The sequence below is a fragment of the Natronorubrum halalkaliphilum genome (genome assembly GCF_009834785.1).
GTDB lineage: Archaea > Halobacteriota > Halobacteria > Halobacteriales > Natrialbaceae > Natronorubrum > Natronorubrum halalkaliphilum.
In genome coordinates, this window is the sequence record NZ_WUYX01000053.1 from 1 (window position 1) to 56,281 (window position 56,281).

Below are 56,281 nucleotides of genomic sequence, written 5' to 3' on the forward strand. Positions count from 1 at the left end.
TGTCCACCGACTTTGTGAACCGCTCTGCATCTTGGTCTCTGTCTCCACGAACTACGGCGATAGGATTTGTGGGTAAGAGACAGGACTTCAGTCGTGGGAGAAGTCACTCGAGGTCGTCGACCAACTCGCTCGCGACGCCGATGTAGCCCGCGGGCGTCAGTGCGTGCAGTTCCTCGCGAACGTCCTCGTCGACCTCGAGATCGTCGAACATCTCTCTGAAGTCCTCGAGCGTGACGTCCTTTCCGCGGGTCACCGCTTTGACCCGCTCGTAGGCGTCTTCTTGGCCCTCGCGGCGGAGGATCGTCTGGACGGCCTCGCCGATGATCTCGGGGGTCGACTCGAGGTCCTCGCGCATGACCTGTTCGGTGGGAACGACCTTCGAGAGGCCGGCGGCCGTTTTCCCGTAGCCGATCAGACAGTGGGCGAAGGCGGCGCCGATGTTTCGCTTGACGGTCGAGTCGGAGAGGTCCCGCTGGAGCCGCGAGGTGGTGATGTAGTCCGCGAGGAAGGCCAGATCGGAGTTGGCCTTCGAGAGGTTCCCTTCGCTGTTCTCGAAGTCGATCGGGTTGACCTTGTGGGGCATCGTCGAGGAGCCCGTTTCGCCCTCGACAGCCTCCTGTCCGAGGTAGCGATCGGAGACGTAGAGCCACATGTCCAGATCGAGGTCGAGCAGGACGTCGTTCGCGCCGCGGAAGGCGTCGAAGACGCTCGCGAGGTCATCACAGGGGTTGACCTGCGTCGTGAGCGGTTCGAACTCGAGACCGAGTCCGGTCACGAACTCCGCCGCGAAGGCCGACCAATCGACGTCGGGGTAGGCCGCGTGGTGGGCGGCGTAGGTCCCGGACGCACCGCCGAGTTTCCCCCGAAGACCGTCGGTCGCCCGTCGAACGCGTCCCGTCGTGCGGCCCAGACGGGCCGCGTAGACGGCCATCTCCTTGCCGAACGTCGTCGGCGTCGCGGGCTGGCCGTGGGTGCGGGCCAGCATCGGAAGGTCTCGGTACTCGCGGGCCATGTCGGCCAGCGTCTCGCGGACGTCGTACAGTTCCGGCAAGAGCACCTCGTCGACGGCGTCGCGGACGAGCAGCCGGTGAGCGAGGTTGTTGACGTCCTCGCTGGTCAACCCGAAGTGGATCCAGGCCGAGGCGTCGCTGTCCGCCGGCAGGTTGTGGCGGACGAAGTACTCGACGGCCTTGACGTCGTGATTCGTCGCGTCGAAGCCGGCGTGGCCCTCCGTCTCGAGTTTCTTGATCAGCCGCGCGTCCTCCTCGGCGAAGTGCTCGTACAGTCCGCGGAGCTGTTGGCGCTCTTCAAGGTCGAGTTCCAGCGACGTCGCCTCGCAGTCGGCGAGCGCGATGAGATACTCGACCTCGGCGCGGACGCGAGCGCGCATGAGCGCGGCTTCGCTCGCGTACGGCGACAGCGGTGCGGTCCGGCTTCCGTAGCGGCCGTCCAGCGGCGAGACGGCGTACAGGGCGTCGGTGTCGGTCATTGTGCGACTCTTTCCAGCACGGTCCAAAAGGGTATCGAAACCCGGCCCCTCCCAGGCCACGAGTGTGCATATCTCGCTGAGGGACACCGACCATACCGACGTTATGATACACGAACATGCATATTCCGGTGGTCGAGACCGCAACCACTTTGCCCTTCGCGGGCGGGAGTTCGACCATGACCCGAATCGCCGGGATGGCCGGCAACCGAGGGCGCAACCTGTTGAACATCGCCGACCGCGCGCCGGGCGGGGCCGAACTCGCCGTCGTCCTCACCACCGACGAGGACGCGCCGGTACTCGAGTCCGCCGCCGAGCGCGAGATTCCGACCGAAGTCGTCCCGCTCGAGGACGGGATGAGCCGCAGCGAGCACGAGCGAGCGGTACTCGAGGCCCTCTCGGAGTACGACTTCGAACTGGTCTGTCTGGACGGCTACATGCGCATCCTCTCGGATACCTTCCTCTCCGAGACCCCGACGACGCTGAACGTCCACCCCTCCCTGCTGCCGTCGTTCCCCGGGATAGACGCCTGGGGCGACGCGCTCGAGGCCGACGTCTCGGTCACGGGCTGTACGGTCCACGTCGTCACGGACGCGACCGACGACGAGGGCGAAGTCGTCGACGAGAACGTCGACGGCGGCCCGATCGTCACCCAGGAGCCGATTCCGGTCTATCAGGGCGACGACGAGGAGACGCTCAAAGAGCGCGTGCTCTACGAGGGCGAGTTCCGCGCGTACCCGCGGGCCGTGAAGTGGTTCGCCGAGGGGAACATCGACGTCGATCTCGAGTCGGGCGAGGTCTCGGTCGACGCAGACGTGGCGACCGCCGGCGGCGACGATCACGACGGACTACCGGCTCGCCGGATCGTTTCCGACGACCGAGCCGATACCCTCCGCTACGGCGAAAACCCGCATCAGGACGCCGCGGTCTACGCCGATTACACCACCAACGAGGCCAGCGTCGTCCACGCCGATCAGCTCAACGAGGGCGCGAAGGCGTTGTCCTACAACAACTACAACGACGCCGACGGCGCGCTCAATCTCATCAAGGAGTTCGACGAACCCGCCGCCGCGGTGATCAAACACACGAACCCCGCGGGCTGTGCGACCGCCGACTCGCTTGCCGAGGCCTACGAGAAGGCGCTCTCGACCGATCCGATGAGCGCCTTCGGCGGCATCGTCGCGCTCAACCGGGAGTGTGACGCCGCGACCGCCGAGGGGATTGTCGACTCGTTCAAGGAAGTCGTCGTCGCGCCGGGGTACACCGAGGACGCCCTCGAGGTGCTCTTCGAGAAGGACAATCTGCGAGTCCTCGACGTTGGAGAGCTCGGCGAGCGCAGCGAGCGGTTTACCGAAAAACCGCTCGTCGGCGGCCGATTGGTCCAGGAACGTGATCTCCAGTCGATTTCGGTCGACGACCTCGAGGTCGTCACCGAACGCGAGCCGAGCGACGAGGAACTCGAGTCGATGGTGTTCGCCTGGCAGACGCTCAAACACGTCAAATCGAACGGGATCCTCTTCACGAAGGGGACCGAGACGGTCGGCGTCGGGATGGGGCAGGTCTCCCGCGTCGACGCGGTTCGTCTCGCAGCGATGAAAGCCGACGAGCACGCGGAAGGCAAAGACGCCGAGGGAGCCGTGATGGCCTCGGACGCGTTCTTCCCGTTCCCGGACGGTATCGAGGAGGCGGCCGAAGCGGGCATCGAGGCGGTCGTCCAGCCCGGCGGCTCGGTTAACGACGACGACGTGATCGAAGCCGCGGACGAACACGGGATTGCGATGGCGTTTACGGGCCAGCGGTCGTTCAGACACGACTGATACGGACAGCTGTACCGAGTTATCGGCGTACCCGTCGACGGCCTGTGGTACCACCGGTACCCACCTACAGCAAACGTATCAGAGCGCGCGGGAGACGTGACATTACAGAAATTCGAGGAGAAATCCCACGACTTTAGTCGGGGGAGAAGTCACAGCCGGTCGCGAAGTCGTCGCCACAGCGCCTTCGGCAGTCCCTGATGGCGCTTGGCCATGACGACGGCACCGTCGGCCTCGCGGCCCACCGCCTGCGGAACCGAACCGACCAGCACCCGTCGAAGGAGTCCGTTCTCCGCGGCACCGATGATCGTCACGTCGTGGTCCCGCGAGCGGTCGACGATCGTCTCGACCACATCGTCACCCCGAAGGACTGTTTCACCGACCGACTCCACTGCGCCCAGAGCGGGAGACGTGCGGGTCAACAGCGACCGGCCGTCGGCGACGGCTTCTTCGTCGGCGTCCGGCGAAACGACGGTAACGAGTTCGACGCTGGCGCCCTGCCCGCGAGCGAGGGAGCCGGCAATTTCGGCGGCGTACTCGGTGTGGGGGCCGCCAGCGACGGGGACCAGTACCGACGAAACGTCACCGCCCTCGCGGTCGATCCGTTTGACCAGCACGTCACACGGCGCGTTCGCCAGCACCTCGTCGATGTAGCTCCCGAGAATGACGTCGCGGCGGCGCGGACGGCCTCGCCAGCCGAGCAGAATCGTCTCGACGTCCTCCTGTTCGGCAACGCTCAGGACGCTTCCGGCAACGTCGCGGCCGAAACGGACCCGGCCGGTCACCGAGACATCTCGCTGGCGTGTCCGGTCGACGGCGTACTCCACGACCGACTCACCCTCCTCGACGTCCATCGACCGACGCGCCTGCTCGAGCGAGAGTTGCATCGGGACGCCAACGACGTGAAGGACGAGAATCTCGAGGTCGCGATCGCGAGCGACGTCGATCGCGGTGTCGAGCAGTCGGTCGGCGGTCTCCGGGTTCGCCACCGGAACGAGTAATCGATCCCCAGACATCTATCAGTTCCGAGTACAATCGTGCAATCCATAACCGTTTGCGTGCCGTCTCGAATCGCGAAAACCCGGATTCGCGTTTCAGCGAGTCGTGAGGTTGGGACTGGCGACCGGCGCGCCGGCGTGTGGTTCCGAGTCGGCGTGCAGCCACTACGCATTACATCTGGTTTCGGCGTTTCTCAGCCTCTCGAGGCGGAACCCGACTCGCTGGTGACGAACCGCCCCGATTACGCGTTCGATGGGCTCGAGAGCGGCTGACTGTCTCCTGGAGACGGTCAAATCAGCGTTTGAGCTAGGCGGGACTATTTCTCGCCGCCGGGTGATCGCCCAGTATGGATCGACGACAGTTCCTCGCGGCGTCGGGCGTCGGCGTCGCGGCGGCGACGGCAGGCTGTACGACCGATGTCCTCGGTAGCACCGAGGCGGAAACTGGTTCCGAAACGGAGACGAACGGGCGAGAGATCACCGTCAGCGCGAGTGGCGGCGTCGAAGCGGAGCCGGATAGGGCGGTCGTCAGCGTCGGTGTCACCGCGTCGGGAGAGAGCGCCGAGGCGGTTACCGACGAGCTGGCGGAGGGAGCCCAACAGCTCCGCGAAACGTTCGACGAGCTCGGGATTCCCGAGGAGAACGTCGAGGAAGGCCAGTATCGGGTACATCCGGCACGTGGTCGGGAAAGCGACGGATTCGAAGGGGCCCACTCGTTTGATCTCACCCTCGAGACGACCGATCGCGTCGGCGAAGTGATCGACGCGTCGGTCGCGGCGGGTGCCGACGACATCGGCCGGGTAAACTTCACGCTGCAGGACGAAACGCGGGACGAACGCCGCCGGGCTGCGATCGACGAGGCGCTTGCAAACGCCGATGCGGAGGCGGCACACGTCGCCGACAACCGCGGCGGCGAACTCGTCGAGACCGTAGCGGTCACGACCGACGACGTTCGAGTACGGGCAACGCGGTACGACGTCGCCGCGGAGACGACGGACGCGGACGACGCCGCACCGCCGACCGAAATCGACGCCGATCCCGTCAGCGTCAGCGCGACCGTGACGGTGGTGTATCGGTTCACCGATTGAACGGCATCGTCTCGGTTACAGCGAACGGATAGTGACGGTGCTCACCAACTCGAGAATATCGAAGACGTGTCGGTAGAGCCGAACGACAAAACGAGCATCGATAGTGCTACACGCAGGGGGTGCACGTCAGCGGCGGTCCCAACCCGTCCCGTGGGTTCGTTGAGACACCGGAGACATCGGAGACGCGAAAAACATCAAAATCAGGATATCGATATGGCAGCCCGTCTCACACGGTTTACTGTAGTCAATTACCGCCGATCACCGCCCCCGTCCCTGATGATCGGCGGTACATAGTTACAGCAATCCGTCTCAGTCGTCGGCGGGAACGGCTCGCTGGCTTCGCGTCTCGGCCATCGCGAGGACGTCGTCGAAGAAGTCGAGGGTGTCCTCCGGGCCGGGGTTGGCTTCGGGGTGGTACTGACGGGTGATGACGTCGTACTCGATGCCGTCGATTCCTTCCGGCGTGTCGTCGTTGACGTTGATCTGGGTGACCTCGAGGTGGTCGCCCGGATCGGCGACGGTGTAGCCGTGGTTCTGGGTGGTCATGACGACCTGCCCGGACTCGAGATCGAGGACGGGCTGGTTGACGCCGCGGTGGCCGAAGGTCATCTTCTCGGTGGTGCCGCCGAGTGCTTCGGCGACGATCTGCTGCCCGAGACAGATGCCGGCGACGGGCGTGTCCTCGACGAAGGTATCGACGAGGTTGATCGCCTGCTCGTAGTTCGCGGGATCGCCGGGACCGTTCGAGATGAACAGGATGTCGGGGGAGACGGCCTCGACATCGTGGGCGCTCGCGTCGTGTGGGAGGACGTGGACCGTTGCGTTACGGGCGAGCAGCGAGTCGACGATCGACCCCTTTGCACCGCAGTCGATCAGGGCGACGGTGTCGCCGTCGTTGTCCGCGCCGTGGACGACCGGTTCGTCGACGCTGACCTGCGCGCCGATCTCGGTGTGGTCGCTCATCGCCTTGCAGGCCTCGAGTTGCTCGAGGGCGTCGTCCTCGGTGACGTCCTCGCCGACGGCGATGCCACACTTCATGGCGCCGCCGTCGCGGATGTCGGTGACGACCTCTCGGGTGTCGAGGTGGTCGACCGCCGGGACGCCCTCGCTCGCGAGCCATTCGGTGACGTCTTCGGTGAGTTCCTTTGCCAGCACCGCACGCGGGTGGACGCGATCGGACTCGAACCGCTCCTCCCGGACGCCGTAGTTGCCGATTAGCGGGTACGAGAAGGTCAGAATTTGCTCCTCGTAGGATGGGTCAGTGAGACTTTCCTCGTAGCCAGTGTAGGCCGTGGTAAACACGAGTTCGCCACGGGCCGTTCCCGGAGCACGACCACGTCCCTCGATCACGTGGCCACCCTCCAGTGCAACGTAGGCTGGTGTCATTACGATCTACGTATTGGAGCGACCGGCATAAGTGTTGTCTTCGAAGCTGAGTTACGAAATTCGTAATCGGTAAGTGCCCGTTCCGCATAGTCACGCATCTCCATGGACGACCTGGACCGACAGATTCTCGATATCCTCCGGCGAGACGCCCGGACACCGTACACCGAGATCGCCGACGAGGTCGGAACGAGCGAGGGAACCGTCCGCAACCGTGTCGAGCGGATGATGGACGACGACGTCATCGAACGCTTTACGATTTCGACCCGGACGGGCAACGTCAAGGCGATGCTCGAGATCGGCGTCGCGGTCGACGTCGACACCAAAGCGGTCTCGGAACGGATCGCCGAGTGGGAAGAAGTCGACTTCGTCTGGATGGTCTCGGGCGAACAGGACATCGTGCTCGTCGTCGACGCCGCGGACACGCGCGGAGTGAACGATCTCATCACGAAAGCCCGCGATCAAGAAGAGGTCGTGAGCACGAAGACGCGGCTGATTCTCGACGAAGAGCTCGGGTAATCGGTTGGTGGTCAGCGACTCGACAGTTCGGCAACTCGGTGAGCGACGACGCTCGAGTATCGATTGACGAGTCCACCCGTGCGAGCCGACCGTGACCCCTCGAGGCCAGCTATCGATCTATCGGTTGTACCGGTTGTACAACGATCGGCCGGTCTCGACCACCTTCCAGGTCGGTCCGGTGCCGCGCTCCCAGTAGATGTTCGGGATCAGTTCGCCGCCGAACTCCTCTTTGAACTGGAACGCGCCGTCCTCGAAGTCCGCGCCGCCGCCGCCGAAGTCGTAAGTGTCGTATCCGTTCTCGATCGCCCACTGGAACACGTAGTCGTAGAGCCGTTCCGACGCGTGGTACTCGAAGTATTCGGCGGGAACGCCGGCGAAGAACCCGTGGACCGTATCCTGTTCGTCGTTGAGCAACTCGAAGAAGCCGCCGGCGTACTCGCCCTCGACGTATAGCTGTAAGAGCAGGATTCGGTCCTCCATCGCCGACAGCTCCTCGAAGAACTCGAGCGGGTAGACTTTCCCGCCGACGCTCTCCATGTGCTGTTTGTACTTCTCGTGAAAGCGGACCAGGTTCGTCTGCGAGAGTTCCGCTTCGACGATTTCGTGGTCGGTTTCGCGGCCTCGTCGAATCGCCCGGCGTTTAGAGCTCGTCATCCCGTCGAAGACCGCGTCGTACCCTCTGGCGAGATTCAGCACGAACCGCCCCCCGACACGACTGGAGTCGTATCCTTCGGACTCGAGGAAGTCGTTGTAGCGGAGAAAGTTCGTGTTACAGGCCCGGATCTCGTGAACGATCGTTCGGTTGTCACACAGTTCCGGAATCGCATCGACGATGAGCGAAAGCGAATCGGACACATCCGTCGTCAGTAGCGGACCGCCGAAACCCGGATAGATCGACGTCAATCGCTGGAACGGCGTCTTTGGAATGTCGGCGACGAAGTTCGGAAACAGACCGATAGGATTGGTGTCCTTCTCGACGACGAGATGTCTGGCCGGGTAGTCGAGCGCGTTTTCGATCGCCTCGAGCCACTCGTACCGGTGGAAGACGGTCCCCTGTTCGGATCGTTCGACGACGTCGTTCCACCGGTCCCTGTCCATCCCCTGAATGGTGTCGATAACGTTCGCCGTCAGGCCCGTTTGTGAATCCGTCAGCCGTTGGACGGTGCCGGCGGTCGGTTCGCTGTGGTTCGAGTGTGTCCCCTCTGTAACTTGCTGGGCCATCTGTTGTCTGCTTCGTCTCACCGGTCGACGGCGGTTAAGTTATTTTAGCCTACACCCATATGTTGGTGGGCTGAGTGGTGTATCGCCCCCGTAATTATTTGGCCGGAGTGAGCCCTGTTCTCGGCCACGAGAGCGGCTTTCGCCTGCAGACAAAAGGGTAAAATGAGCCGAAGCCGCGCTGACTCGGAAAAGTCAGGCCATTTGATCGTAATCCCAGTGTCGATTCGACCTCCGGAGTGGACGCACACAGGCTACGATACCGGGTTGCCGGGACAGCCGCAGGACGGTTTGGCTACCGGATCTGATCCGGAACTCCATCTCAGGTACCGAAACCCGGTTCCGTTATTCAGCGGAGCCAGCACTGTCTCGCATCTCAGCGAGACGCGTCAGGTCGGCCGGCGACTGGGCCAGAATGTCGTCGGGGTATTTTCGTTCGTGAACCCGCCGATACCCTCGACGGAGTTGCTCGTCGAGCGGGCCGGTCGCGACGCGGGGTTCGACGCGTCCGTCCCGAATCGCATCGACGACCGACGACGGCGTGAGCGCGTCGGCGTCGATCCGCGTGTACGCTCGTCCCCCCTCGAACGGGAAGTGGGAGTCGCTCCCGGCGACGATCGGTAGATCGCGCTCCGCGGCGAGGGATTCGACGAGCGGACGCGTCCGCGGGTGTTTGCCGTTGATCTCGACCGCATCGAAGGGGACGTCTGCGAACCGCTCGGCCGCGAGTTCGCTTCCCCGGTAGGGGTGGGCGATGATCGCCGCACAGCCGCGTTCGTGTGCCAACTCGACGACTTCGCTCGGCGTGTACTCGAGCGGGACCGTTTCGGTCGGCGGATCCGGGCCGATCACGAGGACGTGACCGTGGGTCGTCGAGACCTCGATGCCGGGGATCGCGGTAACGCGCGGCGACGAGAACGCCGTACAGTAGTCGTGGTTCGTCGTCGCGACGCCGTCGAGACCGCGTTGGTCGAGGGCGCGGGCGAGCAGTCTGAATCCGAACGGGTCGAACCGATCGCCGAGTCGACGGCGACCGTGGAAGAATCGCGTGTGCGCGTGCAGGTCGACGGCGAACATATTCCTGCAAACGTGAACGAGTGCTTTCGTCTTTATCAATCGACCCGAGTCGCTACGGTATCCTCGGCGCAGGACTCGATCGAACGGCGAGCGGGAGACCCGCGCGCTCACCTCCGCTGGCGAAACCGATCAACCGAACCCCGACGGAGCGGGAGATGTCTGGCCCTTCGACGGGTAGCCCCGCCGGAAGACGATACTGGTTTCAAGAGTCACTCCAATTGTGCGGGTATGACGACGCCACAGGACGAACTTCCCCACGAGAACGCCGGACAGGACGTGATCGCCGTCGACGAGGACGACGCCGAACTCGAGTTGGTCAACCGACTCGAGGCCCACACGGGTGAGGGCATTCGCCACCGGGCGTTCACTTCGCTCGTCTTCGACGGCGAGGGGAACATTCTGCTCGCCCAGCGAGCGCCCGACAAGCGTCTCTGGGGCACCCACTGGGACGGCACCGTCGCGTCCCACCCCGTCGAAGGCCAGAGTCAGGAGGAAGCGACGCGGGTCCGACTCGAGGAGGAGCTGGGCATCTCGCCCGACCAGTACGACGACCTGCGACTGACCGACCGCTTCGAGTACAAACGCTACTTCGAGAACGCGGGCGTCGAACACGAAGTCTGTGCCGTACTGAAGGTGACGCTGTCCGACCGCAGCCTCGAGCCGAACGAGGAGGAGGTGGCCGGGCTGATGTGGGTGCCCTACGAGCGACTGCACTCGAATCCGGAGTGGTACCGGCAGCTTCGACTCTGCCCGTGGTTCGAAATCGCGATGCGTCGGGACGTTCGAGACGAGTAGCCAACTTCCGGCCGGGAAACCGCGGACACCACACGCGGAATCCCCGCAGTTGTGACTGAACACCGTCAGCCACGCGTTTCGAGGTCGGACCCGAGTCCCGGGCCATCCCTCCTCCGGTCCAATTACGACATATGATAACAACCAACAAGGCTTATGTCAGACCCCTTCGTATCGTTGCCCGAGGACCAACGTAATCGGTCCGTGTGACGAAATGACCTCCCCACAACCGGAAACCGAGACGCACGAAGTCACGCTCTCCAGAGACGAACAATGGGCCGTCCACGCCCACCTCGCGAGCATCGTCGACGAGGCCCTCGAGAACGACGAGACCCCGCCGACGTGGGCGCTCGATCTATTCGATGCAGTCGAGGACGGCGACGGCACGACAGTACTCACCGGCTCCCAGGCGCGACGACTCTCCGACGCGATGACTTCCTACGTCGACTGTGAGGAGAGTCCCGACCGCGACGTCATCCACGGATCGAACGTCGTCAACCGACTCGAGGACTGTCTCGAGTCGGAACCGACACAGTAAGCACACCCGCCGAATCGGCTTTTCACGTCGTTATTGGTCAGGGACGCGTCGTCGCCCAGACTGCCGTCACGGCGAGGAAAAAGGCCGGGAACAACGGCAGGATCAACAGCGCAAAGCGGTAGCCGACGCCCGGCGGCCAGAGCACAATCGCGACCGGAGCGACGATAAACGCGAGGACGATCATGCCGACGACGACCCAGCCTCGCCAGTCGAACTCCCGGTCGGTCGTTTCGGGATGGGCCGGCCGGTCGAGCCAGTTGTCGTCCGTCGACTCCGCTTGCTCCCCGTCCTCGTCGAACGCCGAAGGATCGTGGACGTAGCCGCCGCCGTCGTCGCTGGAGCTCACAATCGAGGGTTTCGAGTCCGTGGTGAAAGCCCTCACGGTTTCATACGGAACGTTTTCAGCCTCGGGTTCGCTCGCGTGGTCGCTCACCACCCGGCGCAAACGCGTCGATGAAAACCGGCGAGGAGCTTGGTTCGCGAGGCGGCCGTTCGCTCGCGGCTGGAGCACTCGCCGCTCGAGCGCGGAATCTCCGCAACGCCGCGTCAGTCGCTCTACAGTTCGCTGTCCGGTCGAACGACCACCTTTCCAAACCCTTCTCGGTTCTCGATGATCTCGTGGGCTCGCGGCGTCTCGCTCATCGGGAGCTCCTCGCGGATCGCGGGCTCGAAGGTACCGTCCCAGACGAGTTCCATCACGTCGTCGACCTGCTCCGGCGTCGCCATCGTCGAGCCGATGATCTGAAGCTGGTTCCAGAAGATGCGCGGGATGTCCGTCTCGGGCGCGCCGCCGCCGGTCCCGCCGCAGGTGACGAGTCGCCCGCCCTTGGTGAGGCTCTTGAGCGAGTCCTGCCACGTGGGCGCGCCGACGTGTTCGACGACGACGTCGACGCCGCGGCCGCCGGTCTCGGACTGCACCCAGTCCGCGAAGTTCTCCTCCTCGTAGTTACAGACGTGGTCCGCGCCGTGTGCTTCGGCGTACTCGAGTTTCTCCGCCGTACTCCCGGTCGCGTACACCTCCGCACCCGCGTAGTCGGCGATCTGGAGGGCGGCGTGACCGACTCCGCCGCTGGCACCGAGGACCAGCACCGACTCGCCGGCCTCGAGGTCGGCCCGTTCGATCAGCATCCGCCAGGCCGTCTGAAAGACGAGACAGCTCGAGCCGGCGACCGCCCAGTCGACGGCCTCGGGGACGGGAATCAGGTTGTCTTCGGGGATCGCGGCGTACTCGGAGTGGATCCCCGTGACGTGCTCGCCGATGATGTGGTACCGCGGATCGAGCGTCGGGTCGTCCATCCGCAGATCGCCGACGCCGGCCGAAAGTGCGACGCGGTCTCCTTCCTCGAAGCGGGTGACTCCCTCGCCGACTTCCTCGACGATACCGGCTCCGTCGCTGCCCGGAATGTGGGGCATCTCGAGGTCCAGCCCGGGCATTCCGCGGCGCGTCCAGATGTCGAGGTGGTTGAGCGCCGCCGCCTTCACGTCGACCAGTACCTCCTCGCGACCGACCTCCGGGTCGGGATACTCGCCGTACTCGATGACGTCAGTGTCGCCGTGTTCGGTGATTTTGACTGCCTGCATACACGCAACGCAACGGAAACTCCGTGCATAACAGTTGGGCTCGCAGAACCGATCGGTCTCGGAACGAACACCGAGGTTATCACATACGGTCCCCCGTACGTCAGTATCGCTGGACTCATCGACAGCCTGCGGTTGCCACCGGCGGATCGGTACGGCAGCCCGTATGCCACACCTCATCGAAGTTTCCGCACGAACAGCGCAGTGACCAGTGTTTTACTCGCCGGCTCTCGAACGATACGCTATGGACGAGACGGACGAGCGTGGAGACGTGGAAACGGAGGGTGGTGGAGACGCGAAAACGGAGAGGGGAGAAGACGAAGGAGCGACCGAAGACGGTGGGGACGAAACGGTAACATCGTCCGATCCCGACGAACGGACGCTCGGCACCGCCGTTATCACGATCGCCGCGGATCGATCGCTCGAGGCCGACGCTGCCGGCAATGCAATCACCGAAGCCCTCGAAAACGACGGCTTCGAGATCGCGACGCGAGAGCACATCGACACCGACCACGATCGGGTCCAGTCGATCGTCTCGCGGATGATCGACCGCGACGACGTCGACGTCATCATCACCGGCGGCGCGACCAGCGTCGAACCCGACGACGTAACCATCGAAGCCGTCGAACCGCTACTCGACAAGGAGTTGACGGCGTTTCCCCAACTGTTTGCGACGCTCGCTTACGAGGCGGTCGGCAGCCGCGCCGTCGCCTCGCGAACCCTCGCGGGCGTGGCCGACGGCGTTCCGCTCTTCTGTCTGCCCGGCGACGAAGCCGCGGCGCGACTCGGCACCGAGAAGCTCATCCTCCCCGAGGCGGCCTATCTCGCCGGGATCGCTCGCGCCGAGCGAGACGAGCGCGACCATCCCTCGAGCGACGATGAATCCGCGGTCGACGAGACGGACAACGGCCAGGAGTCCGCCACCGACGCTGAGGGGGAGCTCAAGGACGAGCGTGAGGAAGGATCGTAAGATGACCGGGTCCGATCACTCCGACGAGCCGAGCGCGACCGCCGTCGACAAGGAATCGATCCGCCAGCGCGTCTGGAACGACCTCGAGGAGAGCGGCGAGGCCCGGTTTCCGTTCCCACCCCACGGCCGAATCCCGAACTTCGCCGGGGCGGACGAGGCCGCCGATCGGTTGGCCGACCAGCCCGAGTGGCGAAGCGCGTCGACGATCAAGGCCAACCCCGACGCGCCGCAGTTGCCGGTTCGACGGCGCGCTCTGCGGGACGGGAAGACCGTCTACATGGCCGTTCCGCGACTCGCCGACGAACGATGTTTCCTGAAACTCGATCCCGACGTTCTCGAGGACTACGACGCCGCAACGACGGTCTCGGGCTCTTCCGAGCACGGCGAGCAGGTCGGGCCGGACGCGGTCGAGGAAATCGACCTGATCGTCTCCGGAAGCGTGGCCGTCAGCGTGGCTCCCCGAGTCACGAAATCGGCGAGCGGCGATAGCCGCGAGGTCGACGATGGCGGCCGTATCGGCAAGGGCGAAGGTTACAGCGACCTCGAGTACGCCATCCTCCGCGGACTCGGCCTCGTCGACGAGACGACGACCGTCGCGACGACGGTCCACGAACGACAGCTGATCGACGACCCGGTTTCGATCGGCGATCACGACGTCTCGATGGAACTGATCGTCACGCCCGAGCGGGTGATTCGACCGGACGAGAGCGAACAGCCGACCGGAATCGACTGGGACCTCCTCTCGGACGAACGACTCGAGGAGATACCGGTATTGAAGCGACTCCGAGAACAGTAGCTACGGATCGAGAATCCACCGAGGCGCGAAAAGACGCGCCTCGAGTGCCAACCGCAGGGTGGACACGGACCGGGTGCAGCGGAACCCGTGTCGGTACCGGGGAAACGGTACGGTGTGGCAATGGTGGGGGAAGGGTGCTGTGGTGGGGTTGCTGGAAGTCACGGGAGCAGGCAGTGGATGCCTTGGTGGGGTCTGCCCGTCGACCTCCATTGCTCAGTAGCGCCGGGACCCACTTGAACGGGGGAGACGGTATTGGAGTCTTACGCCGGATTCCGCCGAATTCAAGACGAGTTTACCCGGCCAAATACCGGCTCGAGAGCGTTCATTGACGGGACCTAGCTCGAAATAATAATTTGTGTTGATCAGTCGTCGGAAGCGATCGTTCAAAAGCGAGCCGGCGGCGCTACCGTGATCCCTGCGAACGCTCGGGACCGTTCACGCGGTTAGCTCTTCGGCGACGATGGCGGCGTCCATCAGTTGCGGGTCGACCGCGAGGTCGAGTTGCCCCTTGATGAACTCCGGAATCGTGTCTCGAGCGTAGACGACCGTGCGAACGTCGTCGGTTAGATCGCAGACGATCGGAACCGTCGTCGCCTGACCGATGTCGGTCAGGACGTACAGATCGGCGTCGATGATGCCGGCCTCCTCGAGCGTCGGCCGCGAGATGACGCCGTTGATGCGGACCACGTCGACGCCCTCCGTCTCGAGGGCGGCGGCGATTCCGTCTTCGTCCGGCCCGGCGACGATTGCCGTATCTGTGCTCATTCGTACTCGATTGTCGCGGGTGGTTTGTGGGTCACGTCGTAGACGACGCGAGCGACGTTCTCGTTCTGACCGGTGATACGGGACTGAATCCGCTGGAGGGTTTCCCAGTCGATCTCCTGTGCGCGAGCGGTCATGCCGTCGCGCGAGTCCACGGAACGGACGGAAACAATCCAGCCGTGAACGCGGTTGTCACCTTTCACGCCGGTCGCCTTGCCGATCACGGCTGCAAGCGCTTGCCACGGCTCGTACTCCTCGAGTTCCTCCTCGACGACGTGACACGAGTGGCGCGCGACCTCGAGTTTCTCCTCGGTCACTTCGCCGATGACGCGCACGGCGAGTCCGGGGCCGGGGAACGGCATCCGCTCGGCGACGATCTCGTCGAGGCCGAGGTGGCGAGCGACCTCGCGCACTTCGTCCTTGTAGAGGTCGCGAACGGGTTCGACGATGCCGTCGAAGTCGACGACCTCGGGCAGTCCGCCGACGTTGTGGTGGGACTTGATCCCGCCCTCGCTCTCGATGCGGTCGGGGTAGATCGTCCCCTGGACGAGGTAGTCCGCGTCAGTGTCTTTGGCCTCACGCTCGAACTCGCGAATGAACTGCTCGCCGATGACCTTGCGCTTTGCTTCGGGGTCGGTGACGCCCGAGAGAGCCTCGAGGAAGCGATCCTTCGCGTCGACGATCCGCAGCGACTCCATGTAGTCGAACGTCTCGCGAATCTGGTCGGTCTCGCCTTTTCGCATCAGGCCGGTATCGACGTAGACCGGGGTGAGCTGGTCGCCGATGGCCTCGTAAGCCAGCGCGGCGGCGACACTCGAGTCGACGCCGCCCGAGAGAGCGATGACAGCGTTTGCGTCGCCGATTTCGTCGCCGATCTCTGCAACTGCTTCCGGAACGAATGTGTCTGTGTCTACCATCAGTGGGTAACCTCGGTTTCGGTGTCTACGGACTCGCTGTCCGCGTCGTCAGCATCGGTCGCCGTCTCTTCGAGAACGGCCTCGACGAGTCCCAAAAACGGCGGGCTCGGCTGACCGGGCCGGGACGTGTACTCGGGGTGGAACTGCGTCCCGAGGAAGTACGGATGATCGTCGAGTTCGAGGATCTCCATTCGGTTTCCGGCCGTGCCGGAGAAGACCAGCGGTTCGTCCTCGAAGTCCTCGAAGTATTCGGGGTTGACCTCGTAGCGGTGGCGGTGGCGCTCCGTACAGGACGTATCGTCGTAGAGCTCGTACGCCAGCGTCTCGGGCTCGATAACGGTCGTGTGCTCCCCGAGTCGCATCGTGCCGCCCATGTCCTCGACCTCGTACTGCTCGGGCAGGATATCGATAATCGGATGGGACGTATCCTCGACCATCTCGGCCGAGTGGGCGTCCTCGAGACCCAGGACGTTCCGGGCGTACTCGACGACGGCCATCTGGAAGCCGAGACAGAGTCCGAGGAACGGCACGTCGTTCTCGCGGGCGTACTGGACCGCCTCGATCTTGCCCTCGGAGCCGCGCATCCCGAAGCCGCCGGGGACGATGACCCCGTCGACGTCCTCGAGTTGACCGGCGTGGCCGTCGGCCATCTCGTCGGCCGGCACCCAGTGGACGTTGACGTCGACGCCGACCTCGAAGCCGGCGTGTTTCAGCGACTCGTGGATCGACATGTAGGCGTCCTCGAGATCGTACTTGCCGACCAGTGCGATATCAACCGCGCCGTCTTTCTCGGTCGTGACGATCTCGCGCCAGTCGTTCGCCCGTTCGCCTTCGGGGAGCGCCTCGTCGGCCAGCCCGAAGTGCTCGAGGACGTACTGGTCGAGTCCTTCCGCTTCGACCATCAACGGGACGTGATAGACGTCATCGACGTCGGGGTTGGAGAACACCGCCTCCGTGGGAATGTCACAGAACAGCGCGATCTTCTCTTTCGTCTCGGGATCGAGTCGGTCCTCACAGCGGCCGACGATCACGTCGGGCTGGAGTCCGATCGATCGGACCTCCTTGACGCTGTGCTGGGTCGGTTTCGTCTTCTGTTCGCCGTTTTTCGAGTACGGAACGAGCGTGACGTGGGTAAAGAGGACGTTCTCCTCGGGTTCCTCGTGGGCGAACTGGCGCAGCGCCTCGAGATAGGGCATCCCCTCGATGTCGCCGACGGTGCCCCCGACTTCGATGATACAGACGTCGGTGCCTTCGGCAGCCTCCCGAATCCGGCGTTTGATGTCGTCGGTGATGTGGGGAATGATCTGGACCGTCTTCCCGAGATAGTCGCCCGCACGTTCCTTCTCGATGACGTGCTGGTAGGTCTTCCCGGTGGTGATGTTGTGGTCCGAAGTCATGTCGATATCGAGGAACCGTTCGTAGTTCCCCAGATCGAGGTCGACTTCCCCGCCGTCCTCGAGGACGTAGACTTCCCCGTGCTGGTAGGGATTCATCGTCCCCGCGTCGACGTTGAGGTACGGATCGATCTTCACCGCGGTGACGTCGAACCCGGCGTTTTTCAGGAGCCGGCCGGTGCTCGCGGCCGTAATCCCCTTGCCGAGTCCCGACATCACGCCGCCGGTGACGAAGATGAACTTGTTCCCCAGAGAGGGGTCATAATGAGTGTCCGATTCCGTCGGCATACCGAGTGTCCGCGTGAACGGTTGAAAACGATTTCGGGACCGGCCCGGCTCCGGGACCGGGTACCACACTCGAGACGGGCCCGGCCGTCCGACGACGGCTCCAGAGACTACCCCTCCTGTACTTCGACGATCGTGGCCTGCTCGAGCGACTCGCTCCCGCCAGCCGTGCGAATCTGAATCGTCTCTCCGGGGAGATCCGGATCGTTCTCTTCGGCCGACTCCCGCGGGACGGAGACGGCGGTGGCCCCGTCGATCGTGATCGATCGGCGTTGAATCGGATCTCCATCGTACTCGACGGTGGCCCACGTTTCGATGTCGAATTCGTCCATCTCTTTGCCGAAGTAGTCCTCCGCATCCGGATTGACCGAGTCTTCGGTCTGTGACTCCCCGGTCGTCCGGTTGTCATCGAACTGGACCTCCTCGTGTTTGTACTGGTGGAGTTGAACGAGCATACCGCCAGCCACCACAGCGAGCGTGTTAATCCTTACAGGGGCAAGCGCAATGTAGTGGGACGGTAGCGTGTCAGGAGTCTATGGTATCGAACGGCTTTTTGCGATTATTGTAGCAGATGTAGCGTCTCTGCACGATCGCTGACCTCCCGACGGATCTCGAGCGCGGCCGACGGACGCTCGTCCCGACTCCGCGATGAACGGCGCTGACCGCAAGTCACCATCGGGAACTCGAGACCGACACAGCCGCCCCGCCGATCAGCGGCCGTACGTGAGAACCCCGGTTTATTTCGTGTCGTAGCTACAACACGTGAGCAAGGTAGATGGCACACACGCCACAGTCCCCTTCCGAACCCGAACCCGAACCCGGAACCGGAAGTCTCGACATCGGCTTTAAAGCCGGAGTCGGCTTCTATCTCGGTCTCATCGTCGCCGGGTTCACCTCGATCGGCGGGATCCTCGCCGGCGTGTCGACCGAGGCGGTCCTGGCAACCACCCCGGGAACGGTGACGGCCGTTCTGATCGTCGTCCTCCTCCTCGGCGACCGGCTCCGCGGCCTGCCCGAACGGACCGGCCGAAGCCGCCGGCTCCGGTTGGGCTGGTACGCTCCCGCGGCGTTGATCGCGTCGGTACTGCTCGTCCCTGCAGTGTCCTCCCTCGAGTACTCGGCCCGACTCGGATTCATCACGGTCGTTTTCGCCGCCGTGATCGCTGCGGTCGCGGCCGGGGTCGCTCGAATGACCAAAAACCGGTACATCGTGTCGATTACCGACGACGAGCCGGCGGTCACGTGGACGTGGCAGCGAACCACGTTCGACACCGAGTTCTGGCGCCGGCTGACGGCCGGTGGCGGGATACTGCTGCTGGCCGGCGGACTCTGGAGTCTCTATACGGGCTCGAGATACGGGCTCTGGTGGTCCTTCTACGGCGGACTGCTACTGATCACCCTGCGGAGCGACTCCTACGGCTGGTACGACGTCGAGAATCAGGGGTACGAACGCGAACTCGCCGTCCACGGCGCCGGAGTCCTCCTCGACCAGACCTTCCGGAAGAAGCTCATCCCGTGGGACGCCATCGAGGACGTTCGGCTGACCGACGAAGAACTGATTCTCGAGCGCCGCTGGCTCGACGTTCGATGTGCTCGGTCGGCGATCGACGATCCCGAAGCCGTCCTCGAAGCGATCGAGCGCACGCGTTCCGACACCGAACGCGGCGTCGAACATAGCTCGCAGTACTGAAGTGACGCTTCGACGTGTCTCGACGCATGACTGACCTTCGCGTCACCGTCGGCGATCGCGACTTCGAGGCGACCTGGAGCGACGATGCACCCGAAACGCGGGCGGCACTCGAGGCGACGCTCCCCGTCGGCGGCGACGCCGTTCGCTGGGGCGACGAACTGTATTTCGATTGCTCGCTGGACGCTCCGCCCGAGAACGCACGCGAAGTCGTTCCCGAGGGCGCGATCGCCTACTGGCCGGCCGGAAGCAAACTGTGTCTGTTCTGGGGTCCGACGCCCGCGAGTCAAAACGGAGCACCGCGGGCCGCTGCGCCCGTCACCGTCGTCGCGCGACTCGAGGACGCCACGCCGCTGTCGAATCTCGAAGGTGGGGCGGCGATGCGACTCGAACGAGTGGAGTAACTCCTCAAGTACGATTGCGGGAGATCGGGTCGGGCGACTGCGACCGACGATCCTCGCTGCGAGCGCAGAGATACCGCTGCGGGAGCGCCAGCAGGACCAACACCGTACCGGCGGTGACGAGCAGCGTCCTCGAGCCGATGGCCACCCCGTAGACGAGTGCGGTCCCGAGAGCGACGTACAACGCGGCGAGAATCCAGACTCCTCGGTTAATGAGAGTTACAGGCGGGGCGATATGATAAGGATAGCGGCAGTTCGGTGGAACGGTCGCACAGCTATCGGTCGGCACTGATGGTTCCCCGTGAAGTATTTCAGAAGAACTGATTTGCAGTCTACGCGATAGACCGGCGACACCGCTATCCGTTATCCGGTGACAGCGGGAGAATCCGTGCCGTTCGCGGCGGGTGTGGACCTTACTTGCCCCAGAAGGGGTCCCGACTGCGCTGCTTGTCGAGGTACATGTTCAGCGCCTCGAGTTCGTCGCCCGGAATCTCGCTCGCGAGTTCCTGCTCCAGGATCTTCGCGTGTTTCTCGGGGATTTCGATCCAGAGTTCGTCGTCCTCCTCGATTTGGCGGCCGACGGTAGGGCCGTCGATGGCGACCGAGACGCGGTTGCCCGCGCGGGCCTCGTCGACGTCTTCGCCCTGTTCCTGAATCCCTTTGACCTGTCCGACGCGATCGGGTTCGTTCCCTTCGAACTTGACGACGTTCGCGTTGTTCTGTACCGTTCCCGAATTCACCTCGACGCCGACGACCGCCGGATCGTTCTGGCGGAACGTATGATCCGGCAGGATACGGAATCGCGCGGGTCGAACGATGTTTTCGAGGATGGTGTCCTGCTGTTCGCGCTCGATCGCCTCGATGTGGTCCTCGTACTCCTCGATGAGCTGATAGATGACTTCGTCGGTAAACAGCGTCACGTCCTCGATTTCGGCGCGCTGTTTGGCGTCGCTGAGCACGTCGACGTTGAAGCCGAGGATCGCCTGCTGTTTCGGATCCTCGGCCGTCGAGGCGACCGAGATATCTCGCGGCGCGACGTCGCCGACCTCCGCCCGGACGATCGGTACCTCCGCCTCGTCTAGTGCGTCCGCCATCGCCTCGAGACTGCCGAGCGTGTCAGCCTTGACGACGACCCCTTCTTCGGCGGTGTCGACGGCGATGTCGGCGAGTTCCGCTCGAACCTCCTGAATGACGTCCTCGAGCGGGCGGTCGCGGACGACGCGGACCGGCGCGCCGGCCATCGCGTCACCGAGTTCGGGGGCCGCGATCTTGATCCCCGAGGCGGCCGATACCTCGTCCACTTTCTCGAACCGGCTCTCGGTTCGAATCTCGGCGAGCGGACGGGGCTGGAGCAGCGCGCGGACTTCGGTGACGATCGGGTCGTTCTGTCCGCCGACGACGATCGTATCGTCGGCCTTGATCGTGCCGTCGTAGAGGACGATGTCGATCGTCTTCCCGAACCCTTTCTCCTCTTTGACCTCGAGGACGGTGCCGACGCCGGGGCCGGCGACGTCGATCTCCATTTCCTCTTTCATGTAGCGCTGGGAGAGGCCCATCATCACGGTCAGGAGGTCGGGAACGCCCTCGCCGGTCATCGCCGAGACGGGGACGACGCCGACGTTGCGCTGGAAGTTCTGGACCCGCCAGTAGAGGTCGGCGGAGAACTCCTCGTCGGAAAGGTTACCGATGATCTCGTAGAGGCTCTCGTCGAGTCGAGAGCGCACGCGGTCGGACTGGGACTCGTAGGTATCGTTGATCGGCGAATCCTCGTTTGCGTTCCAGCCGGGAACCGTGTCGATCTTGTTCGCCGCGACGATAAACGGCGTCTGAGATCGTTTGAGGATATCGAGGGCCTCGAGGGTCTGGGGCTGGAACCCGTCGTTGACGTCGACGACGAGAATCGCGATATCGGCGAGTGCGCCGCCGCGAGAGCGAAGCGTCGTAAACGAGTGATGGCCCGGCGTGTCGATAAAGAGGAGGCCGGGCAGGTCGAAGTCGTCGGGGTCGACGAGATCACCCGCGATCGAGGAGATGATATCCAGCGGAACGGCCGTCGCGCCGATGTGCTGGGTAATCGCTCCTGCTTCGCCCTCGATAACCGCGGAGCCGCGTATCTTATCGAGGAGACTGGTCTTGCCGTGATCGACGTGTCCGAGGACGGCGACGATCGGTGTTCTGAGAGATGTGGGGTCGCGCGTATCCGTATTCGACATGGTGAACCACCCGAGAAGGTCTTATCTAAAGCGTCCGCAGGACGGTAGTTAAACCCATCGTCATCCGCGTTCGACGGCCGCCGTCGCCGGTACCGTGGGACGCGCTTGCGTCCCTCGAGTACAGCCGTGCGGCGGCAGAATATAATAAAACAACTGTCAGTTCCGGAGAGCCCGTGGTTTTTAATAGCGATTAGTAAGTACAGGGATGCATGAGCGATATACTCGCTGAAAATCTCTCGGGGAAGTCCGTCATGGGATCGGACGGAACTGAACTGGGACTGCTCTACAACATCACGATGGACCTGAAATCGGGCAAACTCCACGACCTCGTCATCGAACCCGACGAGGAGCTTCCACGCCGAACGGTCGACTTCGACGTCGACGAGGCCGGCCGGTTTCTCGTTTCAGTCGATCGCGTTCAAGCGGTGAAAGATTACATTGTCGTCCAGCGCTAACGGTATGTACGTTCTCGACTCCTCGGCGTTTATCCACGATTTCCACACAACAGAACAGACTGCAACGATCCCGCTCGTCCGCGAGGAACTCGAGGACGAGAGCGCCTATCGCTACGACGCGATGGAAGGCTCGGGGATGCACATCCACATTCCGAACGAGGATACCACCGAAAAGGTCGAGCGCGCGGCCGGCGAATCCGGCGACCTCGAGGTGCTCTCCGAGACCGACGTTCGCCTCGTTGCAGCGAGTTTCGAACTCGACGCGACGCTCGTTACCGACGACTACGCGATGCAAAACGTCGCGGAGAAACTCAATGTCGACGTCGAGGTGATCGCCCGCGAGGGCATCGACGAACAGCGCCACTGGACCTACCAGTGTCAGGGCTGTGGCCGGGAGTTCGACGAAGAGAAGGACCGCTGTCCGATCTGCGGGTCGGAACTGGCGCGCAAGAACCCGTCGTAGTCCGGCTCCACGCTTCGTTTCTTCGCTCGTTGTGCTCGGAGACGTACTCGAGTCCGTAGGGCGGTTTCAGAGTAACGTGAGAAATATCGCCGCATTGTAACAGCCGTGGACGAGCGCCGGGACGAGCAGGTTGTCCGTGCGTTCGTAGATCGTTCCGAGTATCAACGAGAGCACGAACAGCAGCGAGAGGCTCGCGAGGATCTGATCCGCGCCCGCGGTCGCGTACGCCGAGATGTGAACGGCCGTGAACACGACGCTCGCGACGACGACCGCCCCGTACCGAGAGAACGTTCCGTACAGTGTTTTCTGAATGACGTTTCGGTACAGCAGTTCCTCGAACGGACCGACGAACAACACCATCGCCGGAATGATGACGAGCAACAGATCGGGGTTTTCGGCCGCTTGCTGTGTCGTCGTGTGTTCGGAGCCCTCGATGCCGAAAACGGTCATGAGCGCCGACACACCGAGGTTCGCCGCGAGTATCAGGATCAGCCCGCCGACGATCCAGCCGACCGTTCGAAGCGTCGGCCGCTCGAGGTCGATAAACGATACGTCGTGGTCGCGAAGGGCCAGATATCCGGCCGTAACGGCGCCGAGTCCGACGGCGAACGACACGTATTCGATGATCGTCCACTGGAAGTCGGTCGGCTCGCCCGCGACGAGAAACACCGGCAGTGCGACGAAGAGACTCGCGACCGAGATGGCAAACAGCCCGATCCCGGCCAACAGCAGCATCTCGGTCGAACGGGCGAGTCGGTGTTTCAGTCCGCGACCCGAGACGCCGGCGTAATCGGCGATCCCGACGCCGACGCCGCCCGACGCCACGAAAAACGCCACGAACAGCAGCGATACCGACCACTCGAGACCCGGCACGACGACCGATCCCAGGACGCCCTGGGTGATCGCGTATCCCGAGAGGACGACGACGAGGAAACTCGCGCCGGCGGCGACCGGACCGGCGAGTCGGCGCTCGAGGACGTCGTGGCGGCGTCCGAGGAAGACACCGGTCGCGACGAGCGCGGCGGCCGCGCCGATCCAGAGTCCGGGATCGTCGGCCCCGTGGCGAACGGGAACCAGCAGTGCGGCGACGGTGACGGCCGAGAGAACGGTACCGACGGTCGGAACGGCGGCAGAAGAGAACGAGTCGCCGTCGTCCCGACCGTCGGCGGCCCGTGCGGTGTCGCTCATCTGTATATGTGGGTGTTCGTGTGCGGGGTCATAGGCGAACCGGAACCGAGCGGTCGAATCGGTCGCGCTCGAGTGGATCCCCATCCCCGAACTCGTCGATCCGCTATCGCTCGACCCGAAGCTCCGTCTTCTCGGCGACGGCCTCGGCTTCCGCGAACTCGCCGCCGCCGAGCAGCCCGCGCGTCGCCTTCTTCGCCCACTCCACGGCGGGCTGTTCGAACGTGTTGACGCCGTACAGTTCGCCCGCGAGCACGCAGGCCGCCTCCATTGCGTACAACAGCCCGCCCAGTTCGTACTCGTCGACGCGCTCGAGTTCGAGACGGACGTTCGGCCGGCCCGCCGCGGCGAGGCTGGCTTCGGTCGCCTCGAACTCCGCCTCGAGCAGGCTCCCGAGCGACGCGTCGCCGAGATACGCGAGATCCTCGACGTCGGTAGTCGGAATCGGTCGGTCGTCGGTTTCGCCCGGCGAGACGAAGGTGACGAGTTTGTCCCGGGGCCCTGCTCGGTAGAGCTGGAGCTGGGAGTGTTGGTCGGTGACGCCGAGTGCGCGCGCCGGGGTCTGTCCGAGGTCGTCCTTGCCCAAACTTTCGGCCCACAGCTGGGCGAACCACTCGGCGAAGGTCTCGAGCGATTCGGCGTAGGGCAACATCGCGTTGATTCCGGCCCCGCGCTGGTCCAGCGCGTAGGCCGTCGCTCCGTAGGCGTAGGCGGGACAGTCGAACAGCGAGCCCGCAAGGGTCTCGCGCTCGGCGGCCGCGCCCTCGAGCAGCGCCTCGATGTCGTGGCCACAGAGTTCGGCGGCGACCAGTCCGACCGCCGAAAGGGCCGAAAAGCGCCCGGGGACGCCGTCGGGAACCGAAAGCGACGGCAGGTCGTGGCGCTCCGAGAGGTCACGAAGGGGGCTGGACTCGCCGGTCGTCACGATCGTTCGCTCGGTCCAGTCGACGCCCGCCTCCTCGAAGGCCTCGCGAACGACGAGGAAGTTCGCTAGCGTCTCCGCCGTCGTCCCCGAGCGCGAGACCACGTTGATCGCGGTCTCCTCGAGGGACAGTCGCTCGAGTTGGCTCGAGACCCACTCGGGATCGACGTTGTCGAGGTAAACTGCCTCGGTGTCGCTCTCGTCGGCGAGCGCGTCGGTGATCGTCGCCGCGCCGAGTGCGCTGCCGCCGATGCCGACCGTGATCAGGGCCTCGGCGTCGGCGACGGGCTCGACGGCCGATCGAACCGCGTCGGGGTCCGTTCGTTCCGGCAGATTCAACGCTTCGTAGCCGTGTTCTTCGTTCGCCATCCCGCGTTCGATGCGCTCGTGGGCCACCGCGACCTGCTCGTCCAGTCGCTCGAGTGAGTCCCTCGAGAGCCCGGGCGACGCGACGGACGCGAGTGCGTTACCGATATCGACGTTCATACGCGAGACGGCGTCCCCCGGGGAGAAAGGCGTTGTGAGATGGAAATCGACGGCCCGTCCAATTCGTCTCTCGACGGCCGCCGATTGTCACCACGACACACCACCATGTGTGTAGGGGCTAGCCTTACGCGCTTGTCTGTACTAACCACTGATACAATGACCAGTCACACGCCGACCGAGCCGGTTGAAATACTACTCGTCGAAGACAATCCCGGGGACGTTCGTTTGACCCAGGAGGCGTTCAAATCGGTCGATAGCGAGATCGAATTCCACACCGTTACCGACGGCAAGGAGGCGACCACGTTTTTCGACGTGTGCGAGACCGACACCTCGAGCGTCGATCCCGATCTGATCCTGCTCGATTTGAACTTGCCGCGGGTTGATGGGTTCAAAATACTGGAGATACTCGGCGAGGAACTCGACTATCCACCGCCACCGATCCTCGTCCTCTCGAGTTCGGAGACGGAAGCCGACATCGTCAAAAGCTACGAGCGGGCCGCAAACGCCTACCTCACGAAGCCGGACACCCCCGACGAGTTCGACACGTTAGCGCAAGCGATCGAGGATTTCTGGATCGATTCCGCGCGCCATCCGCCCGCACCGTCGTAACCGCGTGCTCTCGAGGCGTCTGGCGCTGGGCCGAGCGTGTCCGAAACGCCTCGTGTCCCACGGCACGCGACCGAAAGCCGAAACCCCGAAAACGGCCCTCCGCGTACCACGTCCCATGACCGAACAGACGGGCACGTTCGTCGTCACCCACGCCGAAGCCGACTCGGCCATCGTCCGAGACGTCGAGACCGCACAGGTACACACCCTCGCATCGAACCCCGGTGTCGAGGTCCACGACGTCCTCGAGGCCACCGTCGCACCCGATCCGCCGCTCGAGGTCACCTGGCAGGTCGTCGAAATCGACGACAGACGGTCGATCGAACTGGTCGACAGCGACCTCGAGCCGACTCAGCACTCGAAGGAACTGGCAGCCGACGCCGACGTCGGCGACCTGCTCCAGGAGGAACGAGCCGGGACCGGCGAGATTCACGTCTTCCGCGTGCCCGTAGACGAAGTCGAAACCGCAGCACAGGACGTTCTCGAGGACGAAGAGACGATCGCTCGAGCGGCGCGACTCGAGGCGGTCCGCGTGGAAGTGCGCCGCGCTCCCGACGACGGCGTGTTGAGCGTTCGGTACCTCCCCGACTGACCCGGTAACGTCGCCGGGTTCGGCGGTCGAAGCGGGCAGATTTCGGGGCCGTCCAGCGCATCCCTGACCCGCTCAAGCCCGATTGGGGCCACCCTCGCTCTGGACCCGCCAGCTTCCCTCGAGGCCGCAGGCCTCCCGAACGTCGTAGCTGATCTCGGTCTCTTCGTCGATCAGGGAGCCCCCATCGACCCGTTCGACCCGCAGCGGGACGTCCAGGGTGTTGCCACAGCAGCCGACACCGACGAACTCCTCCCAGACGTCCCCCGAACGGGCCCGCTCACGAGTCTTCCGAAGGAAGGCGCGAAACGACCGCTTCTCGACCTGAAACCGACCCCAGTCCGAGAGGTCGGCCGGGTAGGAAACGACGACCCGATCGGCGGGCTGGTGTTCTGGCGAACTGGTCGGTTCTACAACACGTCCGGGATTTTGACCTGATTCAGGCGTCATAACGGATGAAACGGGCTCGAGCGGCTTCAGACCATCGTCGCTGGAGTAACGTTCTCGCGGAAATATGCTGCAGAAATTGAGAAGGCTTACTTCGGCCGACCCCCAGTGGTCGCGTATATGGGGTATTTCGACGTACCGGAGATCAATTATACCCGGTACAGCAACCGCCAACTCGCGGCGGTGCCGCTTGCAGTTCTCGCGGTTGCATTGCTCGTCCTCACCGGCTCGTTTCTCGTCACCGGAACGCCGGTTCAGTTGGGGATGGACTTCGCTGGCGGATCGGAGCTGACCGTTCAGACGACGTCCTCCGAAGACGAGATCGCGAACGCGTTCGACGAGGAACCCGAGTCGGTCCAGGCGGTCACCGCGCCTGACACGGAGAACCAGTACATCGTCCAGTTCACGTCGACCGATCTCTCGGCGCTGAGCGAACAGGCCGAAACCAACCTCGAACAGGACGGCGATAACGATATCGTCCAGCTCGAGTCGACGGTATCCGAAAGCTTCGGTGCACAGACCCAGCAGACGGCGCTGCTCGGGATCGCCGCAGCGTTCCTGGGAATGAGCGTGCTCGCGTTCTTGCTCTTTCGGACGTTCGTGCCGTCGATCGCGATCGTGGTCTCGGCGTTTTCGGATATCGTGATCCCGCTCGCGTTCATGGCGGTCGCCGGCATCTCGCTCTCGCTGGGGACCGTCGCCGCCCTGCTGATGTTGATCGGATACTCGGTCGACTCCGACATCCTGTTGAACAACCACATCCTGCGTCGGCAGGGTGACTTCTACGAGAGCACCACTCGTGCGATGGAGACCGGTGTGACGATGACGGTCACGTCGATGTCGGCGATGCTCGTGATGGGCGTCACCGCGTGGCTGTTCGGCGTCGAGTTGCTGGCGTCGATCGGGATCATCCTCTTCGTCGGTCTCGCGGCTGACCTGATGAACACCTACATGTTGAACCTGAGTCTGCTTCGCTGGTACAAGTTCCACGGGGTGAGATCCTAATGGGGCCGATCAGTTTCGTCAAGGAGTACTGGCGGATCCTCCTGCTAGTCGGCTTCGTGAGCGGGGCCCTCCTCGCCCTGTTCATCCCTGGCGGCATCATGGCCGACGATAGCCTCGTCGAGGACGAAAGCGTCGACGACAACCCGACGAACCTCGAGTACGGGCTCGGACTCGACGGCGGGACGCGGATTAGCGCCCCGGTCATCGGGATGACCGCCGAAGACATCGACGCTGGGGCCGTCGACGATGAAGACGGCACCGTCGATCGCGAACGGCTCACCGAGATCGAGAACACGTTGTATGACGAACTCGACCTCGATACGGGGAACGCAAGTGTCAGCGTCGACGACGACGGCAACGTCCACGCTGAAGTGTTCACCCACGAGGTAACCGAAGAGGAGTTCGCCGCCGCGCTCGCGGAAGCCGACGTCGAAGTGGACCCTGACGATATCCGCGACGGCGTGTCGGCACAGACTCGGGACCAGATCGTCGAGACGATCCAGTCACAGATCAACGCGGCCGGTCTCTCCGGCGGTGACGCCTACGAGTCGGCGAGACTCGGCGGCGACTACTACATCGTCACCGAAGTGCCGGATATGGATCCCGACGAACTCCGTGAACTCCTCTCCGAACGGGGGGTCGTCGAGGTGAGAGCCTACCACCCGGACGGCAACGGCTCGCACACGAACGAGACGGTGTTAGAAGGCGAGGATATCGTGCAGGTTGATCCGCCGGAGCCGGCCGAGAGAGGGACGGGCTACAGCGTGCCGGTTCAGGTCGACAGTAACGCCGCGCCTCACTTCCAGGAGCGGATGAACGAACTCGGCTTTACCAGCGAAGGGATCGGACAGTGTTCGCTCCGGGGTGACGGCGAGACGATCAACTTCGATCACGCGGACACCGACGAGCAGTACTGTCTGCTCACCGTCGTCGACGGAGAGGTCGTCGACGCCCACTCGATGGGTGACCTCGCCGACGGAATGAGCGCCGGCACCTGGGCGAACGACCCCTCGTTCGTGATGGGGGCCCAGAGCCAACAGCAGGCCCAGACGCTCTCGGTGAACCTGCAGGCCGGCGCGCTGCCGGCACCGCTTGACTTCGGCCAGGAACAGACGCTCTCGCTGTCGCCGGCACTCGCCGATCAGTTCAAGCTCTATTCGCTGATCATCGGCACCCTGTCGGTGCTGACCGTCAGCGGAATGGTGTTCCTGCGTTACCGTGACGTCCGGGTCGCCGCACCGATGGTCGTCACCGCGATGGCGGAGGTGTTGATCCTGCTCGGCTTCGCGGCGCTGATACGCATGCCGCTGGATCTCTCCCACGTTGCCGGCTTCATCGCCGTCGTCGGGACGGGGGTGGACGACCTCATCATCATCGCCGACGAGGTGATGGACGACGGCGAAGTGAACTCACAGAAGGTGTTCGAATCCCGCTTCCGCAAGGCGTTCTGGATCATCGGAGCCGCCGCGGCGACGACGATCATCGCCATGTCGCCGCTGGCCGTGTTGAGCCTCGGGGACCTTCGCGGGTTCGCGATCATCACCATCCTCGGCGTGCTGATCGGGGTGCTCATCACCCGACCGGCCTACGGGGATATCCTCCAGCGGCTGCTGACGGACAAGTAGAAGAGCGTTCGAACGCTGCGGTTTCGAGTTCGCTTTCTGATCGATCCTCGTTTTCGTTGTTGCGTCGTTACCGGCCGTCTCGACAGCGCGGACACCAGTCGACGGTACCGTCGTCACCGTACGCACGCGCGAAATCGAGGGAGACAGGGGTGTCGCAGTTCGTACAGATCGGCATCGGAACAGCACCTCTAGGGGTGCCGCGGATAAGAGCAGCGAGCCTGATACTGCAACTCGGGGTCCGCCTCGAGCCGCTCGGGTGCCCCCATCCGCCGGCGAGTCACGTCGGCACGACGCTCGACAGCCCGACGCTCTCGAGGACGAGCCAGACCACGAACAGGCCGTACAGTCCGAGCAGCGTCCAGGCTTCCCGTTCTGACAGCAGCATATCGGTCCGGACGATGGTGAAGAACACGATCGTCGCGAGAATGAGAAAACCCATCATCGGGACGATGTGAGCGAACGTGATCGCCAGGGTACCGGCGACCAACACGCCCACCGGCACCGCGACGAGCAGATCGAAGACGTTGCTCCCCAGCACGTTCGCGAGGCTGACCGACGGCCGGCCGGCTCGGGCAGCGGTGACACTGACGAACGCGTCGGGGATACTCGAGCCCGCGGCGACGACGGTCATTCCCCAGAGGAACGCGGGCGTCCCGAACGCATCTCCGAGTCCGAGTGCGGCCTGGACGAGCCCCTCGACGCCGACGATGATGACGACCAGTCCGAGGCCGAACCAGAGCCACGCCCGGCCGAGGTTAACATCGACGTCACCCGCAACCGCGTGGTCGGCGGCGTCGAGGTACTGCGTGAACACGTAGAGCCCATACAGCACCAGCGGAAACAGCGCGAGCGGCCGCGTGATGTCTCCCTGCAGCCCCGGCCCCTCGATCGGGTTGTAGATCACCGCGAGCGAGAACGTCAACAGGAGCGACGCGACCGCGAGCATGTAGAACAGCGCCTCCTTGTAGACGAGATCCTTACCCGTCGACATGCCGCTGTCGTCGGCCGCGAGCACCGCCACGGCGGGGACGACCAGCAGGTTGAACACGGCCGAGCCGACGATCGCGCCGACGCCGAGTTCGAACTCGCCGTAACGAAGCGTCGAGACGAGGACGCTCACCAGCTCCGGCATACTCGAGCCCGCGGCGGCGATGAGCGCCCCCTGTACGACCGGCGGGACGCCGTAGCCGGCCGCGAGACTGTTGGCGGACGTCTCGAGCCACGTGCTGCCCTTCCAGACGACGCCCGTGGCGACGGCAGCGAGCGCGAGGAGCGCGACGACGTCAAACACGAGTCGTTCGTGTGTCGACCGGATGAATAAAACGCCCGATGGACGGCGGGGGACGGATTCGCGTCAGAACTGCTCGAGTCCGGTCTGTTCGGCCTCGGCTAACGCAGTCTCGCAGGTCGACCACGATTCGCGGGCAAACGGCGGGAGAGCACCGTGTTCCGCGACGTAGGACTCGAGGAACGCCCGCGTGTTCGGATCGCTTGGGTAGCCGCTGCCGATCGGGCCGTACTCCTCGGCGATGTCCGCGACGTGGGCGTCGCGCTCGACCTTGGCGACGATGCTGGCCGCGCCGACGAGTTGCGAGTCGTCGTCGGCTCCGTGGCGGGCCTCGAGATCGAGACGTTCTTTCCTGTCCTCGAGGCCAGAGGCGGCCGAACAGGCCTCGCTAACCCGACGGGCGAACCGATCCGCGTCGGTGTCGCAGGCGTCACAGAGTCCCGAAATCGAGCCGGTCTCGAGCGCCTCGGGCTCGAGGTCTTCGAGCGCCCCCTCGATCGCTTCGGCGTGGGCGGCGACGGCCAGGGAGTTCATGTCCGTCTCCGGGTCGTCGATCCGCGCCGTCGTGATCTCGGCGAGGCCGACGCGGATCCGATCGTCCCGGCGGAGCGTCGACGCGAGTTCCTCGCGGCGGTCGGGTGTGAGTCGCTTCGAGTCCGCGATGCCGTCGGGGAGGACCGCTGGCTCTTCGCAGTAGACGGCCGCGGCGAACATCGATCCGAACGCCGGCCCCTTTCCCGCTTCGTCGACGCCGAATGGCATACGACGATAGCTCGCCGGACAGTGAAATAACGGTTGTGATACTGTCGGACAGAAGTCAATACGAAGTCGCGGCCGCCGACATCGGAGACGGCCCCAGTAGAGCGACCGATCGTCACGTCGTTCTGTTCGACAGTATGACTCTCGAATCGATGACTCCCCCGCCGATCCGATACCGTTCTCGGCTCCACCAGTGGCTATTTCCACAATATATAATACAATCGGTTAACACGAATACGTCGTGACTGAACGGACCGACATTCCACTGGATGCCTTCTACGATCTCACGCAACTCACCGACCTCGCGGTGTCTCCCGACGGGGAGCGAGTCGCGTTCACTGCAACCGAGTACGATCAATCGGCCGACGAGGCCGTCGCCTCGCTGTTCGTCGTCCCCGCCGACGGCTCCCGCCAGCCCCACCGGCTGACGACCGTCGCGGGCGCGTCGAGTCCGGCCTGGAGCCCGTCGGGCGACGAACTCGCGTTTCTCGCCGCGCGCGAAACCGACGTCGAGCGTCGGGTGGGATGGCAGGACCGCGACGACGAAGCGACCGGCGAGAGCGACGAGGAGTCGTCGGCGGAGACCGATGCGGACGACACGGACGACGCGGAGGGGAGCGACGACGCCGGCGGCGACGAGCCGAAACAGCAGCTCTGGGTGTTCGACCTCGAGCGCGGCGGCGACGCGCGACAGGTGACCGACCGCGAGGAGGGCGTCGCGGAGTTCGATTGGTCGCCCGACGGCGACCGGTTCGTCGTCGCTTCTCGCGATCCGACCGACGACCAGCGCGAGCAACTCGACCAGCGACGCGAGGGCGGCCCGATCGAGACAACGCGACTCCAACACAAACTCGACGGCGTCGGCTGGACGGACGACGTGACGACCTACCTGTTCGTCGTCGACCGCGACGCCGGGGAGATGCGGCGACTCGACGACGCCTACGGCGGCGGTGCCTTTCAGGACCTGTCCGGGATGGAGCCCCACTGGGGTCCGACCGGCCGAATCGCGTTTACCGCCTGCCGAACCGACCGGCCCGACGATACGCTCGTCCGCGACCTCTACACCATCGATCCCGACGGCGAGCACCTGGAACGCCTCACCGACGGCGGACGCGGCTGTTCGAATCCGCGCTGGCGATCGGACGGCAGTCTCGCCTTCATCGATCAGGATCCGGACCACCGGTACCGACCGGCGAACGTGTACCTACACGACGGGGAGGCAGACCGGTCGCTGACCGACTCGCTCGATCGGACGATCGCCCGACAGGGAGAACTCAACTGGATCAACGACGCCGTCTACACGCTCATCGCCGACGAGTCCCGAACGCGGCTCGTGCGTGCGGACGACGAGGGCACCGTCGAGCGGCTCTTCGAGGCCCAAGGCGACGGCCGCGCGATCGCCGCGTTCGACGTCTCGAGCGACGGGTCGACCGCCGCGGTGGTGTTCTCGGACCCCGAGGAGGGAATCGACGTCTACACGGTCGCCGTCGACGACCTCACCGCCGACGAAGAGCCGGAATCGCTCCGGCGGCTCTCGCGGGTGAACGACGCGTTGCTCGAGGAGTATCCGATGCCGACCGCCCGCCGGGTCGAGTGGGAGTCCGACGGCTGGGCGATAGACGGCGTGGTCTACCACGACCCCGAGATCGATCTCGAGGCCGACGGGCCACACCCGTTCGTGGTCGCGATCCACGGCGGGCCGCTGTCGTACGACGAACCGGAGTTCCGGTTCGACCACGCGGCGCTGACGAGTCGCGGCTACGCGGTCTTTCGGCCGAACTACCGCGGCGGGACCTCCCGCGGGGAGGCGTTCGCGAAAGAACTGCACGGCCGCTGGGGAACCGTCGAAGCCGCGGATATCGCCGCCGGCGTCGAAGCGCTTGTCGGCCGCGGCTGGGCGGATCCCGACCGCATCTTCGGGCACGGCTTCTCCTACGGCGGCATTGCACAGGGGTATCTCGTCACGCAGACGGATCTGTTTGCGGCCGCGGCACCCGAACACGGCATCTACGACCTGCGGTCGGCGTTCGGCACCGACGACACCCACGCGATGATGGAATCCGAATTTGGACTTCCGTGGGAACACCCCGACCGCTACGACGAATCCTCGTCCATCGTCGATGCCGACGCGATCGACACACCGCTGCTGGTGATGGCCGGCGGTCAGGACTGGCGCTGTCCGCCCTCCCAGTCCGAGCAGCTCTACGTCGCGGCACGAAAACAGGACGTCGACGCGAAACTCGTCGTCTACCCCGACGAACACCACAACATCGGCGACCCCGATCGGGCGATTCACCGCCTCGAGGAACTGCTCGAGTGGTACGAGACCCACGATCCCGACGGCGAACCGCAGGCGACCGAGTAACGCGAACGGCCGAAGCGGATTGAACCGACGCGGCGTTCGCGCTCGATGCTATCGGCCGATTCAGGCCGCCGTTTCTTCGCGCGGCTCGTCGAGGAAGTACTCTTCGAGTTCGAACGGCTCGTTTTCGCCTTCGACGCCGGTCACGTCCAGGGCCGTCACCTCGGCGTCGATCTCGAGTAACCCGGCCAGACTCGGCACCGTCCGCCCGTCGTCGCTGCTGATGAGTTCCTTGACGTAGAGCCCGCCCTCACCGTGGATCCGCACTTCGGCCCGGGTCGGCTCGAACAGTTCGCCGTCGATATCGTAGACGGTCCGTTCGCGCGTGAGCGCGGCTCTGCGGTGGTCGACGCGCTGTGGCGTGTCCTGATCGACGGTCGTCCCCGCGAGTTCCTCGAGCGCCGCCTCGAAGTCGGCTTCCTCGACGGGGTCGGCGAACTCGACGTCGGCGCGGTACTGCTTGCTCGCGTCGTGTTCCTTGACGCGCTCGACCATCTCGTATGTCGCCAGCCGCAGTCCCTCGACCTCGACGGCTCCCGCCGCAGCCTCGTTGATCTCGCGCTCGAGGGCTGCGGGATCCGGATCGCGCGTGTTCGGTCGCTTCACCTCGAGGACGAACGGCCGCCCTTCCTCGAGCATTCGGGCGTCGACGTCTTCGCGACCCGCGCCGTGGAAGGTGCCCTCCTCGCCGTCCATCGCCTCGACGACGTGGGGACGGACGACCTGTTCGACGCTCGTATCGTACATGTACCCCGATCCGCCGCAGTAGTCACAGGGCTCTTCGCCCTCGTCGCCGAGTTGGATCCCGCTGCCGCCACACTCTCGGCACGGCCACTCGGTCTGGGGAATGTCCCGCTCGAGTTTGCGGTACCGACCGTAGACGAACGCCGGATTGACCTGCACGTCGACCGCGTGGCTCGTGACGGAGTCCGACTCGAGGTCCTCGAGGGGGTCGAACCCCTCGAGATCGATGACGGCGAGGACGTCCGGTCGATCGAAGTCGACTTCGGTCTCCGTCTTCGCGCCGACGCGACGCCCCACCTCGCGGTTGCTCTCCTGTTTGAGGAACTCGCCGACGTCCGGCTCGAGGCCGGCGTCCTCCCGGAAGAGCCGTTCGTTTTCCTCGACCAGCGGCGGGACGCGAGTCCCGACCTGATAGGTGGCGAACTCGACGTCTGCGAGCGCGTCGACGATCGTCTCGGCGATCGCATCGAAAGTTCCGCAGTAGCCCTCACAGACCCAGCAGGTTTCGGGGTCGACGGGGGCGAAGTCCTCGTCATCGGCCATCGCGACGGTCGTGCGCAGCGCCCGACCGCGCTCGGCGTTGGTCAGTCCGAAGCTCCGCTCGGCGAACGGGCGTCCGAGACAGGAGTCACAGACGGCTCCCGTCTCGAGTAGCTCGCGGGCGTCTTCCGTGATCATATCACGAGAATCGGGCGGCCGCGGGTAACACGTTTTCCCTTCGGGCGGACGGCTGACCGGGTTGAAAACGCAGCCATACTCTTCCGATTAATCGTCACGCCCGCGGACATCGCGCATCGTACACGGTCCATCGTAGATCCTAGATCGAACCGCGACATATCACATTCCGGAGATTCAAATGGGTAGGATCCTATCCCCAGCACATGAACGACTCCCGACCGGATCGGCGCGGCTTTCTGGCGCTCGCCGGTGCCGGACTCGTCGGTGCCGTCGCCGGCTGTTCCGAGCCCCGAGTCGACAACTCGATGGAGGGCACTTCCTCGCGAACGATCGACCGGGACAACGTCGCCGACGGATCGACCTTTACGGACGTCTACGAGTCCGTTATCGACTCGGTAACGCAGGTGCAGGTCCACGGCGTCGACGACCCGATCACCGGCGAGGAGGGGCGCGGACAGGGATCGGGCTTCGTGTTCGACGAGACTCACGTCGTTACGAACGAACACGTCGTCGCCGGCGGCGATAGCGTCGACCTGCAGTACATCAACGGCGACTGGACGAGCACCCGCGTCGTCGGTATCGATCGCTACAGCGACCTGGCCGTCCTCGAAGTCGATCACGTTCCCGACGGAGCGACGCCGCTGTCGCTCGCCGACGAACGCCCCGTCGTCGGTCAGGAGGTACTCGCGATCGGCAACCCATACGGCCTCGAGGGATCGATGACGAAGGGGATCGTCAGCGGGGTCGATCGAACGCTCGATGCGCCGAACCGGAACTTCTCGTTCTCGAACGTGATCCAGACCGACGCCGCGGTCAACCCTGGCAACAGCGGCGGCCCGCTCGTCAACTTGGACGGCGAAGTCATCGGCGTCATCAACGCCGGCGGCGGCGAGAACATCGGCTTTGCGATCTCCGGAGCGCTCACGAGTCGAATCGTTCCGACGCTCATCGACGCCGGCGAGTACGACCATCCCTTCATGGGAATCGGCCTCGCGACCGTCGATCGACACATCGCCGAGGCCAACAACCTCCCCGAAGCCACTGGGATTATTGTGACCGACGTCATCGACGGCGAACCCGCAGACGGCGTCCTCGAACCGGCGACGATTCAGGGCGGGAGTGATCCGGTCCCCGCCGGCGGTGACGTCATCTTCGCCATCGACGGCGAACCGATCCCCGACCGCCACGCGCTCTCGACGTATCTCGACCTCGAGACCAGTCCGGGCGATACGATCGAGATGGATCTCTGGCGAAACGGCGTGGAGACCACGGCGTCGCTGACCCTCGGTGTGCGACCGCCTGCGCAGTAGTCCAACGGCCCAGAACCGAACGACGCGACGACGTCGAACTCTCTTATCGATTTCCTAACGCCCGCGTTCCGAGCGAGGAGACGTACTGCGATCGCTCGAGACCGGACGAAATAGTCGCGTACATCGATAGCTCCGAAGACGGGTGTTTGAGCGACGCTCGTAGTGTGCTCGTACACGTTAGCACTGATTTCGGTCTCGATGGAGTGAATGCACGATCCGCAACGAGACGGATCGGACGCTATCGGCACTGTGAAACCGGTTAGCGACTCGATAACAATAGGTGATTTGCTGATAGGCATAGACGGAGCGATTCCCCATCGCCTGTCACAGATGAATACGGACGCCGACAGCCATTCCCCCACCGACGAACCGACGACCGACCTCGACCACGTCACCGTCGAGAACGAGGACGCTCCCAACGAGTGTGCGATCTTTCCGCGGGAGGCGAGCGAGGACGAACTGATGACCAACTGGATCACCGCCCACGACGAGTCGTTCGTCTCGCTGGATACGATGCGATAATGCCATGATGATGCACCTAGAGCAGTCCGTCACCGCTGCCGGCTTCTGGCTCGGCACGCTGTTGCCGGTCGCGTACTTCCCCGTCTTCCTCTTGGGCATCGACTCCGCCGGGATGTTATCGATCTTCCTCGGACTCCTCGCCATTCACGTCCTCGCGCTCGTCATCGGCCACGACTACTCCGGTTCCCGCACGCGATGACCCGATCGGTCGGATCCGACCGCCGAAAGAACACCGGTGGCTCGACGCTGGCGTGGGGAGCTACAGAGTCGCTGTTTTCGCGTTCGGGATTCGGTAAACGACTGGAGCGATAACCGGTGACAAAAACGCGGGATAGTTACCGTTCGGCACCCGCTCTCGTCTCACCACAACTGGGCGTGAGGCGTGTCGCAACTGTCACAGACCACCGCCTGATTGTCCTTGTAGACGTCCCGCTCGAGTTCGCCATCGGGACAGTACGAACACGACCGTCCCTCGAGGAGCGCGAGTAACTGCCGATCTCCGCCGCTCGTCTGCGACGACTGTGATTTCGCCATATAGGTATACCATACCCGAGATACCGGAAACGGTTGGCCATGCCTATGCAATGTCAACTCCTCGAATAGTGGATCCAAACTGCGATAGCAAAGACGGTGTCACAGCGACTGGAGCCCCGCAATTTCGTTGTACGCCAACCCTAGACAGGCCACGGTACCGCCGACAAACCGTCGCGGCTATCCCGCCGGTCCCCTTTCCCCCGGTATGCGCCAGTTCGTACTCATCGGTCACGACGTTCCGCTCGAGCCCGAGTTCTCGCTCGACGACCTCGCGGGCGGTGCCGGTCGGCTCGACGCGCTGTGTCGATCGATTACCGCGTCGTTCGTCACCTCCCACGGGATCCGCGAGGACGTCCGCACCCACCTCGTCGTCCAGGACGAACTCACGATCACGTTCGACGGCAGCGAACTCCGTCGGCTCAACCCCGACGAACGGAGTACCGCCGCCCTCGTTCGAACGGCTCTGGAGCACCGCGACGAAGCCATCGGTGCGCTCCCCGCAGAGCCAAGCCCCGGCATCGAACTGTATCGACGCGGGTTCGAGGCAACGCTCGAGGACGTCGCGGACGACGGGACGGTGGTGCAGTTGCACGAAGCGGGTGACGCGGTGACCGAGGTCGGAACGCTCGAGAACCCTGTCTTCGTCCTCTCCGACCACCGGGACTTTACCGACGAGGAGGAGCGACTTCTCGAGGAAGCCGTCGACCAGCAGCTCCGACTCGGGCCCGAACTGTTACACGCCGACCAGGCGATTACCGTCGCCCATCACTATCTGGATACGGACGGATACGAGCAGTTTTGAAGCGGTCTGGAGATGGCGAAAATCGCTATCAAGCGCCCCGGTGATGGGCTGTTTCGGAACCGTTAAACAATCCGACGCACATAGTAGGATTGCGGGCCGGTGGGGTAGCTTGGTATCCTTCGGCCTTCGGGTGGCCGTAACCGCAGTTCGAATCTGCGCCGGCCCACTTTACCTCACACCGCTTTTGGATACGAGTCAAAACGCCGTAAGGCTAGGGGTTCCGGTGCTCTTGCAGCGAGTTGGGAGGCAAGAGTCGACTTGCAGCGCAGTCGCACCCCGACGCCTTCGCGTGGTTCTGGTTGATTGGAGAACGCTCCCGCGGCGGTATCCTGTTCGTGCTTCGAGTGGGGCGATTTCGTTCAACACGTGGAGTGGGACACACTTTCAAAAATTCCCGGGTTGGGGATATCACCCTTTTAGACACAACGTTTTTCTGAGTACCCCAGAGAGAGAGAGAGAGATTTCGTCTACGTTCGGGTTGCTTTCCCCACGGAGGCCGTTCTTCACGAATCAGTCGGATCCTGCGTAATCTGCTGGTTTCACCAATCACCTACCTCGTGTTCGTCTCGATACCGTTGATAGTAGGCCTTCTCGACGGTTCGAAGGTCGAAGTCGTCGGGGTTCCGGTTGTGGAGTTCCTCCAGTATCTTCGGGTAGTCGGTGACACGCATACCTCGATCCTCCCCAAAGAACTCGTGAACGATATACCGGTCACCGATAGCGTAATTCTTCGGGTCGTTGAATCGAAGGATGACCGTGGCTGTCGCCCCGCCAATCCCCGGAATCGACTTTAGCGTCTTCAACTGGAGTGCCGGATCCTTGACGAGAAACGCAGCCTCGCTGACGCGTCGAATAAACTCGTCTGGGACGGTGTTCACCTTCTCGATATTCAGATCCCGGCGTCCCTTCTGACCGTTCAGTTTCCACTGAACCACGTCTTCGAGTTGATCTTGGGTGATGTAGCCCTGCTTAGGAAGAGCATCATTGAGTCGGTCTTCAATTTCTCGAAGGTCGTCGTCGTAGACCTCGTCGTAGCGGTCACTCCATCGTCGGATCTCGTTGGCGTCCATACACCACGCTCACACAGTGGCATTATAGACCTCCTGATACAGCCTCAATGACACGTCTCTAACTATCTTGTATGGCCGACCGTCCCGACGATGACGCGAGTTCAGCTGAGATTGCTCGTTGAATGGAAGAGGGTTTCTGGGAATCCGTCACGGAAGGTATCGAGGGGCGGACAGGGATGTTATCGTTGACGAGTGAGACCGGTAGGATAGGTAGTAGCCGTTATAAGGCCAATTGAGGGCAGTTTTTGGGATGTTACTCCACAACCGATACCGAGATACACCGAACCGAACTCCCTATCTCACAGTGGAAGTGGGTAGACTCGGTGCTTACTGGTTGTGGTAACCGATTTTATAGATGGATTGAAGTAGGGGGCGTGCAGACTTTCTGATATTATGAACGGTGGGGCGGTTAGAGACTATGTCGACCAATCGCAGACCCTATTGGAGACCTCACCACAGATGGACGAGGAGAACACGAAGGTCAAACTTGTCCAGCCGTTCATCGACCTATTGGGATGGGACTTCTATTCGACAGATGTCCAACTCGAATACACCGTCCAGATGGGAACGCAATCTTCGAGGGTTGATTACGCGTTGATGGTCGGTGATACACCTGTCGTGTTTATTGAAGCGAAACCAGCACGAAGCGATCTCAGTGAATCCGATATTCGACAACTCCAGAGTTATATGCGACAGGAGTTGTCCGTCGATTGGGGCGTCCTTACTAACGGGAGGGTCTTCGAAATCCTCAGCGTCAACGGTGACGACAGACGCGACGGAGAAACCTCGATTGCTACGTTCGACTTGGACGAGGTAGGTGAGAACCCTGAGATATTGGAAATTCTTACCAAAGACGCGATCCAGTCCGGTCGGGCTGACGAAATAGCGCGACAACTCACGGAGACAAACCGAGCAATCCGTCGGTTGACTGACCGGGAGGAACCTATTGCTGAACGACTCACCGACATACTACGGGACGAGCTAGGTGAAACCCCGCTTGACCTCGAAGAGCAGAGTTTGGACTTTGTCCACGCCCTTCGTAGTACCCTTCGAGACCGACGCGAGTTTATTGGTAAGTCGACAGACAAAGAACCCGATACGATAGAAAGTGAACAAATAGATAACGATAGCCGGAGCGAAGAAGCAGATATTGAAGCAATCAAAGATAGTGTGGTTGGGGAAATTGGACGGCAGGATATTGAAGGAGAAGACGACGCTCAGGTTGCCGTCTTTCCGACCCGTGAATCAGGTATTCCTTTTTTACTCGAAAACAACGCTTGGGGGTTCGTTCGTATCGGTCGTGACTTCAACTATGTGGCGATGTACGTTACTGGGGATGTCCGAGAGGTACGCTACTTTGCTACCGTGAAGGATGTGGTTGATCCAGACGAGCCAGACCTCGTCCGGGAACCGTCCGAGTACGTTGACCGGGCCAAGGTTGGTGAAAATAAAAAAGTAGTCCGGTTTGAAGAGGGCAGTCTCTACCGCCTCGAAGATCCGATTCCCTACGAGTCGAAGTATCCACAGGGACACCGCTACACAACACTCGGGGAATTCCGTACAGCCGAAACCACGGATAACATACTGTAGAGCAGAATCACCCGTGGATTCCTCGGCTACGCATAACCCGGTACGGATCCTCGGGGAGGAGACTGGCGTGCGGAGAGTGGTTCAGTTGATCAGACGTGGGTCAAGTGGACGACGAACACCCCGTAGTCTCACTCGCCATCGTACCAATCGGTCAAAAACTCAATTTGAACAACGTCAACTATCCAAGCTTCTGCTACTCGGCTGCTGCGAACAATGATGATTTCCGCATTCTTGAGTATTAGCCGAAGACAGTTCGCCGCCGATCCACCGTGAGGAACATCGGTTGATAACTCGGCCCCCTTCGGTACCTATGACACGCTTCGCGATACCAGTCCTCCGCATATCCCAACGCCGGCCCGTGATCATTCCAGCCACACTCTATGAACACCCCTCCGGGCCGCACCAACCGCATCAATAACCGCCGAGCTGGCCCGCGCTGGGTGTCGTGCATCGAATAGTGCTCCTTGGCCTGTGACTGGTCAAATGGCGGGTCAAACACAACGCTGTCGAACGACTCCTCCTCGAAGTGCTCACCCAACTCTGTTACGTCCAGGTTTAGGTCGGCGTCCATCTCAGGATTGATGTCATTCCTGACGATTTCGGCGTCGTGTTCCAGTTCTGTTTTTCCAGCGCACGCGTTGAGTACTCGTCCCTCAATCCATTCTTCAACTACGTCTCTCACCATCTTCGTCGAGAAAGTCCACGGCCCAATATAGGTAGGCGAACCGTCAGGCTCCCGACCTCCGACATTGTGAACGTACAGAGGGTAGTTGACCTGTGGTTTCTCTTTGCCTGTTCTCGGTCGTTTCTCAGCGTTTGGGTCGCGGTAAACGGATGGTGCGGAACCTTCCCCTGGCTCTTTTTCGACGACGCCTAGGTCTACCATCGATTCCAACCGGCGATATATTGTTTGTCGGGCCGGTGGGTTTTCCATCTCGTCTCTGAGGCCCTCGATGGTCAAGGATTCTTGTCGTGTGAGATGGAATAAGACTGCGTACCAGATGCGGTCGCCAGTCGTCGCAGACGACATATTGTGTTACGATAATGTTACAGTATTTCAAATATACGATAGTAAAATCCACAATTGAACAAGTGAATAATTGGGTTGTGTAGACACCTCTCGACAGAGTCAATTCGTCTGTCCTCGTTGTCCTTGTAGCGCAATAGTAGGACATTTTCCCGTGCAAGTACTCTCCACGGGGTGATCAACGGCAAAACGCGGTGGTTTGTCTTGGTTTGGGGGAGTCCCGGACACTCACGGTTTGACGTGACCAGAAACCATCAAATATGAATCATACAAATACATATCATACTGTTATCTATTCAAGCATATGTCAGAATGGACGGGGATTCAATTCGAGACAAATACCCCGGAGGACGCACAGCGAGTCATCGATAATTATGCTATCGACGCGGTCGAACGGGTATCCTCACTGGACGCCTGTGAAGCGTTCACGTTCGCACCCGCCTGGAATCCCGAAACCGAAGATCGGAGTAAGGCGGCAATTGCGTTCAAAGGCGACTCTGACGCCATCATCCAACACGAACGGGATCGATGGAATTCGCTCGTCGAAGAGGGCGTAGCAACCAACTGGAACGAGATGATGTCGATGGACGAGGCCGAGATGGTAGGGGTAATGGGCGAGAAGGGCGCTGAATTATGGCCGCGTCTCGGGGGTATATCCGCTAAAATGGCGAAACTAGCGTACGAGGAGTTCGATGACCTTGAGACACTTCCCGGGGCAGTTGAAACATATCCGGAGGAGGATCGAGAAATTGGGCCTCTCGGATGGTGGAGCGTGCTTCATACTGTTACTGTCCAGCTGAACTATTCACTCGACGAAGAGATCGATGCGTATCTGTATGGGATCGAGCATACGTTGCGGAACCACGCGGAATATCAGGGCGAAGACGTTGTTAACGAACGAATAGACGAACTCATAGACGCGCTCGACGGGATGCGCGAGGAGGTAGTAGAAGGTAGACTTAGATGAAGATGGCCAGGGATCCGTTCTCGCTCGTGGGCTCGGATATGCTAATGTAGCATAACTGTACTCGACGTAGTGAAGCCGTGATCCCAGCGCGTAAACCCGGTCGGTGCGGATCTAGACCCGTATAACAAAAATTGAACCTGTAGTGGGATTCGCCGCCCAAGTCGCTCCGAGTAGCTCGTCATCCCACTCATCGTCTTTCTCCTGTTGGCGGAATCAAGCTGTCCAGGTGGGCTATGCGGCTGGAGAAATACGAAAAGGAAAGAAGGAGAAGTCGCAGATTAGTCGCCGGCAGCCCCTTCAAGCGATGACTGACTCGTAACCGTTACCGCGTGGGGGTCGAAATTCATCACCAACCGCTCCTTCACCTCATCCGTCTCTTGGTAGTTGACGACAGTACGAGTCGCGTCCTTCTCAGCGACAACCCAGTCATCCTCGTTGATGAGATCGATGAACGACGGGGGGAGATCGTCGTACGACACGACAACGCGTGCATCCAAGCCACGTACCGCTTCCGCGAACACCTCGTGACAGAAGTCCTCGGCACCGTAATCCGTCGAACGGTCGAAGTAAGGGGGGTCGCAGTACACGACGGCGTCCTCACAGTCGTACGCATCGATACACTCCCTGTAGTCCAGGCGCTCGATGCAGGCGTCTCTGAGCCGTTCAGCTGCAGCGTCAATCCGCTCGTCGATCTTGTTCTCCCACGTCCGCACCTTCCACGTGTTTGTGTGAACTGAAGGACGAGAGAAACCACCTGGTTCGAGGTCACCCGTGTACCCTTGCTCCAGCACGGCAAAGTACTCTCCAGCGCGCTGGATGGGATCGTCGGGACGTTCACCTTCGTCGAACCACCGCTCTTTGATTTCGTTGAAGTACTGGCGGCTGTATGGCGTTTCCTCCAGCCACTCGCGGAGTTCACTAGGACGGTCGCGAACTACTGTGAGGTAGTGCGTGATGTCTCCGTTGCGGTCGTTCAAGACTTCGCATTCGGCGGCGTTCTTGCGGAAGAACACGGATGCGCTCCCGCTGAACGGCTCTACGTATACTCTGTGCTTCGGCAAATGATCTACAATCCAACCGGCAATCTTGATCTTCGCTCCGGGGTACGCAATTGGGCTTTTCACCCGATGGCCCGCCGATGGAATCGAACCATCGCTCCCCAAGGGGAGGCGGCCAGCGCGAGCGAGAGGTTGTTTGAAAGTCATTTCTGTTCTGAGCTAGATCCGCCGGCTACCGCAACCCGTCAAGTTCCTCTCGTTCGAGACGCGACTCGGGGAAGCCGTACGTCTTGATTCCATACCGCTTCAGCGTGCCCTCCTCATAGTGCCCAAGGAGGGAGTCGATGTCCCAGGGGCCGAGTCGATCAAGGCTTTCGTCGAAGTACACCGCTTCGACGATGCGGTCATCAGCAGGGTACTCGGGGTTGTAGTAGTCGGCGCAGATGTCCGCGTCGTCCTCGGGCGTCTCCCAGACCGTGTACTCGCTCGCGGGCGTCTCGGTCGGGTTGACGACGATTAGCCAGTCCTCATCCTCCGACTCGAGGTCGACGACCAGGTCGCCCAAGTCGAACGAGCGGGTCACTGATCATCACCCACCTCCCTGGTGGACTCGTCGAACGATGGAACCCAATATGGCGTCTCGATCCCGCGGGTGTGCTCGTGCTCGTTGAGTCGGTGCAAGTCTTCGGCGATCAACTGCTCAATGTCGTCGCTGTGCTCGACCAACTCCACGCTGCCGCCGTCCTCGAGGACGTCAAACCGGCAACCGCAGTTGCATTCGTATCGTACTGCGATCTGGGTTGGATCCGGGAATTCTCCCTCGTAGATTGGCTTCTTCGCCTCACCTCGCCAATCGCACTCAGGGCACGGGTGTGTGACGATCCGCTCTCCTGGAGTGAGTCGGCGCGTCATCGGTCATCACCCCCGATTTCTCGGGCGTTGCGGAACACCGCGTCTCGCTTGCACTCGTCGAGCCGCCAGTGCGTCCGGCTTCGTCGGAGACCGTCTAGTTCGTGCTGGACACCGCGCTCGTCGTCTGGGGCTCGCAGAACCTGCACAGCCTGGTGTTCCTCGCCGCCGTGCGACGTGCAGTGGTAGTGGACGCGTGCTGCCCACGAGCTCAATTCGACTCGAAGGTGTGGTTGTACTGCGCTACCGCAGTCGTCGCAAGCCAGCTCTCGCGGCTTCAGCTCCCCATTAAGGGGTTCGTCGACTTCGATGGGGTATTCTCGATCCATTGCTGCTGACTGGGGCGACGTGGTTGGGGATGTGCCGCCACTGCCGCTCGCCCCGGGGGCGGCGTGGTGGGCTCCGTCGTGGGTCTTCTCAGGCGCATCGTGCATCTCCTAATTTGTCGTTGGTTAGGCGACAGTATAAGACTTATCACCCATAGGGTATGATAGAAAGCCCAATTATTAACATACCTATCCCTGTGAAGGGCTCTCCAGCGATTCCCTTATCACACACGCGACACTACATTTGATCGGTGACGGAACGTAATAACATAACGCCAAAAGCACAGCAAGTAGACACCTACGTCGCACGAGAAGGACGAGCAACCCGCCAAATGGTCGCCAGTGAGTTTGACGTCTCCGGCCCACGAGCAAATGAACTCCTTGACAAACTCCTCGAAAGAGGTCGAATCACGCGAGTCGCTCGAGGCATCTACGAACACCAATACTACTCCCACCCGTCGGCGGATCTAGACCAACTCCGACAGTTCGACGACGATGCGGAGCCGCACAACACGGATAATTCGCAGTGACTCGCGACTGTTGCGCCCTCATACCCAGCGAGTTCATCCAGTGCCTCCGCGACCCGCGATCGATCCCGCCGGCGAATTGTACACACGGACGTGCTACGCAGCCCAGATCGCCAAGCCGCCTAGTAATGACCGAGACACCCTCACAGAAGAAGAGTTCCTTGAAGTCCTCTACCAGTACGGCGGCGTCACGACCGACTGCCCAGACGAGATCACGGTGTGGTACAAGCAGCATCTCAGAATCGCCGGGGAGGTAGACACACATTGACGAGCGGATCCCGCTGACCTCGGTCACCCCCTTCGCTTTCGCGCACATTGCCCCGTGGATTCGCCAGTTTCCACGCAGACCACGTTCCTGGCTCGCTTTCGTACGTCGAGCAAGTGGTATGACTGATACCTCCAAAGCACAAGCGACTCCTCTACGACCCTAAACGAGCCTCGCTGCTACCACGAAATAGTTGTTGAATTATTTGGCCCCTCCCTATGTGTGGGGCAGTCCGAGAGGGAAAGGGGAGTGGAAGGACGAAAACCGATAACAAAATAGTTCAATAACTATTCTACCCCTCCCTCTGTGTAACACGATGCGAGAGAGTGCCCTAGTCGAACAACGACAAGAACACGCAGAAGGCCAAGAGGAGTTGTGGCGAGATGCAGAAGGGCGTAGGATGCCATCCCTCGGTTAGCAAGCTAACCTCGGTTTGCGTCATAGCCTCGGTGTAGTGTAATAGTGTAGGGTATTTATCTTTTTCTCGACAGTACTACTTATAACAACAAACGTCCACGATACACCAGCGTGAACCCACGCCAACGAAGATCCTTTCACTGCGATCATCGTGTTGTTGCGTGTTTTTGCCGGTCGGCGTCTCCCCCACCTTTCACGTAACAAGCTGCACAGGGGGAGGGGTAGTATATTCCAATAATTATTCAGGATTGTTCGGATGGGGTACTCTCTCGACACGAGTCACACAAGGGGAGGGAGCCAATAGTTCAATAAGAATTTATGTTTTCCTGACTAACCGTAACCAACGATGGGAAAGCCAGTGCAAATCAACTTCGACGACGAGACACTGTCGCTCCTCGACGAATACGCCAATCAAGTCACCGATGAAGGAATCGGCCCGAACCGGTCACGAGCAGTCCGCGAAACCGTCGACTTGGTTGACGAAGCACGCGAACTAACGGGAGAAGAAAACCCGGTCGAAGCCCTCCAGGAACTCCTCCGCGCATACCCCAGGGATGCACGCCAAGGCGAGTATGATCCCGACGAGTACCAAGGATACCTCTCCTCAGACGACATCGAAGCGATGGTCAAATCGGATCCCGTTCCAGATATTGACCCTGAGCACGTTGATTCTAACGACATTCCGTCCAAGACGACGCACAAGGCCGGGCTTGTCGCCGGCGTCCTCCGCCACGAGTTCGACGCTACCGAAATGGATGATGTCGAAGATGAGGACGCTGAGAAGTGGATGCGTCGGCTCGTTGCGGCGCGATCAGCTGTCGACCCCAGTACAGTGCTTTGGCGGCTGAATCGGAGCGTCCCGTATGCTGCTCGTCTTGACGCGAGAGATTGGACGGGTATGGCGCAAGACTATCTCCACAACACCTTTTTGACCGGTGCGGATCACGACGTGAAAAGAGAGTGGATCAGCGAGCATATCCGCGACGGCAAGGAGTTGCTCGAGGCGGCGAAACGTGACGGGAACGAGGAATTGGAAATGGAGGTAGAGGAGTTGTTGAGTGGTCTGCAGGCAGAGATAGAAGAGTTAGAGGCAGAGGAGGCAGAGGACGAGTTGGATGCGCAAATGGAAGCATCAACACCGGGGCAGTGCCGTGCTCGTGCGAAAGGCGCTGGTGACCGTTGCCACCGTGACGCGGAGCCTGGGGAGAAGTACTGTCGGAACCATTTGAACGAAATTGAGCAGTACGGTGAGGATGCTGTGATGGACTACGAGTCGGATGGTGGTTCTGAGGCCGTGGAGTCGGGTGACGAGTAGCTGCGTAACGCGGATCTAGCATCAACGTTGAACAACCCGTTTTGCGACAGACCAGAAGCATCATCAGAAAGTCAACCTTTTTTTAGAACACACTGAGAGGTCTCGTTAGATGACCCCTCAGGATCAGGGAAGCAAAAACCAGGAGTTAGAACCCATTTCCCAAGCAATCATCGAGGCAAGAACCATACTAACCTCTGTCGACCCTAACAGCCCGCAGTCGGAGCTGACACCGATTGCCGACATTGTCGGCGACGCAACAGTCGTTGGACTGGGGGAACACTCCCACGGCACCAACGAAGTCTTCCAATACAGGTATCGACTGTTTCGCTATCTCGTCACGGAACACGACTTCCGCGTGTTCGCGCTGGAAACCGAGTTCTCCGGCGCAGTCGTCCTCGACGAATACGTCACGGGTGGCGACGGAACCGCGCACGATGTGATCGCTCACGACGGCGTTCACGCCATCTACCAGTGCGAGCCGATGGTCGAACTCATCGAATGGATCCGTTCGTTCAACGAGGGCCGGGACGCCGACGATCAGGTCAGAGTCCACGGCATCGATTTGAACTTCTCCACCCCGACGCGGATCGTCTCGTTCCTGGAGCGCGTCGACCTGAATGCTCTCGACGAGATCGCCGACCCGCTGGAACGCATTGCGGAGAACGCGATAAGTATCGATTTGGAGGCCAATTTGGACGAGATTGCCACCGGATACAGCGAGATTGCTGACCAACTCTTGGATCGATTCGAGCAGAATCGTTCAGAGTACATCCAAGCCAGCTCCGAACGAGAGTTCGAACTGGCGAAGCGAGATCTAGAAGTGGTCGCCAAGAGCGGCGAACACTGGTCAATGGTTTCTGAGCAGGAGTCGGCTGTGGCACTTCGATCGGAAGTGATGGCCGAAAACGTCCGCTGGGCGTTCGAATACGAATCATCGAACCGAGTCGTCGTTTGGGCGCACAACAACCACGTCAACCGCGGCCCGTTCGCCGACGGAAGTTTCGGCGATGGGCCGTCGATGGGCGAGCACCTGGCGCGAGCGGAGGAGTTGGAGTACGTCAACATCGCGTCGAGCGTGGGCGAGGAATCATTCCTCAGTTTCTCGATGGAGGAGGGGTCGTTCGAGGCGTTCGACCGACCTGACGCACCGGCAGGGTCACTTGCCGATGTGTTGTCGGAGGTCGATGACGGCCCGTTCTTCGTCGATCTGGAAACACTGCGGGATGATGAGCGTGCCGAGCAGTGGCTTCAGGAGGATGCCGAGCGGTTGGTGATGGGCGCTCGGGTGGATGATGAAGATGAGATGATGGGGGTGCTTAACACGAATCCAGCGGAGGAGTTCGATGGTCTATTCTTCATTCCGGAGGGTACACCAGTGCCAACACTCGATGATTGATTTGTTTTGGGTGAAGATGCTTGCCAGAGTCGTTACGATCACAAGTTAACAATATTCAGTCGGCGAGAACGACGCCTGTTTACTGCCTGTACAACTCGCGTGTGCTACCAACGACCCCAGGCAATGTAGCAGCCCGGGCGTGCCGGCATTCAAGTTATATCACGGGTTATGAACAGATGCGCCGCGGATCCGTGATGGGGGTCACATCCGTGAGCGTCCATCCACCCTTGTCTGTCAGAGGAGTTGGAGGTGACAGTTTCGGTTTCAAAAGGCGATTCCGAACGTCCCTTTCGGGACTTCTCACCGCTTCCAATCGCGTAGCTTACGCGGCCAGTTGTTCGACAAGATCACCTTCCTCTTCCGCGACGGCAGGTTCGCCGGCTTCGGCAAGTCAAGTTTCCTAGCGATGCCATTAGCGAACGCCCACGCCTCCTCAGCGATGCTCGTCGCATACTCAACATCCTCATCGACATCGTCGACGCGCTCCTCCAAGGCGTCGATTTGCTGCACGTGCCATCGCTGGCTTCCTTCGAGCGACTCGACTCGATCTTCCAATTCTGCGAGGTCGTCGGACTGCCCGACTTCCCCGGCAAGTTGGTCGATGCGGCGCTTGAGTCGCTCCACATCCGCCTCAAGAGCGGCTAAATCGTCGTCATTCGCGGCGTCAGTCTGTAGGCGATCTACGTGACTCGCCAGGCTATTCAGCTCCTCCTCGAGGTCACTGAGGTCGTCGACGGAGACGGGAGCGACCTCGACTGACATCGCTGCTTGTTCACCGGCCAACGTCAACCGCGCCAGTCGTGGGGCCGCGAGAGGCGGATCCGCGTCTCCATCTTCAGTGACGATGAGACCGCGTTCTTCGAGCGAGTCGAACGTGCGGGTGATTTGCCTGTTGTGCTGGAGTGTGTCATCGTAGGCTTTCGCTTCGGTGAGAACGTCGCCGGTCGACATCGCTTCTTCGGGGTTGTGTGAGAGTACGTCGAGTACAATTTGTTCTCGTTCTGATAGCTCCATATTGGATCAAAAGTGTCTGAATGACTAAACTTTGTTCCGGGACAGGGGCCGGGACACGTCCTAAACATCTGGGGTTCGTCGTTCTCCAATGCGCGTGCGTGCTCGCGAGGGACGCGGAGGAGGTGGGTGCTCGAGATCCGTTCGGTGGTGGGTTCCTTCCTCGTTGAGGAGAGGGTGGGTGCCTCTCACGAACTCCAACCGGGGTCTATCTTAACTCGAAGTGAGGGGTCACCTCCGATGCGTGAGTGGGACACTGGCGTGCAAGTGTTTACCCGATCGTGAGGACGTCTATCTCGGGATCTCGAGCACCTGGAACCAGTGGTTGTATCACGAGTAACCGAATGAGGGGCACTAGGGCACCACCCGACCAAGGTGTGTTGCTTGTGTGTTGGTGCCCCGATCGAGTGCGACGTCGCCTATCGCCTAAAACCTAATTCCACCGGTTTCAGGCGTCTACACTTGCGTTGAGCCATTTTGGAAACGTGGGTGCGGATCTAGTGGCTGACCTCGAGTTTAAACGGGAAGGCGCGGCCAGCAGGGGTTTTGATGTCCAATCGACACGCGCAGGACGACTTGATCCTCGTGATCGCGCTCACCCGGTACTCCTACCAATTCCGGGATGCAGAACCAGGGAACGCTCGTCGGGCCTGGCAAATGGCCAGGGTGCTCAGTCTTCAACACGGTCTAGATCCGGCCGATGCAGTACGCCAGCTCGAGATGAAGTGAAGGGGTTTCACTCGTTCTCGGCGATAGGGACGAGGTCGAAGTGCCGGAACCCAACCGGCAGCGGATTGTCACCGTCAGCGGGCCGTACCCGGTACGAATAGCGGTCAAGTGCGCGCCCAGTCTCCCCGCCCAAGGAGTCCTCGAAACGATCGACGACCACGCACTCTGACCCGTGGAACCGACGATCTGGGTCATCCTCGGCGACGTACACCCGGACGCGTTCGCCAATCGAGTAGGGTTCTGGTGCGGGTTGTGGGACGTCCTCCATCGTGATGAACGTTTAAGAGGAGACCATATGAAAGGGATAGGTAATGTCTGAGGCCGCTACGTCTGACCTTCGGGATGCGTTCACCCAGATCCACGAGGAAATACGCGAGGAAGGGAGTGAGTTCGACTTTCGTTTCAGCCTTGTCGATCACCTTTTCACAGATGCACTCGGCTGGTCTCGCACCGAAGGAGAAGGGCACGTCAACTTCGAAGATGATCGGAAAGACGTTCTTTGCTTCGACGACAGCGACCCTCCATTCCCGGTCGTCGTATGTGAGACAAAACGACCGTCTCACGACCTTGCATTGGAAGACGTCGATCAATTGGAGACATATATGTCGGGCGTCGGCAGCGCAGAGTACGGCGTCCTGACGAACGGCCACGAGTTCCGGTTGTACGAATACCGTCCAGATGAACGGGCTGTTCGTTCCATTGACTCGTTTGAGATTGAGGACATAGCGACTGCTGACGAGCTAGGCGCGGAACTGCGCGAGTCGCTAGACGAGCTGGACGTTCTCCGCCAAGACCGGTTCGTCAACATCGGCGACGCCGAGTATTTCCGGAAACGCGTTCGTGAAGTACCTGTTCAGTACCAGCCTGGAACGGATGACGAAGGGTACGAACTGTTCGTTGATGCAGTGAAGGACTCGCTCGACGAGTTGAGCGACGTGATGATGGAGTTCTTCGACGACTATCGAGATCGCCCTGAAGGATCGTACCCCCACGATTTCCTCGAAACGACCTACCCGGACTGGCAGGATTGGCGCGAGTACACGGGGAAGAGCGATGATGCGAAGAAGACCTTCTGTCGTGAGACGGCGTACATCGTACTGAACAGGGCATTGTTCGCTCGAATTGCTGAGGACAAGGAGATTGTCGGGAACACCCGTCTATCGGGCCGTGGGATGGCCGAATCCGTCGAACGCGGTGATGAACGTCCATACCTCGAAGCGTTGATGGACACCTACGACCGCATCGATGACCACTACGGAGACCTGTACGAATTGGGAATCTTCGACTGGTGGTGGGTGAGTCGAGACAAGCGAAACCGGTTTAGTTCGGAGGAGAAGCGCCGGCAAGCGAAGTTGGAAGATGAACTGGATTACACACTCGGAGTCGTATTGAAACGAATCAATCGGTTCGACTTCGAGTACGTCAACCGCGACATCCTCGGCCACGTCTACGAAGACTACTTGCCGAAGCAAGAGCGGAAGGAACTCGGCGAGTACTACACCCCGATTGAAGTCATCCGGTTTATGCTGGACAGTACCGGGTATAGACCGACCGAAGGCATCGGTCAGCAGAAAATCCTCGACCCGGCGTGCGGGAGTGGGGGATTCCTTACCGAAGCGTGCGACCGCCTCATTCAACACTACCTCAACAAGTTCGGGAAGACGAGCATCCATCGCCTCGACGCAGAAGAAGCGCGGACGATCCTGGAGCGAGCGCAAGAGAATATCTACGGCATCGACATCAACCCGTTCGCCGTCCACATCACGCAGATCAACCTCCTGTTCCGCACCGTCGACCTGTACGACAAAGTCACGGAGAAGGATCCGCACTACACGATGGACGGGTTCGAGATCCACGTAGCAGACACTCTTTCACCGACCGTACGCGAGAAGCAGGAGGGAAGTACGGGTAGTGACAGTCAACAGGCTCAGATTCAGCAGTTCGCGGATTACAACGGGCGGGCGCAGGCGTTCATTGAGGACAGGAATGAGGTTGACCGGATCAAGGACGAGATGGAGTTCGAGGTGGTGGTTGCGAACCCACCGTACGTGAAGACGCAGAACATCACCGGGCCGAAAGAAGAGTACGCGGAGAGGTACTCTTCCATCGACAGCAAGTCGTTCGACATTTACGTGCCGTTCATTGAGCGTGGTTTGGACTGGGTTTCCGCCCGCGGAAGCCTCTCATACATTTGCCCGAACCGCGTCCAAACGCACGAGTACGCCGAGGACATCCGAGAACTCCTCACCGAGGAACCGATCACGCATCTAATTGATTTCAAAGACGTGGAGGTGTTCGATGCGGCGACTCCGTACCCGTCCATCTTCACCGTCGATCACGAATCTGACTCCGACGATGAGGTGAAGTGCGCTCGATTCGCCGAGGAGCGTGACGGAGTGCTGGAGGAGATTTACCACCTTGACGAATGGGAGACGCCCAGTGATGTTTCCGAGTACGACTTGTTCACGTACTCGAAGGAACGGATGCGTAGAGACAACGAAGACGACCACCTTCCGAGTTGGAAGCCGATGCCAGACGAGGAACGGCAGGTGTTCGATGCTATCGTTGAGGGCGGTGATGCTCGACTCGGCGACATTACGAACTCGGTGTTCCAGGGGTTGATCACTGGGTGGAACAAGGTGTTCGTCGGCGAGGTTGTCGGTGAAGCGGATGATGAGGGCGTCGTCCAGTTCCTCCGTGAAGGCGGGGACGAACCCGAACCGGTTGATGAGAAGCTACTCCGCAGGTTGTTGAAGGGAAGTGAAATCGACCACTGGGGAGCGGACTGGGAAGGACTGTGGCTGCTGTTCCCGTACGAAGTCGAGGACGGCGACGCTGAACTGTTGACGCGGGAAACGTTACAAGAAGATTATCCGGACACGTGGGCGTTCTTCAAGAACCACGAGGACGAGTTGAAAGGCCGTGAAGGCGGAAAGTGGGAGGATGTCGACCAGTGGTGGGCGTTCGGTCGAAGTCAGAACTTGGCGAAGATGGAGCCGGACAAGATAATGACGAACATTATGAGTGACTACAACCGGTTCTCGGTCGACACCGAGGGCAAGTACTACTTCATCGGCGGAGGGAACGCCGGCGGATACGGAGTCGACTTGATGGAGGAGTACGCTCCTTCGTCGGAAGACCACCTCTACTATGCCGCTCTGCTGAATTCGAGCGTCCTGGAGTTCTGGCACAAACACATCGCGCCGATATTCGGCGGAAAGTACTACAGCTACAACAAGCGGTACTTGGAGCCACACCCGATCTCCCTCCCGGAGAACTCGCCGGACGAGGAGATCCTTGAATCCGCGCGGGAGATCAAGGCGACGCGGGAGCAGATCACCGACTTGGAGTACAAGACATCGGACGTTCGCAACTACCTCTCGGACTACAACCGGTCGGCTGCGGTTCTCGACCTCGCACAGTCCATCGACCTGTCGGACGATGATTACCGACAGGGGCCGATTCGGAAAGACGTGAAGATGGATGTGCAGACGACGGAAAAGGTGTACCAGGTGGTGATGAAGCGCGGCCACCACCTCGAGTTCGACGATGAACGCGTGCGGGACTTCGTCTTCGAGATGTTGACTGCTCAGGATCGCCGGCTCACGCGGTCGGAAGTGTTGAATATGGAGGTGCCGTCGAGCGCGGATGTCGTGGAGTTGATGGACGAGTATCACGGCGATGAGGAACGGATCGCTGAGTTGGAGGAGCAGTTCGACGAGTTGCGGCGGGCGTTGGACGAGACGATTCTGCGGGAGGCATACGGGTTGGACTTGGAAGGCGAGGAAGTGGTTGACGAGTTCTTGGAAGTCTGGTAGCTCAGCGAAGGGTGTCCGGGATCCCCCCGATCTCGGTCAGATCCCCCCTGAAAACGCTGCTGAAGACCCCCAATTGGGCAGCCCTCATACCCTTGAGCGTCCTACAAATGAACAACGCGGACAGTCGCGTTGAATTACCTATGCGAATGAAACCCTACCCCGACCGAGACGGGAAACGCGTCTGGCTCTCCAAACGAGAACTCCAGATGCTCATCGACGATATCAACAATCACGAAACGCTCGAAAAAGAAATCGGAGTCAAACTCGCAGCGCGCGCCGGCCTCCGCCGCAAAGAACTCGCCAACGTCAAAGTCAAAGACCTCGTTGAGGACGAAAAGGGTCATCCACGGATTCGCGTCTGGGAGGGCGTCGCAAAGAAGGAACACTACCGTGAGCCGCCGATTCCGCACGAACTTGCGACGCAGATCGACTCTCTCGCCCGCGTCCAAGGCCTCGACCCGAACGACGAGATTGTCTCGGTCAGCGATCGCACAATCTTCCGAGTCGTTCGCCGCGCCTGCGACCGCCTCGAAGAGGAGACGAACGATGAGGGTTGGAGTCGCGTCGATGTTCACGACCTCCGCCGTTCGTGGGCGACGCACGTCCTGGCAGACGGTGTACTCCCCAGCGTTGTGATGGAGTGGGGTGGCTGGAAAAACTGGGAGACCTTCCGAAAACACTACTTAGGAGAGTTCTCGCCAGAGGTTCTCGAACGAGAACGAGAGAAGGTAGACTTCCTCGCCGAAGGTGATGCTATCGAGACAGAACCGGTTTCCCACACCGTCGTACCGGACTCGTCGGCGAACTACGCTGGAGACTGATTGTTGCGCCTCGTTTCTGCGCAGATCGTTGCGCTACTCGCTCTCCGGACGAGGATGGGAGATACGTTGAACGAGGCCTCGCCGACAGTCGCGGGGTAAGATCTATGTATCAGTGCTCCAACGTCAAACTCATACGTGTACAACTGCCGAGGTGTCCCTCATTTCACGGGTTGATAGCACACCCTCCCCGTGGACGAGGGTGGATGGAATAGACGCACTCCGCGTACCCGGGCACACGCAACCAGACCGGGAGCCAGAGTGCCTTCTGTACGCGATGTGGATGACACTCCAATACATCTCCACCGTCTACCCCTCCGACCCCGTGCAAGACGCTACGCCAGTCTTACGCCCCGACGAAATGAAAAACCACATCCGGATCCGCCAAAGCGGATGGGCG

Annotated in this window: 56 protein-coding genes and 1 tRNA gene; 28 read left to right on the forward strand and 29 right to left on the reverse strand. The window is 61.6% G+C overall.

Annotation, left to right across the window (positions count from 1 at the left end):
• Positions 1-103 precede the first annotated feature (103 nt).
• Positions 104-1,489: an adenylosuccinate lyase gene (gene purB, locus GS429_RS15610; RefSeq protein ID WP_160066275.1), complete on the reverse strand. Its 1,386-nt coding sequence runs from the start codon at positions 1,487-1,489 to the stop codon at positions 104-106.
• A 176-nt stretch (positions 1,490-1,665) separates the two neighbouring features.
• Here purB and purH point away from each other — a divergent pair, with 176 nt between their 5' ends.
• Positions 1,666-3,303 carry a bifunctional phosphoribosylaminoimidazolecarboxamide formyltransferase/IMP cyclohydrolase gene (purH, locus tag GS429_RS15615; protein WP_160066276.1) on the forward strand — a complete coding sequence of 546 codons (1,638 nt, stop codon included), beginning with the start codon at positions 1,666-1,668 and terminating at the stop codon, positions 3,301-3,303.
• Between the two features lie 149 nt (positions 3,304-3,452).
• Here the strand turns inward: purH and GS429_RS15620 are convergent, their stop codons facing one another.
• Positions 3,453-4,316, reverse strand: a complete 864-nt coding sequence (locus GS429_RS15620; protein ID WP_160066277.1) for a universal stress protein — start codon at positions 4,314-4,316, stop codon at positions 3,453-3,455.
• Between the two features lie 329 nt (positions 4,317-4,645).
• On the opposite strand from GS429_RS15620, the gene GS429_RS15625 reads away from it, so the two are divergent.
• Positions 4,646-5,386, forward strand: a complete 741-nt coding sequence (locus tag GS429_RS15625) for an SIMPL domain-containing protein (RefSeq protein ID WP_160066278.1) — start codon at positions 4,646-4,648, stop codon at positions 5,384-5,386.
• Between the two features lie 309 nt (positions 5,387-5,695).
• Here GS429_RS15625 and carA read toward each other — a convergent pair whose 3' ends face one another.
• Positions 5,696-6,772 carry a glutamine-hydrolyzing carbamoyl-phosphate synthase small subunit gene (carA, locus tag GS429_RS15630; RefSeq protein ID WP_160066279.1) on the reverse strand — a complete coding sequence of 359 codons (1,077 nt, stop codon included), beginning with the start codon at positions 6,770-6,772 and terminating at the stop codon, positions 5,696-5,698.
• Between the two features lie 102 nt (positions 6,773-6,874).
• Between carA and GS429_RS15635 the strand changes: the two genes are divergently transcribed.
• Positions 6,875-7,288 (forward strand): Lrp/AsnC family transcriptional regulator, encoded by a 414-nt coding sequence (locus GS429_RS15635; protein ID WP_160066280.1) that lies wholly within the window; start codon positions 6,875-6,877, stop codon positions 7,286-7,288.
• Positions 7,289-7,405: 117 nt separating this feature from the next.
• Here GS429_RS15635 and GS429_RS15640 read toward each other — a convergent pair whose 3' ends face one another.
• Both GS429_RS15640 and GS429_RS15645 read right to left on the reverse strand, forming a co-directional pair.
• Positions 7,406-8,509, reverse strand: a complete 1,104-nt coding sequence (locus GS429_RS15640) for a GNAT family N-acetyltransferase (protein ID WP_160066281.1) — start codon at positions 8,507-8,509, stop codon at positions 7,406-7,408.
• 342 nt (positions 8,510-8,851) lie between these two features.
• Entirely contained in the window at positions 8,852-9,583 is a 732-nt protein-coding gene (locus GS429_RS15645; protein WP_160066282.1) for a PHP-associated domain-containing protein, read from the reverse strand.
• A gap of 228 nt (positions 9,584-9,811) precedes the next feature.
• Here GS429_RS15645 and GS429_RS15650 point away from each other — a divergent pair, with 228 nt between their 5' ends.
• Together GS429_RS15650 and GS429_RS15655 are read left to right on the forward strand one after the other, a co-directional pair.
• The gene (locus tag GS429_RS15650) at positions 9,812-10,378 is read left to right on the forward strand and encodes an NUDIX hydrolase (RefSeq protein ID WP_160066283.1); all 567 of its coding nucleotides are present in this window, start codon (positions 9,812-9,814) and stop codon (positions 10,376-10,378) included.
• Positions 10,379-10,589: 211 nt separating this feature from the next.
• Positions 10,590-10,913 carry a DUF7853 family protein gene (locus tag GS429_RS15655; RefSeq protein ID WP_160066284.1) on the forward strand — a complete coding sequence of 108 codons (324 nt, stop codon included), beginning with the start codon at positions 10,590-10,592 and terminating at the stop codon, positions 10,911-10,913.
• Positions 10,914-10,950: 37 nt separating this feature from the next.
• Here GS429_RS15655 and GS429_RS15660 read toward each other — a convergent pair whose 3' ends face one another.
• The gene (locus tag GS429_RS15660) at positions 10,951-11,259 is read right to left on the reverse strand and encodes a DUF7977 family protein (RefSeq protein ID WP_328821431.1); all 309 of its coding nucleotides are present in this window, start codon (positions 11,257-11,259) and stop codon (positions 10,951-10,953) included.
• 209 nt (positions 11,260-11,468) lie between these two features.
• On the reverse strand, positions 11,469-12,494 hold the full coding sequence (locus tag GS429_RS15665) for a zinc-binding dehydrogenase (protein ID WP_160066285.1): 1,026 nt from the start codon (positions 12,492-12,494) through the stop codon (positions 11,469-11,471).
• Positions 12,495-12,735: 241 nt separating this feature from the next.
• Here GS429_RS15665 and GS429_RS15670 point away from each other — a divergent pair, with 241 nt between their 5' ends.
• Both GS429_RS15670 and GS429_RS15675 read left to right on the forward strand, forming a co-directional pair.
• Positions 12,736-13,461 (forward strand): MogA/MoaB family molybdenum cofactor biosynthesis protein, encoded by a 726-nt coding sequence (locus GS429_RS15670; RefSeq protein WP_160066286.1) that lies wholly within the window; start codon positions 12,736-12,738, stop codon positions 13,459-13,461.
• Position 13,462: 1 nt separating this feature from the next.
• The gene (locus GS429_RS15675) at positions 13,463-14,257 is read left to right on the forward strand and encodes a 5-formyltetrahydrofolate cyclo-ligase (protein ID WP_160066287.1); all 795 of its coding nucleotides are present in this window, start codon (positions 13,463-13,465) and stop codon (positions 14,255-14,257) included.
• Between the two features lie 435 nt (positions 14,258-14,692).
• Here GS429_RS15675 and GS429_RS15680 read toward each other — a convergent pair whose 3' ends face one another.
• The 4 genes from GS429_RS15680 to GS429_RS15695 all read right to left on the reverse strand — a co-directional run bounded on the left by GS429_RS15680 (position 14,693) and on the right by GS429_RS15695 (position 18,070).
• Complete coding sequence (locus GS429_RS15680) at positions 14,693-15,022, reverse strand: DUF7126 family protein (protein ID WP_160066288.1); 330 nt, start codon at positions 15,020-15,022, stop codon at positions 14,693-14,695.
• Positions 15,019-15,936 carry a glutamine-hydrolyzing GMP synthase gene (gene guaA, locus GS429_RS15685; protein ID WP_160066289.1) on the reverse strand — a complete coding sequence of 306 codons (918 nt, stop codon included), beginning with the start codon at positions 15,934-15,936 and terminating at the stop codon, positions 15,019-15,021. The genes GS429_RS15680 and guaA overlap by 4 nt, the downstream gene beginning before the upstream one ends.
• A complete protein-coding gene (pyrG, locus tag GS429_RS15690; RefSeq protein ID WP_160066290.1) occupies positions 15,936-17,618 on the reverse strand; it encodes a glutamine hydrolyzing CTP synthase in 1,683 nt (560 codons plus the stop codon). Before pyrG ends, guaA begins: the two co-directional genes overlap by 1 nt.
• 107 nt (positions 17,619-17,725) lie before the next feature.
• Positions 17,726-18,070, reverse strand: coding sequence for a pepsin/retropepsin-like aspartic protease family protein (locus tag GS429_RS15695; protein ID WP_160066291.1), 345 nt, complete (start codon positions 18,068-18,070; stop codon positions 17,726-17,728).
• Positions 18,071-18,390: 320 nt separating this feature from the next.
• Between GS429_RS15695 and GS429_RS15700 the strand changes: the two genes are divergently transcribed.
• Together GS429_RS15700 and GS429_RS15705 are read left to right on the forward strand one after the other, a co-directional pair.
• Complete coding sequence (locus GS429_RS15700; RefSeq protein WP_160066292.1) at positions 18,391-19,305, forward strand: PH domain-containing protein; 915 nt, start codon at positions 18,391-18,393, stop codon at positions 19,303-19,305.
• A 26-nt stretch (positions 19,306-19,331) separates the two neighbouring features.
• Positions 19,332-19,706 carry a cyclophilin-like family protein gene (locus GS429_RS15705; protein WP_160066293.1) on the forward strand — a complete coding sequence of 125 codons (375 nt, stop codon included), beginning with the start codon at positions 19,332-19,334 and terminating at the stop codon, positions 19,704-19,706.
• Between the two features lie 4 nt (positions 19,707-19,710).
• Here GS429_RS15705 and GS429_RS21950 read toward each other — a convergent pair whose 3' ends face one another.
• A complete protein-coding gene (locus GS429_RS21950) occupies positions 19,711-19,887 on the reverse strand; it encodes a hypothetical protein (RefSeq protein WP_201294036.1) in 177 nt (58 codons plus the stop codon).
• A 229-nt stretch (positions 19,888-20,116) separates the two neighbouring features.
• The gene (gene infB, locus GS429_RS15710; protein ID WP_160066294.1) at positions 20,117-21,916 is read right to left on the reverse strand and encodes a translation initiation factor IF-2; all 1,800 of its coding nucleotides are present in this window, start codon (positions 21,914-21,916) and stop codon (positions 20,117-20,119) included.
• Between the two features lie 209 nt (positions 21,917-22,125).
• On the opposite strand from infB, the gene GS429_RS15715 reads away from it, so the two are divergent.
• Entirely contained in the window at positions 22,126-22,371 is a 246-nt protein-coding gene (locus tag GS429_RS15715; protein ID WP_160066295.1) for a PRC-barrel domain-containing protein, read from the forward strand.
• A gap of 4 nt (positions 22,372-22,375) precedes the next feature.
• The gene (locus tag GS429_RS15720; protein WP_160066296.1) at positions 22,376-22,834 is read left to right on the forward strand and encodes an NOB1 family endonuclease; all 459 of its coding nucleotides are present in this window, start codon (positions 22,376-22,378) and stop codon (positions 22,832-22,834) included.
• 66 nt (positions 22,835-22,900) lie between these two features.
• Here the strand turns inward: GS429_RS15720 and GS429_RS15725 are convergent, their stop codons facing one another.
• Positions 22,901-24,022, reverse strand: a complete 1,122-nt coding sequence (locus tag GS429_RS15725) for a CPBP family intramembrane glutamic endopeptidase (protein ID WP_160066297.1) — start codon at positions 24,020-24,022, stop codon at positions 22,901-22,903.
• A 103-nt stretch (positions 24,023-24,125) separates the two neighbouring features.
• Positions 24,126-25,427, reverse strand: coding sequence for a glucose-6-phosphate isomerase (locus GS429_RS15730; RefSeq protein WP_160066298.1), 1,302 nt, complete (start codon positions 25,425-25,427; stop codon positions 24,126-24,128).
• Between the two features lie 156 nt (positions 25,428-25,583).
• On the opposite strand from GS429_RS15730, the gene GS429_RS15735 reads away from it, so the two are divergent.
• Together GS429_RS15735 and GS429_RS15740 are read left to right on the forward strand one after the other, a co-directional pair.
• Complete coding sequence (locus GS429_RS15735) at positions 25,584-26,036, forward strand: response regulator (RefSeq protein WP_160066299.1); 453 nt, start codon at positions 25,584-25,586, stop codon at positions 26,034-26,036.
• A 115-nt stretch (positions 26,037-26,151) separates the two neighbouring features.
• Positions 26,152-26,625, forward strand: a complete 474-nt coding sequence (locus GS429_RS15740) for a DUF5812 family protein (protein WP_160066300.1) — start codon at positions 26,152-26,154, stop codon at positions 26,623-26,625.
• A 72-nt stretch (positions 26,626-26,697) separates the two neighbouring features.
• Here the strand turns inward: GS429_RS15740 and GS429_RS15745 are convergent, their stop codons facing one another.
• Positions 26,698-27,072, reverse strand: coding sequence for a DUF7968 family protein (locus GS429_RS15745; RefSeq protein WP_201294037.1), 375 nt, complete (start codon positions 27,070-27,072; stop codon positions 26,698-26,700).
• Positions 27,073-27,189: 117 nt separating this feature from the next.
• Here GS429_RS15745 and secF point away from each other — a divergent pair, with 117 nt between their 5' ends.
• Together secF and GS429_RS15755 are read left to right on the forward strand one after the other, a co-directional pair.
• On the forward strand, positions 27,190-28,074 hold the full coding sequence (secF, locus tag GS429_RS15750; protein WP_160066301.1) for a protein translocase subunit SecF: 885 nt from the start codon (positions 27,190-27,192) through the stop codon (positions 28,072-28,074).
• The gene (locus GS429_RS15755; RefSeq protein ID WP_160066302.1) at positions 28,074-29,699 is read left to right on the forward strand and encodes a preprotein translocase subunit SecD; all 1,626 of its coding nucleotides are present in this window, start codon (positions 28,074-28,076) and stop codon (positions 29,697-29,699) included. Before secF ends, GS429_RS15755 begins: the two co-directional genes overlap by 1 nt.
• A gap of 67 nt (positions 29,700-29,766) precedes the next feature.
• On the opposite strand, the gene GS429_RS22700 is transcribed toward GS429_RS15755, so the two are convergent.
• The 3 genes from GS429_RS22700 to rnhB form a co-directional block, all read right to left on the reverse strand.
• Entirely contained in the window at positions 29,767-29,874 is a 108-nt protein-coding gene (locus GS429_RS22700; protein WP_425438203.1) for a DUF7563 family protein, read from the reverse strand.
• Positions 29,875-29,976: 102 nt separating this feature from the next.
• Complete coding sequence (locus tag GS429_RS15760) at positions 29,977-30,990, reverse strand: sodium:calcium antiporter (RefSeq protein WP_328821432.1); 1,014 nt, start codon at positions 30,988-30,990, stop codon at positions 29,977-29,979.
• 63 nt (positions 30,991-31,053) lie between these two features.
• Positions 31,054-31,749, reverse strand: coding sequence for a ribonuclease HII (rnhB, locus tag GS429_RS15765; RefSeq protein ID WP_160066303.1), 696 nt, complete (start codon positions 31,747-31,749; stop codon positions 31,054-31,056).
• Positions 31,750-31,987: 238 nt separating this feature from the next.
• Between rnhB and GS429_RS15770 the strand changes: the two genes are divergently transcribed.
• Positions 31,988-34,111, forward strand: a complete 2,124-nt coding sequence (locus GS429_RS15770) for a S9 family peptidase (protein ID WP_328821433.1) — start codon at positions 31,988-31,990, stop codon at positions 34,109-34,111.
• A gap of 60 nt (positions 34,112-34,171) precedes the next feature.
• On the opposite strand, the gene GS429_RS15775 is transcribed toward GS429_RS15770, so the two are convergent.
• A complete protein-coding gene (locus GS429_RS15775) occupies positions 34,172-35,530 on the reverse strand; it encodes a tRNA pseudouridine(54/55) synthase Pus10 (protein WP_160066304.1) in 1,359 nt (452 codons plus the stop codon).
• 203 nt (positions 35,531-35,733) lie between these two features.
• Here GS429_RS15775 and GS429_RS15780 point away from each other — a divergent pair, with 203 nt between their 5' ends.
• The 3 genes from GS429_RS15780 to GS429_RS15790 all read left to right on the forward strand — a co-directional run bounded on the left by GS429_RS15780 (position 35,734) and on the right by GS429_RS15790 (position 37,561).
• Positions 35,734-36,840, forward strand: coding sequence for a S1C family serine protease (locus GS429_RS15780; RefSeq protein ID WP_160066305.1), 1,107 nt, complete (start codon positions 35,734-35,736; stop codon positions 36,838-36,840).
• A gap of 330 nt (positions 36,841-37,170) precedes the next feature.
• Positions 37,171-37,362 carry a DUF7511 domain-containing protein gene (locus GS429_RS15785; RefSeq protein ID WP_160066306.1) on the forward strand — a complete coding sequence of 64 codons (192 nt, stop codon included), beginning with the start codon at positions 37,171-37,173 and terminating at the stop codon, positions 37,360-37,362.
• Between the two features lie 10 nt (positions 37,363-37,372).
• Entirely contained in the window at positions 37,373-37,561 is a 189-nt protein-coding gene (locus tag GS429_RS15790; protein WP_160066491.1) for a DUF8028 family protein, read from the forward strand.
• Positions 37,562-37,722: 161 nt separating this feature from the next.
• Here GS429_RS15790 and GS429_RS21955 read toward each other — a convergent pair whose 3' ends face one another.
• On the reverse strand, positions 37,723-37,896 hold the full coding sequence (locus tag GS429_RS21955) for an HVO_A0556 family zinc finger protein (RefSeq protein ID WP_201294038.1): 174 nt from the start codon (positions 37,894-37,896) through the stop codon (positions 37,723-37,725).
• A 205-nt stretch (positions 37,897-38,101) separates the two neighbouring features.
• On the opposite strand from GS429_RS21955, the gene trmY reads away from it, so the two are divergent.
• Both trmY and GS429_RS15800 read left to right on the forward strand, forming a co-directional pair.
• Positions 38,102-38,698, forward strand: a complete 597-nt coding sequence (gene trmY / locus GS429_RS15795; RefSeq protein WP_160066307.1) for a tRNA (pseudouridine(54)-N(1))-methyltransferase TrmY — start codon at positions 38,102-38,104, stop codon at positions 38,696-38,698.
• 93 nt (positions 38,699-38,791) lie between these two features.
• A tRNA-Pro gene (locus tag GS429_RS15800) sits at positions 38,792-38,864 on the forward strand.
• 373 nt (positions 38,865-39,237) lie between these two features.
• Here GS429_RS15800 and GS429_RS15805 read toward each other — a convergent pair.
• Positions 39,238-39,768, reverse strand: a complete 531-nt coding sequence (locus GS429_RS15805; RefSeq protein ID WP_160066308.1) for a hypothetical protein — start codon at positions 39,766-39,768, stop codon at positions 39,238-39,240.
• Positions 39,769-40,227: 459 nt separating this feature from the next.
• On the opposite strand from GS429_RS15805, the gene GS429_RS15810 reads away from it, so the two are divergent.
• Positions 40,228-41,358, forward strand: coding sequence for a type I restriction enzyme HsdR N-terminal domain-containing protein (locus tag GS429_RS15810; RefSeq protein WP_235920832.1), 1,131 nt, complete (start codon positions 40,228-40,230; stop codon positions 41,356-41,358).
• A 238-nt stretch (positions 41,359-41,596) separates the two neighbouring features.
• On the opposite strand, the gene GS429_RS15815 is transcribed toward GS429_RS15810, so the two are convergent.
• Positions 41,597-42,319 (reverse strand): TRM11 family methyltransferase, encoded by a 723-nt coding sequence (locus GS429_RS15815; protein ID WP_235920833.1) that lies wholly within the window; start codon positions 42,317-42,319, stop codon positions 41,597-41,599.
• Positions 42,320-42,689: 370 nt separating this feature from the next.
• On the opposite strand from GS429_RS15815, the gene GS429_RS15820 reads away from it, so the two are divergent.
• Positions 42,690-43,352, forward strand: a complete 663-nt coding sequence (locus GS429_RS15820) for a hypothetical protein (protein ID WP_160066310.1) — start codon at positions 42,690-42,692, stop codon at positions 43,350-43,352.
• A gap of 278 nt (positions 43,353-43,630) precedes the next feature.
• Here the strand turns inward: GS429_RS15820 and GS429_RS15825 are convergent, their stop codons facing one another.
• Genes GS429_RS15825 through GS429_RS15840 form a run of 4 tightly spaced genes read right to left on the reverse strand, consistent with a single transcriptional unit; the run spans position 43,631 to position 45,693 of the window.
• Complete coding sequence (locus tag GS429_RS15825; protein ID WP_160066311.1) at positions 43,631-44,557, reverse strand: DNA adenine methylase; 927 nt, start codon at positions 44,555-44,557, stop codon at positions 43,631-43,633.
• A gap of 25 nt (positions 44,558-44,582) precedes the next feature.
• Positions 44,583-44,933, reverse strand: coding sequence for a hypothetical protein (locus GS429_RS15830; RefSeq protein ID WP_160066312.1), 351 nt, complete (start codon positions 44,931-44,933; stop codon positions 44,583-44,585).
• Positions 44,930-45,262 carry a hypothetical protein gene (locus GS429_RS15835; protein WP_160066313.1) on the reverse strand — a complete coding sequence of 111 codons (333 nt, stop codon included), beginning with the start codon at positions 45,260-45,262 and terminating at the stop codon, positions 44,930-44,932. The genes GS429_RS15830 and GS429_RS15835 overlap by 4 nt, the downstream gene beginning before the upstream one ends.
• Positions 45,259-45,693: a hypothetical protein gene (locus tag GS429_RS15840; RefSeq protein ID WP_160066314.1), complete on the reverse strand. Its 435-nt coding sequence runs from the start codon at positions 45,691-45,693 to the stop codon at positions 45,259-45,261. The genes GS429_RS15835 and GS429_RS15840 overlap by 4 nt, the downstream gene beginning before the upstream one ends.
• A gap of 143 nt (positions 45,694-45,836) precedes the next feature.
• Between GS429_RS15840 and GS429_RS22705 the strand changes: the two genes are divergently transcribed.
• From GS429_RS22705 to GS429_RS15850, 3 genes are all read left to right on the forward strand, one after another.
• The gene (locus tag GS429_RS22705) at positions 45,837-46,115 is read left to right on the forward strand and encodes a FeoC-like transcriptional regulator (RefSeq protein ID WP_425438204.1); all 279 of its coding nucleotides are present in this window, start codon (positions 45,837-45,839) and stop codon (positions 46,113-46,115) included.
• Between the two features lie 1,025 nt (positions 46,116-47,140).
• Positions 47,141-48,109 (forward strand): hypothetical protein, encoded by a 969-nt coding sequence (locus GS429_RS15845; protein WP_160066315.1) that lies wholly within the window; start codon positions 47,141-47,143, stop codon positions 48,107-48,109.
• A gap of 109 nt (positions 48,110-48,218) precedes the next feature.
• A complete protein-coding gene (locus tag GS429_RS15850; protein WP_160066316.1) occupies positions 48,219-49,505 on the forward strand; it encodes an erythromycin esterase family protein in 1,287 nt (428 codons plus the stop codon).
• Between the two features lie 300 nt (positions 49,506-49,805).
• Here GS429_RS15850 and GS429_RS15855 read toward each other — a convergent pair whose 3' ends face one another.
• Both GS429_RS15855 and GS429_RS15860 read right to left on the reverse strand, forming a co-directional pair.
• Positions 49,806-50,519, reverse strand: coding sequence for a hypothetical protein (locus GS429_RS15855; protein WP_160066317.1), 714 nt, complete (start codon positions 50,517-50,519; stop codon positions 49,806-49,808).
• 733 nt (positions 50,520-51,252) lie between these two features.
• The gene (locus tag GS429_RS15860; protein WP_160066318.1) at positions 51,253-51,513 is read right to left on the reverse strand and encodes a DUF8139 family protein; all 261 of its coding nucleotides are present in this window, start codon (positions 51,511-51,513) and stop codon (positions 51,253-51,255) included.
• A 43-nt stretch (positions 51,514-51,556) separates the two neighbouring features.
• Between GS429_RS15860 and GS429_RS15865 the strand changes: the two genes are divergently transcribed.
• Together GS429_RS15865 and GS429_RS15870 are read left to right on the forward strand one after the other, a co-directional pair.
• Complete coding sequence (locus GS429_RS15865) at positions 51,557-55,063, forward strand: Eco57I restriction-modification methylase domain-containing protein (RefSeq protein ID WP_160066319.1); 3,507 nt, start codon at positions 51,557-51,559, stop codon at positions 55,061-55,063.
• Positions 55,064-55,074: 11 nt separating this feature from the next.
• Positions 55,075-55,884: a site-specific integrase gene (locus tag GS429_RS15870; RefSeq protein ID WP_328821434.1), complete on the forward strand. Its 810-nt coding sequence runs from the start codon at positions 55,075-55,077 to the stop codon at positions 55,882-55,884.
• The last annotated feature ends 397 nt before the right edge of the window (positions 55,885-56,281 follow it).

Coding starts and splice junctions, on each gene's coding strand:
- purB (WP_160066275.1), bottom strand. CDS start 1,489: ATGACCGACACCGACGCCCTGTACGCCGTCTCGCCGCTGGACGGCCGC.
- purH (WP_160066276.1), top strand. CDS start 1,666: ATGACCCGAATCGCCGGGATGGCCGGCAACCGAGGGCGCAACCTGTTG.
- GS429_RS15620 (WP_160066277.1), bottom strand. CDS start 4,316: ATGTCTGGGGATCGATTACTCGTTCCGGTGGCGAACCCGGAGACCGCC.
- GS429_RS15625 (WP_160066278.1), top strand. CDS start 4,646: ATGGATCGACGACAGTTCCTCGCGGCGTCGGGCGTCGGCGTCGCGGCG.
- carA (WP_160066279.1), bottom strand. CDS start 6,772: ATGACACCAGCCTACGTTGCACTGGAGGGTGGCCACGTGATCGAGGGA.
- GS429_RS15635 (WP_160066280.1), top strand. CDS start 6,875: ATGGACGACCTGGACCGACAGATTCTCGATATCCTCCGGCGAGACGCC.
- GS429_RS15640 (WP_160066281.1), bottom strand. CDS start 8,509: ATGGCCCAGCAAGTTACAGAGGGGACACACTCGAACCACAGCGAACCG.
- GS429_RS15645 (WP_160066282.1), bottom strand. CDS start 9,583: ATGTTCGCCGTCGACCTGCACGCGCACACGCGATTCTTCCACGGTCGC.
- GS429_RS15650 (WP_160066283.1), top strand. CDS start 9,812: ATGACGACGCCACAGGACGAACTTCCCCACGAGAACGCCGGACAGGAC.
- GS429_RS15655 (WP_160066284.1), top strand. CDS start 10,590: ATGACCTCCCCACAACCGGAAACCGAGACGCACGAAGTCACGCTCTCC.
- GS429_RS15665 (WP_160066285.1), bottom strand. CDS start 12,494: ATGCAGGCAGTCAAAATCACCGAACACGGCGACACTGACGTCATCGAG.
- GS429_RS15670 (WP_160066286.1), top strand. CDS start 12,736: ATGGACGAGACGGACGAGCGTGGAGACGTGGAAACGGAGGGTGGTGGA.
- GS429_RS15675 (WP_160066287.1), top strand. CDS start 13,463: ATGACCGGGTCCGATCACTCCGACGAGCCGAGCGCGACCGCCGTCGAC.
- GS429_RS15680 (WP_160066288.1), bottom strand. CDS start 15,022: ATGAGCACAGATACGGCAATCGTCGCCGGGCCGGACGAAGACGGAATC.
- guaA (WP_160066289.1), bottom strand. CDS start 15,936: ATGGTAGACACAGACACATTCGTTCCGGAAGCAGTTGCAGAGATCGGC.
- pyrG (WP_160066290.1), bottom strand. CDS start 17,618: ATGCCGACGGAATCGGACACTCATTATGACCCCTCTCTGGGGAACAAG.
- GS429_RS15695 (WP_160066291.1), bottom strand. CDS start 18,070: ATGCTCGTTCAACTCCACCAGTACAAACACGAGGAGGTCCAGTTCGAT.
- GS429_RS15700 (WP_160066292.1), top strand. CDS start 18,391: ATGGCACACACGCCACAGTCCCCTTCCGAACCCGAACCCGAACCCGGA.
- GS429_RS15705 (WP_160066293.1), top strand. CDS start 19,332: ATGACTGACCTTCGCGTCACCGTCGGCGATCGCGACTTCGAGGCGACC.
- infB (WP_160066294.1), bottom strand. CDS start 21,916: ATGTCGAATACGGATACGCGCGACCCCACATCTCTCAGAACACCGATC.
- GS429_RS15715 (WP_160066295.1), top strand. CDS start 22,126: ATGAGCGATATACTCGCTGAAAATCTCTCGGGGAAGTCCGTCATGGGA.
- GS429_RS15720 (WP_160066296.1), top strand. CDS start 22,376: ATGTACGTTCTCGACTCCTCGGCGTTTATCCACGATTTCCACACAACA.
- GS429_RS15725 (WP_160066297.1), bottom strand. CDS start 24,022: ATGAGCGACACCGCACGGGCCGCCGACGGTCGGGACGACGGCGACTCG.
- GS429_RS15730 (WP_160066298.1), bottom strand. CDS start 25,427: ATGAACGTCGATATCGGTAACGCACTCGCGTCCGTCGCGTCGCCCGGG.
- GS429_RS15735 (WP_160066299.1), top strand. CDS start 25,584: ATGACCAGTCACACGCCGACCGAGCCGGTTGAAATACTACTCGTCGAA.
- GS429_RS15740 (WP_160066300.1), top strand. CDS start 26,152: ATGACCGAACAGACGGGCACGTTCGTCGTCACCCACGCCGAAGCCGAC.
- GS429_RS15745 (WP_201294037.1), bottom strand. CDS start 27,072: ATGACGCCTGAATCAGGTCAAAATCCCGGACGTGTTGTAGAACCGACC.
- secF (WP_160066301.1), top strand. CDS start 27,190: ATGGGGTATTTCGACGTACCGGAGATCAATTATACCCGGTACAGCAAC.
- GS429_RS15755 (WP_160066302.1), top strand. CDS start 28,074: ATGGGGCCGATCAGTTTCGTCAAGGAGTACTGGCGGATCCTCCTGCTA.
- GS429_RS22700 (WP_425438203.1), bottom strand. CDS start 29,874: ATGCCGATCTGTACGAACTGCGACACCCCTGTCTCCCTCGATTTCGCG.
- rnhB (WP_160066303.1), bottom strand. CDS start 31,749: ATGCCATTCGGCGTCGACGAAGCGGGAAAGGGGCCGGCGTTCGGATCG.
- GS429_RS15775 (WP_160066304.1), bottom strand. CDS start 35,530: ATGATCACGGAAGACGCCCGCGAGCTACTCGAGACGGGAGCCGTCTGT.
- GS429_RS15780 (WP_160066305.1), top strand. CDS start 35,734: ATGAACGACTCCCGACCGGATCGGCGCGGCTTTCTGGCGCTCGCCGGT.
- GS429_RS15785 (WP_160066306.1), top strand. CDS start 37,171: ATGAATACGGACGCCGACAGCCATTCCCCCACCGACGAACCGACGACC.
- GS429_RS15790 (WP_160066491.1), top strand. CDS start 37,373: ATGCACCTAGAGCAGTCCGTCACCGCTGCCGGCTTCTGGCTCGGCACG.
- GS429_RS21955 (WP_201294038.1), bottom strand. CDS start 37,896: ATGGCGAAATCACAGTCGTCGCAGACGAGCGGCGGAGATCGGCAGTTA.
- trmY (WP_160066307.1), top strand. CDS start 38,102: ATGCGCCAGTTCGTACTCATCGGTCACGACGTTCCGCTCGAGCCCGAG.
- GS429_RS15805 (WP_160066308.1), bottom strand. CDS start 39,768: ATGGACGCCAACGAGATCCGACGATGGAGTGACCGCTACGACGAGGTC.
- GS429_RS15810 (WP_235920832.1), top strand. CDS start 40,228: ATGGACGAGGAGAACACGAAGGTCAAACTTGTCCAGCCGTTCATCGAC.
- GS429_RS15820 (WP_160066310.1), top strand. CDS start 42,690: ATGTCAGAATGGACGGGGATTCAATTCGAGACAAATACCCCGGAGGAC.
- GS429_RS15825 (WP_160066311.1), bottom strand. CDS start 44,557: ATGACTTTCAAACAACCTCTCGCTCGCGCTGGCCGCCTCCCCTTGGGG.
- GS429_RS15835 (WP_160066313.1), bottom strand. CDS start 45,262: ATGACGCGCCGACTCACTCCAGGAGAGCGGATCGTCACACACCCGTGC.
- GS429_RS15840 (WP_160066314.1), bottom strand. CDS start 45,693: ATGCACGATGCGCCTGAGAAGACCCACGACGGAGCCCACCACGCCGCC.
- GS429_RS15845 (WP_160066315.1), top strand. CDS start 47,141: ATGGGAAAGCCAGTGCAAATCAACTTCGACGACGAGACACTGTCGCTC.
- GS429_RS15850 (WP_160066316.1), top strand. CDS start 48,219: ATGACCCCTCAGGATCAGGGAAGCAAAAACCAGGAGTTAGAACCCATT.
- GS429_RS15855 (WP_160066317.1), bottom strand. CDS start 50,519: ATGGAGCTATCAGAACGAGAACAAATTGTACTCGACGTACTCTCACAC.
- GS429_RS15860 (WP_160066318.1), bottom strand. CDS start 51,513: ATGGAGGACGTCCCACAACCCGCACCAGAACCCTACTCGATTGGCGAA.
- GS429_RS15865 (WP_160066319.1), top strand. CDS start 51,557: ATGTCTGAGGCCGCTACGTCTGACCTTCGGGATGCGTTCACCCAGATC.